The following is a 55310-nucleotide window of genomic DNA, read 5'->3' as shown; positions in this document are numbered from 1 at the left end:
TTGGCCTCGATGGAGGCCTTGACGTCGGGCATGTTGGTGCCGTCGACGTACAGGTTGACCAGTTCGCCGCCGAAGGTCTTCTTCGTCCCGGCGCAGCGCTGCTCGTGGCCGACGTTGCCCTGCTCGTGCAGGACGCAGAGCGCCTTCTTCTTCCCCCGCTCGTCGAGCTCCTCGCCGACGGCCTCGCCCGCGACGGTCTCGTCCTGGCCGATGTGGGTGAGCGCGCCGTACGCCTTGGACTGCTCGGCGCCGGAGTTCACGGTGATCACCGGGATACCGGCCTTGACGGCCTTCTCGACGGCGGCCTTCATGGCGTCGGGCTTGGCGAGGGTCACGATCAGTCCGTCGACGCCCTTGGCGACGTACGAGTCGATCAGCTGCGCCTGCTGCTGCGCCTCGTCGTTGTGGGCGTAGAGGAAGTTGATGTTGTCCTTGGCGGCGGCCTGCTTGGCGCCCTTCTGGACGATGTCCCAGAAGGTGTCGCCGTCACCCGAGTGGGTCACCATGGCGAAGGTCCAGCGGGGGGTGTCGACGGCCGCCCTGCCCTGGGCCTCCGCCGCCTTGCGGGCGTCCTCCGCCCGCTTGCCGCCGGTGCTGCTGCATCCGGCGAGCGCCCCTGTCAGCGCGAGCGCGAGCACGGCGCCGATTGCGGCGCGTACCCCTCCTGTCCGAAGCCTGGTCACGAGGCCGTGCCCTCCTTTGTGTCCTTCTGCGTGCATTGCAGTATCGGTCATGCGGGTCGCGGCGCTCGTCAGGGGGGCCGTCTGCGGCCTTGTGCCCGCCTCCTTCCCCGGTTACGGACGGACCATCAGCTGGAATTCGAAGGTGTAGCGGGCGGCCCGGTAGAGGTGGGAGCCGTACTCGACGGCCCGGCCGGTGTCGTCGAAGGTGACGCGCTCCATCGTCAGCAGCGGGGCGCCCTCCCGCTCGTCGAGCAGCGCCGCCTCCTCGGCGGTCGCGGCGCGGGCGCCGACGGCCTGCCGGGCGCTGTGCAGGGTGAGCGCGGCGGCGCGGAGCATCCGGTAGAGGCCGGTGGTCTCCAGGCGCTCGGTGTCCGCTTCGACGAGCCCGGCCGGGAGGTGGTTGCGGAGGTACGCCATGGGCTCGCCGTGCGCGGTACGGAGCCGTTCGAGGTAGCGGACCTCGCTGCCCTCGGGTACGCGGAGGGCGGCCGCGACCGGCGCGGTGGCGGCTTCGAGACGGTTGACGAGGACGCGGGTGGCGGGGAGTTGCCCCGCGGCGTCGAGGTCGTCGTAGAGGCTGCTGAGTTCGAGCGGGCGCCGGACCGTGCTGTGCACGACCTGGGTGCCGATGCCCCGGCGGCGGACGAGGAGGCCCTTGTCGACGAGGGTCTGGATGGCCTGGCGGACGGTGGGGCGGGAGAGGCCGAGGCGGGTGGCGAGGTCGATCTCGTTGCCGAGGAGGGTGCCCGGGGTCAGCGTCCCGTCCGCCACGGCGTCCTCCAGCTGCCCGGCCAGCTGGAAGTAGAGCGGGACCGGGCTGCTGCGGTCCACGGCGAGCGGGGGCAGGGGGGAGCCGGACTGCTTGGACACGGGGGGAGCGTAGCCCGGTGCGCTGATGACGGGAAGTCGTGACGTCCGGTTGTCCTGACAAATCCTTGACACCGGGGACGTGCGCCTCCACGGTGGGGCCATGCGCATCGGACTCATCGGTACGGGACGGATCGGGAGCTTCCACGCGGGGGTGCTGGCCCGCCACCCGGAGGTCGAGTCCCTGGTCCTGGCGGACGCGGACGCCGGCCGGGCGGCGGGGGTCGCGGGGGCTCTCGGGGGTCTCGGGGTGGAGGCGGCCCCGGACGTGACGGCGCTGTTCGGCCACGCCCTGGACGCCGTGGTGATCGCCTCGGCGACGGCCGCGCACGCGGAGCTGATCGCCCGCGCGGCGGGCGCCGGGATCCCGGCCTTCTGCGAGAAGCCGATCGCCCTCGACGTGCCGGGGACGACGGCCGCGCTCACGGCGGTGGCGGAGGCGGGGACCGAGCTCCAGCTGGGGTTCATGCGCCGCTTCGACGCCGGGTACCGGGCGGCGCGGGAGGCCGTACGGTCGGGGCGGCTCGGCCGGCTGCACACCGTACGGGCGGCGACCTCCGATCCGGAGCCGCCGCCCGCCGCGTATCTGCCGCTCTCCGGCGGTCTCTTCCGGGACTGCCTGGTGCACGACTTCGACATCGTCCGCTGGGTGACCGGGCGAGAGGTCGTGGAGGTGTACGCGACGGGCTCGGACGCGGGGCCCGCCATGTTCCGGGAGGCGGGGGACGTGTCGACGGCCGCCGCGCTCCTCACCCTGGACGACGGGACGCTGGTGACGGCGACCGCGACCCGCCGCAACGGCGCCGGGTACGACGTCCGGATGGAGCTGGCGGGCGACCGGGACCAGATCGCGGTGGGCCTGGACGACCGCACTCCGCTCACCTCGGTGGAGCCCCGGGGTCCGGCCGCGCCGGGAAAGCCCTGGCCGGGGTTCCTGGAACGGTTCGCCCCCGCGTACGAGGCGGAGCTCGACGCCTTCGTCCGGCTCGTACGCGGCGAGGCCCCCAATCCGTGCGACGGCGGTGAGGCCCTTGAGGCCCTGCGGATCGCCGAGGCGTGCGAACGCTCACGGCGGGAGCGGCGGCCGGTACGGGTGGGGGGGAGCGGGTCGGGTTGAGGGGCGGGCGGGTCGTCTAGGCGGGGGGCGCGGTTGGTCGCCGATGCGGGGCGAGGGCCAGCGCGGGCGGCGGGTCGCCCGACCGTTGTGGGCGTCGCCCATGCGGGGCGAAGGCCCGTGCGCGCGGCGGGTCGCCCGACCGTTGTGGGCAACTGTTCCGCAGGGCGGAACGGGTGGGCACAACCCACTACGGCGCCGCACCGTCGGTGCACGTTCAGGCTCGGGGGCCTAGGCGCGGCAGGGGGCGCCGTTCCGTTGTGCCCACCCGTTCCGCCCCAGCGGAACGAATGCCCACAACGAGGCGGGGCGGGGCGGGGCCGGGCGTCTTACCAGCGGACCGGGAGGTGGCGGACGCCGCGCATGAGGAGGCCCGGGAGCCACTCCCAGGGCGGGCCCTCGGGGTCGAGCTCCAGGCGGGGGAAGCGGTCGAGGAGCGTCCGGAGCGCGATCCGGCCCTCCAGGCGGGCGAGCGGCGCGCCCAGGCAGTAGTGGATGCCGTGACCGAACGCGAGGTGGCCGCGGGTGTCCCGGCGGATGTCGAAGCGGTCGGGGTCGGGGAAGCGCGCCGGGTCCCGGTCGAGCGCCCCGATGGCCACGAGGACACTCGCCCCCGCCGGAATGTCGGCGCCGCCGAGGGTGACGGGCTCCCGGGTGAAGCGGAAGGTGCTCGTCTCCACGGGCCCGTCGTACCGCAGGGACTCCTCGATCGTCCCGTCGAGAAGGCCGGGGTCGGCGCGCAGGGCGGCGAGCTCCTCGGGGTGGGTGAGGAGGTTGCGGACGGTGTTGGCGATGAGGTTGACGGTGGTCTCGTGCCCGGCGATGAGCAGCAGGTAGGCCATGGCCCGGAGTTCGGGCCCGGAGAGCCGGTCGCCGTCCTCGGCGCGGGCGGCGATCAGGCCGGAGAGCAGGTCGTCGGCGGGTCCCGCGGCCCGTTTGTCCTCGATGAGCTCGTCGAGGTAGCCGGCGAAGCTCTCCATGGCCTGGGTGAGGGCCGTCTCGTCGCTGGGCGTGACGAGCTCGGTCGACCAGCGCCGGAAGGTGTCGCGGTCGGCGGCGGGCACCCCGAGGAGTTCGCAGATGACGGTGATCGGCAGCGGGTACGCGTAGGCGTCGACGATGTCGGCGCGGCCGGCCGGTTCCATCGCGTCGACGAGCTCCGCGGCGAGCCGTTCGACGCGCGGGCGCAGGCTCTCCACCCGGCGGGCGGTGAACTCGCCCGTGACGAGGCGCCGGAGCCGGGTGTGGTCGGGGGCGTCCGCCGCGAGGAGGTGGACGCCGATGAGGTCCTCCTCCGGCGGCCGTACGCCGATCACGGAGGGGGACTTGGCGAGCCGGGGGTCGGCGAGTGCCGCGCGCCCCTCCTCGTGGCCGACGACCAGCCAGAACTCGTAACCGTCGGGGAGCCGTACCGGGTGGACGGCGCCGGCCGCTCGGAGCTTCGCGTAGAAGGGGTACGGGTCGGCGGTGAAGTCCTCGCCGTACTCCCCCAGTTCGATGACGGACATCCCCGCACCCTAGCCGAGGGGCCTCGGGCGCACCGGCTGGTTCAGGCCGGGTCGTCCTCGTCGAGGAGGCCCGCGTCATGGACGAGGAGGGCGATCTGGACGCGGTTGTTGAGGCCGAGTTTGGCGAGGACGCGGCTGACGTGGGTCTTGACCGTCGGGACGCCCATGTACAGCTGGGCCGCGATCTCGGCGTTGGAGCGGCCGTGGCCGACGGCGACGGCCACCTCCCGTTCGCGGGCGGCGAGTGCGGTGAGCCGGTCGGCGGCCGCGGCGCGCCGAGGCTGTTCGGGCTGCTCCGCGACGTGCGTCATGAGCTGGCGGGTGACGGCCGGGGAGAGTACGGGGTCCCCGGTGGCGACCCGGCGGACGGCGGCGACGATCTCGGCGGGCGGGGTGTCCTTCAGGACGAAGCCCGCGGCGCCGGCCCGCAGGGCGCGCAGTACCTGCTCGTCGGCGTGGAAGGTGGTGAGGACGACGACCTCGGGGGCGCCGGGGTGGGCGCGGAGGCGGGCGGTGGCGGTGAGGCCGTCCACCTGGGGCATGCGGATGTCCATGAGGACGACGTCGGGGGCGTGGCGGGCGACGAGTTCGGGGACCTCGCTGCCGTCGGCGCCCTCGCCGACGATCTCCAGGTCCTCGGCGCCGCCGAGCATGAGGGTGAGGCCCGCACGGACCAGGGGGTCGTCGTCGACGATGAGCAGCCGGATGGTCATGGGGGCCACGGTAGCCAGGCGTGCAGGGCGAACCCGCCGTCGGGGGCGGGACCGTGGTCCAGCCGGCCGCCGGCGAGGACGGCCCGTTCGGTGAGGCCGATGAGGCCCTGGCCGGAACCGGGGACGTGCGGGACAGGTCCGGCGGGGGCGGGGTTGCGGACGCCGACGGTGAGGCCCTCGCCGGGGCGGCCGCGCACGGTGACGGTGACCGTCGTGCCGGGGGCGTGCTTCCGGGCGTTGGTGAGGCCCTCCTGGGCGATGCGGTAGACGGTGCGACCGGTGGCGGCGGGCACGGTCGCCGGGTCGTCGACGGTGGTGTCGAGGACGACGTCCGCACCGACCTCGCGGGATTCGTCGATCAGCGCGCCGAGGGTGGCGAGGGTGGGCTGCGGCCGGTTGCCGCCGTCGCCGTTCTCGCCGGGCGCGCGCAGGACTCCGATGATCTCGCGGAGGTCCTGGAGGGCTTCGTGGGCGCTGTCGCGGATGACGCCTGCGGCGCGGGCCACCTGCTCGGGAGGGGCGTCGGGCCGGAACTCCAGGGCTCCGGCGTGCACGCTGAGCAGGGTGAGCCGGTGGGCGAGGACGTCGTGCATCTCGCGGGCGATGGACTCGCGGGCGAGCCGCTGGGCCTGGGCGACGCGGAGTTCGGCCTCCGCCTCGGCGCGGCGGGCGCGTTCCCTGAGGGCCTCGACGAGTTGGCGGCGGGAGCGGACGAGCATGCCCCAGGCGGTGACGAGGAGGACGAGGACCAGGCTGAGGGCGAGGTTGAGCCCGGTCGAGGTCTCGGGGTCGGGACGGACGAAGACCGACACGACCGAGCCGACGACGGCGAGGGCCGCGACCCAGGAGATCTCACGGAACGGCCGGCGTACGGCGAGGCTGAACAGGCTCGCCAGGAGGGCGCCGCCGGCGACGGGCACCACGCTGCTCACGAGGGCGAGCGTGACCGCGAGCCCCATGGGCCGGCGGCGGCGCAGCCAGAGGGCGCAGCAGGCGGCGGCGCCGATCACCTGGTCGGTGAGGGTGACGGCCTCGCTGGTGTATTTGGCGCTGGTCTCCAGGGCGAGCAGGCCGACGAGGGCGGCGAGGAGGAAGAGCGAGGTGTCCACGATCCAGTCGCGGACGGTACGGCGGGGCCGGGCCGCTCCGTCCCCGCCCGGTTCGACCAGGTGGGAGGGGAGCAGCCAGCGCTGCCGGTCCGTGCGAGTCATATCCGCAATGTACGCAGTTCGGGGGCGGTCGAGCGGTCGTGCGGGCGGTCGGGCTACCGGAGTCGCGCAGGTCGATACTTTCGTATCGACCGCCGTAGACGAGCGGCGGACGCGTCCGGTCGCCGCTGCCCGCCATGATCGGGGCATGAAAGGTTTTCTGGAGGGTCTCGGGGCCCTGCTCTGTGTGGCGGGCGTCTGCGGAGTGATCCGCGAGCTGACGGACGGCTGGTTCAGGTTCATGAATCTGACCCGGTTCCTCACGGAGAACGTGGGGTTCCTGGAGGGACGGGAGTTGTTCGCGAACATCGTGATCGCGGCCCTCGGCATAGCCCTCGCGACCATGGCGAGCCGGGTGGTGAAGTCCTGACCGGCCGGTCCCGGCGTCGCCGGCTGCTCGCGGTGCCGAGGCGCGGTCGGGGTATCTAGCCGGCGCCGTGGGCGGCGGCGGCCTTGCGGCCCCAGCTGGTGCCCGCGAGGACGAGGACCGCGCCCGCGAGACCGAGGACGCCGGGGCGGTCTCCGGCGAGGGCGATGCCCGCGGCCGCGGCCCAGAGCGGTTCCGTGCCGAGGAGGAGGCTGACCCGGGACGGGGAGGTGCGGCGGACCGCCCACATCTGCACGAAGAAGGCGAAGAGCGTGCAGAAGACGGAGAGGAAGATCAGCCCTGCCCACTCGCGGGGGCCGAAGTCGAGGGCCACCGCCCAGGGCGAGGCACCGGTGCCGGGGAAGGCCGCGATGACGGCGAAGACGGCGACGGCGGCGCCGAGTTGGACGGTGGTGAGGGAGAGCGAGTCGGCGTCCTGGACCGCCTTGGTGCGGGACATGGCAAGGACGTGGACGGTACGGGCGACGGCGGCGAGCAGCATGAGCAGGTCGCCGAGGGAGGGGGCGGTGAACCCGCCGCCCTGGGTGAGGAGGACGACGCCGGTGACGGAGAGCGCGGCGGCGGCGAGGAAGGCGCGGGGCGGGGCCACCCGGGTGAGGGCGGCCTCGGCGAGGGGGGTGAGGATCATGGTGAGGCTGATGATCAGACCGGCGTTGGTGGCGGAGGTGTGGACGACGCCGTAGGTCTCCAGGAGGAAGATCCCGCTGAGGATCAGCCCGAGGGTCGCGGCGCCGCGCCACTGGGCCGCGCTCAGGGCCCGCAGCCTGGCCCAGCCGGCCACGACGAGGACGGGCAGCACCACCGCGAACCGCAGCACGAGGACCGCGATGACGGTGTGGGTGGTGGTGATGCCCTTGGCCGCGAGATAGCTGGCGCCCCAGACGACGGCGACGAGCAGGACGGGAAGATCGGTGAGCCAGGCGCGGCGGGGGGCGCCGAGGGAAACGGGCGCGGCGACGGGGGACGTGGCAGACATGGCGGGCCGGTTCTCCAACTCTCAAGGTGGGGTGGAGACTTCAACGGCTCGCACGCGGAGCGCTCACCGTACCCGGCCCGGCCTGTGGTGGCTACACCTTTCCGTGGGTGGCGGCCGTGTCAGTAGCTGCCGTACGTGGGGCGGCCCGCCAGTTCGTACGTGTGGATGGCGATGCCCGAGCCGGTGGTCCGCGCGGCGGTGTGCCGGAAGGCGGCGGGCTGGACGCCGTCGGAGAAGAGACGGCGGCCGGTGCCGAGGACCACGGGGAAGACGAGCAGGTGCAGGGTGTCGATCAGGTCGTGGTCGAGGAGCGTCCGGGCGAGTCCCGCGCTGCCGTGCATCTGGATCTCGCCGTCGGTGCGTTCCTTGAGGGCGGCGACCTCCTTGACGACGTCTCCGCGGAGCAGGGTGGTTCCGGCCCAGTCGGCGGAGTCGAGGGTGGTGGTGGCGACGTACTTGGGGAGGGCGTTGAGCTTGCTCGCGACCGGGTCGGCGGGGTCGGTCTGCTTCGGCCAGTAGCCGGCGAAGATCTCGTACGTACGGCGGCCGAGGAGGAAGGCCGTCGGCCGGGCGAAGACCTCCTCGACGAACCGGCCGAAGTCCTCGTCGCCGTACGGCACGGACCAGCCGCCGTGCTCGAAGCCGCCGCTGGGGTCCTCGTCCGGGCCGCCGGGGGCCTGGTGGACGCCGTCGAGGGTGAGGAACTGGGTGAGGCTGAGCGTGGCCATGGTGGTGCCCTTTCGTCTCCGGTCCATCGTGTCTCACCAGTGCAGACGGCACAGCTCGGCGAAAGTCATCGGTGGTCGGGGGCGGGGTCCGGGTCGGGGTCCGATTCCCGCCAGCGTCCGGACACGCGGACGGCTTTCATTGAACCCGCAACCACTTAGGTCTTTCTCACGGAGGTTCGGGATGTCCACGATGAACGGCACGGCGGTTCTGGTGACGGGCGGCAGCAGGGGAATCGGCGCGGCGACAGCCGTCCGCCTCGCCCAGGAAGGCGCCGACGTGGCCTTCACCTACGTCCAGGACGAGGTACGGGCCAAGGAGGTCGCCGCGCGGATCGAGGCGGCCGGACGCAGGGCGCTCCCCCTGCGGGCCGACGCGGCCGACGCCGGGGACGCGGCGGGGGCGGTGGAGTGGGCGGCGGACGCCCTGGGCCGGCTCGACGTCCTCGTGAACAGCGTGGGTGCCGGGGTCCTCGGCCCGCTGGAGTCGCTGACCCTGGCGGACGTGGACCGGGTCCTCGCGGTGAACGTCCGGGCGGCGTTCCTCGCCTCGCAGGCGGCGGCCGCGCGGCTGCCGGAGGGCGGCCGGATCGTCACGATCGGCACCTGCATGACGCAGCGGGTGCCGGGTCCTGGCGGCACGCTGTACGCGACGAGCAAGTCGGCGCTGATCGGCCTGACGAAGTCGCTCGCCCGGGAGTTGGGCGGCCGCGGCATCACGGCCAACATCGTGCACCCCGGCCCCATCGACACCGACATGAACCCGGCGGACGGCCCGTACGCGGAGGGCCAGGCGGCCATGACGGCGCTCGGTCGCTTCGGCACCCCGGACGAGGTGGCCGCGATGGTCGCCTTCCTGGCGGGCCCGGGGGGCCGGTACGTGACGGGAGCCGAGTTCGCGGTGGACGGCGGCCACGCGGCGTAACCCGGAGGCGGGCCCCGGACGCCGGGCGCCCGCCGTTGCGCCTCGCCCCTCCCGCCACCCCAGAACCGGCGAGTGAGCCGAAGGGGCGCGCCGGGGGAACGGCCGCGAGCGCGCGGAGCCTCCTGAGGAACGAAGGAGGCGAGCACGGTCGGGGCCGTGAGCCCGGCTTCGGCGCCCCGGAGACGAACGAGCCTCAAAAGGGGGGCGAGTGAGCCGAAGGGGCGCGCCGGGGGAACACACCCGAGCGCGCGCAGCCCCCGAGGAACGAGGGGGCGAGCACGGTCGGGTGTGTGAGCCCGGCTCCAGCGCCCCGGAGGCGAACCGAGCCCTGAAAAGAGGGGGAGGGCGCACCGGTGCTGTCGGTCGGTGCGCCCTCGTGGGGCCGGGCGGGGTGTCGTGCCCGCCCAGTTCAGGGGGGTCAGCCGCCGAGTTCCTGGTGGCGGGCGGTCAGGCGTGCCGTGCCGGCTTCCGTGAGGGAGCCGAAGAGGCGGAGGCGGGAGATGCCGCCGTCGGGGTAGATGTCGACCCGGACGCGGGAGCCGACCGCCGGGGTGCCGAGCACGAAGCGGTGGTTGGTGTCGGGCTGGAGGCGGGTCCGGGGCAGGATCTCGGTCCACTCGTCGGAGCCCTCGGCGGCGACGGAGAGGGCGGCCCAGCCGGCGCTGTTGCCCTTGAGGTACGCGGTGTCGATCTCGACGGCGCGGATCTCGGACTCGGCGGCGAGCTGGTAGCGGATCCAGTCGTTGCCCTTGTCGCGGCGGCGGCGGGTCTCCCAGCCGTCGTCCATCTTGCGGGAGCGGCCCGGCTGGATGGTGTTGGTGGCCGGGGAGTAGAAGCGGTCGGAGGCGTCTTCGACCTGCCCGCCGTTCTCCAGGGCCGCGAGGTCGAAGGTGCCGAGGACGCCGAGCCATGCCGGGTCGGGGGCGACTTCGCCGTACACGCGGAGGCGGGCGATGCCGCCGTCGGGGTGCTGGTTGACGCGCAGGTGGGTGAAGCGCTGCTCGATGTCGACGGCGAAGCCGTTGGCGGCGTGGCCGCCGACGGCGGTGCGCGGGACGAGCGTCGTCCATTTCACGTCGTCGGCGAGGAGGTCCTCGGGCGAGGGCGAGCCGGCGACGGAGGTGGCCTCGACGGAGACGGCCTGCGGGTAGTTGCCGCGGAAGTGGGCCGTGTCGAGGACGATGCCGCGGATGACACCGGGCGCGCCGAGCCGTACGAGGGCCCAGTCGTGGTCGTCCTCGGTGGGGTGCGGCTGCTGGGCGGAGACGCCGCGGCGGCGGCGGGTCTCCCAGCCGTCCATGATCTTGCCCTTGTGGCCGAAGTGCTCGGGGTCGAACTCGGCGGCCTCGGGCTTGAGGAGGTTCTCGCGCTCGGCGAAGAACTCGTCGTTGGCGGCGATGACACCCGCGCCGAGGCGCCGGTCGGCGAGGTCCGCGTACCGGGTGAAGTCGAAGTCGGCCGTCCGGTAGTCGGCGTAGGGGTCGCCGCCGCCGTAGGGGCTCGCGTCACCGGTGAAGCTGGGTATGACGGACACGTCAGTTGGTCCTTTCGAGGAGGCGGCCGGAGGGTTCGGCGAGGGTGCCGTGGTCGACGATCCGCGCTCCGCGCAGCCAGGTGGAGGTGACGACGCCGCTGAGGGTCTTGCCCGCGTAGGCGGTGATCCGGTTGCGGTGCTGGAGCTCCGCCGGGTCGACGGTGAAGGTGGCGTCCGGGGCGAGGACGGCGAAGTCGGCGTCGCGGCCGGCCTCGATGGCGCCCTTGCGGGTGAGTCCGGCGAGCCGGGCCGGGCCCTCGGACATCCAGCGGACGACGTCCTCCAGGGTGTGGCCGCGGCGGCGGGCCTCGGTCCAGATGGCGGGGAGGCCGAGCTGGAGGGAGGAGATGCCGCCCCAGGCGGACGCGAAGTCGGGGGTCTTGAGGTCGGCGGTGGACGGCGAGTGGTCGGAGACGATGCAGTCGATCGTGCCGTCCGCGAGTCCCTGCCAGAGCGCGTCCTGGTTGGCGGCCTCGCGGATGGGCGGGCAGCACTTGAACTCGGTGGCGCCGTCCGGGATCTCCTCGGCGGTGAGCGTGAGGAAGTGCGGGCAGGACTCGACAGTGATCTTGACGCCCTCGGCCTTCGCGGCGGCGATCAGCGGCAGCGCGTCGGAGGAGGAGAGGTGCAGGACGTGGACGCGGGCGTTGAGCCGGCGGGCCTGGTTGACCAGGTTCTCGATCGCCGTGTTCTCGGCGTCCCGGGGGCGGGAGGCGAGGAAGTCGGCGTACGCGCCGCCCGGGCGCTGGGGCGCGGCGGCGAGGTGGTGCGGGTCCTCGGCGTGCACGATCATCAGGCCGTCGAAGCCGGAGATCTCGGCGAGCGAGGTCGCCAGCTGCTCCTGGTCCAGCTCGGGGAACTCGTCGACGCCGGAGGGCGACAGGAAGCACTTGAAGCCGAAGACACCGGCGTCGTGGAGCGGCCGGAGGTCCTTGACGTTGTCGGGCAGGGCGCCGCCCCAGAAGCCGACGTCGATGTGCGCCTTGGCGCGGGCGACGTCCTGCTTGGTCCGCAGGTTCTCCACGGTGGTGGTCGGCGGCAGCGAGTTGAGGGGCATGTCGAGCAGGGTGGTGATGCCACCGGCGGCGGCCGCGCGGGTGGCGGTCCAGAAGCCCTCCCACTCGGTGCGGCCGGGGTCGTTCACGTGCACGTGGGTGTCGACGAGTCCGGGCAGGACGACGTCGTCGCCGACGTCCTCGAGCCGGGCGCCGGCGGGTACCTCGGCGTCGTACGGCAGCACGGCCGCGATCGTCCCTCCGGAGACGGCGATCGACGCCGGGCGTGTCCCCTCGGGGGTGATGACACGCGTCGAGCGCAGGACCAGGTTGACGTCCACCCGTACCCCTCTCTTCAAGTGACTCGCAGCGAAAACTGAGAAATTCAACGAACTGTTGAAAAGGAGTCTTCACTTCCGGGCGACATGTCGTCAAGGGCACACTTCCAGCATCGGCCACTGACGAACCCGTCTTGGATGTTTCCACAAAGTGGAAACAGAATTCCGTACAGTAGAACGTAGCTCCACACATGCGGGGCAGAGCCGGACCCCGCCGAGCCCTCCCCGACACCGGACAAACACCCCCTGACCGGCCCGTACACCGGCACCGGGGCCGGGTGCCCCGGCCGGTGGCCCGGTAGGCTGCTGCCTTGCCCGCCTGCCTCGAAAGGACCGTTGACGTGCCGACGTCCAGCGCCAGCACCACCGACGCCGCCAAACCCGCCGCGAGCGGGGGCGTCCAGTCCCTTGAGCGTGCCTTCGACCTCCTTGAGCGGATGGCCGACGCCGGGGGCGAGGTCGGGCTGAGCGAGCTCTCCGCCAGCAGCGGACTCCCGCTCCCCACCATCCACCGCCTGATGCGCACCCTGGTCGCCTGCGGCTATGTGCGCCAGCAGCCCAACCGGCGGTACGCGCTCGGCCCCCGGCTCATCCGGCTCGGCGAGTCCGCCTCCCGCCTCCTCGGCACCTGGGCCCGCCCGTACCTCGCGCGGCTCGTCGAGGAGACCGGCGAGACCGCGAACATGGCGCTGCTCGACGGCGACGAGATCGTGTACGTGGCGCAGGTGCCGTCCAAGCACTCGATGCGGATGTTCACCGAGGTCGGCCGGCGGGTGCTGCCGCACTCGACCGGCGTCGGCAAGGCGCTCCTCGCGCACACCCCGGCGGAGGAGATCCGCGCGCTGCTGGCCCGTACCGGCATGCCCGCCGCGACCGAGAAGACGATCACCACGCCGGACGGCTTCCTCGACGCGCTCGTCGCGGTCCGCGAGACGGGGTACGCGGTCGACGACAACGAGCAGGAGATAGGAGTCCGCTGCCTCGCGGTGTCGGTGCCCAACTCGCCCACCGCCGCGGCGATCTCCATCTCGGGCCCGGCGGGCCGGGTGACCGAGGCGGCCACGGAGAAGATCGTTCCGATCCTCCAGCAGGTCGCCCGCGAACTCTCGACGGCGCTGGCGAACACGGCGGGCAACGGCCAGGGCTGAGGCCCTCCCCCTCCCCCCCCCGCCTGACCCCGCGGCCGCCGGGTCAGGCGGTCTCGCGCGGGGTCACGAGACCGGACTCGTAGGCGAGGACGACGAGCTGGGCCCGGTCACGGACGTCGAGCTTGGCCATCGCCCGGTTGACGTGGGTCTTGGCGGTCATGGGGCTGATCACCATGTGAGCGGCGATCCGGTCGTTGGACAGGCCCCGCGCGACCAGGACGACGGCCTCGCGTTCGCGCTGGGTCAGCTCGTCGAGGCCCGTGACCGCGCCGCCCGGAAGCGGCTGGGTGACGTACCTGTCGATCAGCTTGCGGGTGATCGAGGGAGCGAGCAGGGCGTCGCCGCGCGCCGCGACCCGTACGGCGTGCAGGAAGTCCTCCGGCACGATGTCCTTGACGAGGAATCCGGCGGCGCCGGCGCGCAGCGCGTGGAAGACGTACTCGTCGAGGCCGTAGTTGGTCAGGATGACGACGTGCGTCCCGGCGAGGGCCGGGTCCGCCGCGATGCGCCGCGTCGTCTCGATGCCGTCCATCACCGGCATCTGGATGTCGACGAGCGCGATGTCGGGCAGGTGTCTCCTGGCCAGAGCCAGGCCCTCCTCCCCGTCGCCGGCCTCGGCCACCACCTCGATGTCGTCCTCCAGGTCGAGGAGGGCGCGGAATCCGCTGCGGATGAGCGGCTGGTCGTCGACCAGCAGGACACGGATCACGACGCACGTTCCACGGGGAGTTCGGCGTGGACGGTGAAGCCGCCCGCGCCGCGCGGTCCGGCGCTCAGCCGGCCACCGAGTGCGGTGACCCGTTCGCGCATGCCCAGGAGCCCCACACCAGGTGTCGGGGCGGTGGCAGGTGCCGGAGCCGGCGCGGCCGCACCGTCGTCGTCGACCCGTACGGTCAGGGAGTCGGGCCGGCAGTCGATCAGGACCGACGCCGTCGCCGCCTCCGCGTGCCGGGTGACGTTGGTGAGCGACTCCTGCACGATCCGGTAGGCGGTACGGCCCACCGCGGCCGGCACGTCCTGGCGCCGCCCCTCGATCGTCAGCGTCGCGGCCAGACCCGTCAGCCGGGCACGGGCCACCAGGTCGGGGACGTCGTCGAGCCCGGGCGGCGGGGACGTGTCGTCGTCGCGCAGTGCCTCCAGGGTCGCCCGCAGCTCCCGGGTCGCCGCACGCCCGGCCTCCTGGATCGCCAGGAGGGCCTCCGGCACCTTCTCGCCGCGCCGGCGGGCCACATGGACGGCGACCTCGGACTGCACCTTGATGATCGAGATCTGGTGGGTGAGCGAATCGTGCAACTCGCGCGCGATACGCAGCCGTTCCTCGTCGGCGCGGCGCAGCGCGGTCTCCTCCCGGGTACGCTCCGCCTCCTCCGCCCGCCGCTCGGACTGCCGCAACGCCTCCCCCGCGGCACCCGCGGCGATCAGCCAGGCCAGCTCGAGGGCGTCCCGCGACCGCGCGAGCGCCCCGCCCACGTCGAGCGGCCCCGCGACCAGGGCCGCGAGCGGCAGCGCCGTCAGCATGGCCACGCTCGCCACCACCGTGGCGGTGCGGTGCCCCGCTCGTACGGCCGCGTAGACCGCGAACAGGTACGCGACGACGGGCACGTCGAAGCCGACCGTCTGGTAGCCCACCGCGCACAGCCCGGTGACGGCCAGGACGGCGACCGGAGCGCGGCGGCGCGCGGCCAGCGCGAGTCCCCCGGCCGCGAGCAGCGCGTAACCGAGCAGGTCGAGGCCTGTGGTCGCGTCGCGCTCGGACATCCCGGTGGCGAGGAGCGCCGCCGCGACTCCGACGGCGATCACCCCGTCTGCTGCTCCGGCTTCTGCTCCGGCCCGGAAACCGAACCGCCCTGTGCTCATGGGCGCACCCTAGCCGGGCGGGGTCGGGGGCGGATCACGCTCACGGAGGAGCGCCCGACTACCGCGTGCGCGGTAGTCGCACGAATCCTGCGGCGTTTGCGGCAGCGGGGTACGGCGGCGACGGCAGCCCACAGTGTCCGCGTTCGCTGGACGACGCGGGGCGGGTCCTGCGGACATGCTCGGGTCCGTCCCGTCCCCCTGAGGAGAAGGAGCACCTCATGTCAGCCCGTTCAGGCCGTTCAGACCGTTCACCCCGTTCAGCCCGTACGGCAGTGCCGACCGTGGTCGCCGTGGCCGGTGCCGTCGTGATCGGCGGCCTCGCGTTCGCGGGGCCGGCGGCCGCGGAGGCCTCCGTCCAGCCGGTCGCCGCGAGCCTGTCCACCGTGAGCGTCGGCCGCGTCGGAGCCTCGCTGTCCGCGCTGACCGGCCTCCTCGGCGCGGTCGGCGGCGCCCTCGCCCTGGCCCGTCCGAGCGGCCGGGGCCGCGTGGTCAGCTGGGCCGGGCGGAACGGTTCCGCCGTGGCGCTGGCGGCGGGCCTGATCGCCGTGGCCGTCGGCGCCTCGGTCGCTGCCACCGCCGAGGGAGGCCTCGGCACCGGCAACGGGCTCGGCGGCGCCTACGTGGCCGTGGTGGTGGGGCTTGTCGCCGTGGCCCTCGGCGGGCTGGCCCGGTCCCGGTCCCGCCGAACCGGCTGAAGAGGGCCGACCTCTGCGGCCGCGGCGCGTCCGGCGGTTCAGGCAGGGGCGGCCTGCGCGAGGCGGCCGTCGTGGACCGTGACCGTGCGGTCCGCTCGGGCCAGGTGGGCGCGGTCGTGCGTGACCAGGACCGTCGCCGTGCCCCGCTCGGCCGTCAGCACGGCGAGCAGATCGATGACCTCCGCGCCCCGCTCGTGGTCGAGCGCGCTGGTCGGCTCGTCGACCAGGAGGACGGACGGCTCGTTCATCAGGGCCCGTGCGATGTTCACGCGCTGCCGCTGACCGCCGGACAGCTGGTGCGGCCGCCGCCCGGCCAGGTCCGCGAGGCCCACCGCGTCGAGGAGTTCCAGGGCCCGTCCCCGTACCGACTTCGGCGTCCGGCCCGACAGGTGCGCCATCACCTGGAGCTGTTCCGCCGCGCTCAGCGAGGGCAGCAGGTTGGGCTGCTGGAAGACGATCCCGATGTGCTCGCGGCGCAGCTCGGCGCGGGCGGCGGGGGTGAGCGGCCCCGTGTCCGTACCGGCGACGACGACGCGGCCCCGGTCCGGGGTCACGAGGGTGGCGGCGGCCGCGAGCAGGCTGGACTTGCCGGATCCGGAGGGGCCGACGACGGCCGTGAGCGTACCGGCGGGGACGAGGAGGGAGACGTCGTCGAGGGCGGTGAGGCGGCCGTCCCCGTCGGGGTAGGTGAGGGTGACGGCGTCGAGGACGAGGCTCATCGAACGCTCCCGGGCAGGAAGGGGGTGGAGGGGACGGTGGTGGGGCTCATCGGGCGCTCCCGAGGGCGGTGAGCGGGTCGACGGCGGTGATCCGCCGGATGGACAGGGCCGCGCCGAGGACGCCGAGCACGATGATCACGGCGGCCGGGCCGAGGACGGTGAGGGGTTCCAGGACGAAGGGCACGTTCCCGCCGCTGACGAGGGCGCCGATGCCGACCGCCAGCGCGGTACCGAGCACCGTGCCCGCGCCGAGCATGAGGACGGCCTGTCCGAGGGCGTCCCTGAGGAGGTACGGGGTCGAGGCGCCGAGCGCCTTGAGGACGGCGACGTCGCCGCTGCGCTGGATGGTCCAGACGGTGAAGAACGCTCCTATGACAAGCGCGGAGATGGCGAAGAGGAAGCCGCGCATGAGCTGGAGCGAGCCGTTCTCGGCCTGGTAGGACCCTATGGCGGTGAGGGCGTCGTCGAGGGTCCGCGCCTCGGTGCCGACGGCCTTGTCGCCGGCGGCCCAGTCGGCGCCGTCGGCCGCCTCGGCCCCCTCTCCCCCACCGCTCCCGTCGCTCCCGTCGCCCCCACCACTCCCGTCGCCTTCGCGCAGCGCGATGACGGTGGCCTGTGCCTGCGGGGTCGTGCCGTCGTTCCCGATCCGCTGCCAGTCGTCGAGTGAGGTCCACACGACGGGGGTGTGGCTGTACGAGGCGTCGCCGGCGACCGCCGCGACGGTGAGCTCCAGGGGCCCGAGGCGGACGGCGTCGCCCGCCGAGACGTCGAGTTCCTCGGCCGCCGACTCGGAGAGGACGGCCTTTCCCCGGGCGGGGGCCACGGGCGCGAGCCCGCCCCCCGGTTCCGTACCGAAGGCGGACACGGCGGCGGTACGGTCCCCGGCGGCGCCGTTGAGCGTACGGATGCCGAGCGGTGCCGCAGCCGCCACGCCGGGCCGCTCCGCCCAGCGGCGCCACTGCTCCTCCGTCACCGTCGAGTTGGTGAAGGAGACGGCCTGCCCGGACGGTGGCGCCGCGAAGGCGAGCCGGTCGGCGGGCAGCCCGGTGATCGCGGAGACGTTCTCCCGCGCGAGCCCGGCGGTCAGCCCTGACAGCAACCCGACGAGCAGGGTGATCAGCACGATCACGGTGCCCATGAGGGCGAATCGCCCCTTGGCGAATCTGAGGTCTCTCCATGCCACGAACATGCTGACCAGAGTGGTCCGAACGGTGCCCGGCGGGCATCGCGCCACGGATGGCTCCGCAATCAAACTTTCGGTTGAGTCCGGATTGTCGCCCGGTGTCTACGCTGGAGGGATCATGGATCCCCGCGCTCCGACCCCCGCCCTCCGCGCCCTGCGTCTCTGTCTCCACCTGCTGATGGCGGGCCTGCTCGCCCTGGCCGCCGTGCGGGCGGGGTCGGCCGCCGGGACCGTACTCGCGGTGGTGACGGGCGTGGTCTACGCGGCCGGTTCCGCCCTGCCGTCCGTGCGGAGTTCGCGGCGGGCGGCCGCCGTGTGGCTGGGGGTCCTCGGCGTGTCCTGGCTCGCGCTGCTGTGGCTGACCCCGGAGGCGCTGTGGGTGGCCTTCCCGCTGTACTTCGTCCAGCTGCACCTGTTGCCGGCGCGCTGGTCGCTGCCGGTGGTCGCGCTGACGGCGGCCGCGGCGATCTTCTCGTACGTCGGGCACGGCGCCAGGCTCAACCCGGGGGTCTTCATCGGGCCGCTGCTCGGCGCGGCGGTCGCGGTGGCGACGGTCCTCGGCTACCAGGCCCTCTACCGGGAGAGCGAGCGGCGGCGCCGGCTCATCGAGGAGCTGATCGCGACCCGGGAGGAGCTGGCGGCGGCCGAGCGGCACGCGGGGACGCTCGCCGAGCGGGAGCGGCTCGCGCGGGAGATCCACGACACGCTCGCGCAGGGTCTGTCGTCGATCCAGCTGCTGCTGCGGGCGGCCGAGCGGGCGCTGCCGGCGGGCTCCCCGGCCGCCGGGCACATCGACCGGGCGCGGCAGGCGGCGCAGGACAACCTGGCGGAGGCCAGGCGCTTCGTCCGGGCCCTGTCACCGCCGGACCTGGAGCACGGCTCCTTGGCGGCGGCCCTGGAGCGGCTGTGCGAGCCGGGGGCGGCCGGGCCTCGGGTGCGTTTCTCCGTGAGCGGTACGCCGGTCGAGCTGCCGACCCCGTACGAGGTGGCACTGCTGCGGATCGCGCAGTCGGCGCTCGCGAACACCGTGCGGCACGCGGGGGCCTCGCGGGCGGAGATCACGCTGTCGTTCATGGACGCGTCGGTCACCCTGGACGTGGTCGACGACGGTCGGGGCTTCGACCCCGCTTCGGTACGCCGCCCGTCGTCCGACGGCGGTTTCGGGCTGCCGGCGATGCGCTCGCGGGCGGAGTCGCTGGGCGGCACGTTCACCGTGGAGTCCGCGCCCGGCCAGGGCGCGGCCGTCGCCGTGTCCCTCCCTCTCCCGGCTGGAGCCTGAACCATGACCACCATCCGTCTTCTTCTCGCCGACGACCACCCGGTGGTACGGGCGGGCCTGCGCGCGGTCCTCGACACGGAGCCGGACTTCGCGGTCGTCGCGGAGGCGGCCACCGCCGAGCGCGCGGTGGAGCTGGCCGCCGCCGGGGGTGTGGACGTGGTCCTGATGGATCTGCAGTTCGGTTCCGGGATGCACGGCTCGGAGGCGACGGCGGCGATCACGGCGGTGCCCGGGGGGCCGAAGGTGCTGGTCCTGACGACGTACGACACGGACGCGGACATCCTGGCGGCGGTGGAGGCGGGCGCCTCCGGCTACCTCCTGAAGGACGCGCCGCCGGAGGAGCTGGCGGCGGCGGTGCGGACGGCGGCGGCCGGTCAGTCCGCCCTCGCGCCGGCGGTGGCGCACCGGCTGATGGACCGGATGCGGACCCCGGCGGAGGCGCTGACCAAGCGGGAGCTCGAAGTGCTCCAGCTGGTCGGGGACGGCCTGTCGAACCAGCAGATCAGCAAGGCGCTGTTCCTGAGCCAGGCGACGGTGAAGTCGCACCTGGTGCATGTCTTCGCGAAGCTCGGCGTGGACTCGCGCACGGCGGCGGTGGCAGCGGCGACGGCCCGCCGCCTGATCAGACGGTAGGCCCGCCGACTGATAGGTCCGGGGCCCCGATCAGGCGCTGGGTCCGGGCTCCTGGGCGGCGGGCGGGGGCCCGAAGAGTTCGACGGCGCGCCGGACGCCCGCGAGGCCTTCCGCGAGCGCGCTGACGGAGCCGACTGAGCCCGCGACGAGCAGCAGGGAGCGGCGCAGCCGCGGCACCTCGGGGGCGCCGCTGAGTGCCATCGCGTCCAGGGCGGCGAGCTCGTCCTCGGCGATGCCCCGGTCGGCGAACTCGACGCGGTGGGCGGCGAGTTCACGCCTGAGCCGGGACACGGCGGACCGCAGTTCGGCCACCCTGGGGTCCACGCCCTCGCCGGTCACTCGCCTCTGCCCCACGCTTCGCAACATGGTTCTCCCCCTCGCACGACACTGTGCGCAGAACGCCGTACCCCGAACACACCCCACGACTCCGAGCGCACCGGCCGACGAAGGCCGGGCGCCGCGAGTCGCGGGCCAGTTAACTCCTTCGCCACCCCGGCGCGCCACCCTTGGCGGTCGGAATTCAGGCGACCGTGTCATTCCGCCTGATGCGGTATGCACTCCCCATGACAACTACGCATGACCGACCTCCCGTCGTCGCCGGCCTCCTCCTCGCCGCCGGGGGTGGACGGCGGCTCGGGGGGCGGCCGAAGGCGCTTCTTTCGCATCGGGGGCGGCCGCTGGTCGAGTACGCGGTGGGGGTGCTGCGCGGGGCCGGGTGCGAGGTGGTGCACGTGGTGCTCGGGGCGTCGGCCGAGGTCGTACGGGAGCGGGCGGAGCTGCCCGGGTGTGTGCTGGTGGACAACCCGGAGTGGGCGGAGGGGATGGGTTCCTCGCTGCGGGCCGGGCTCGCCTCGCTCGCGGCCGATCCGCGCGGGGTGGACGGGGCGCTCGTCCTCCTGGTCGACCAGCCGGGGATCGGGGCGGAGGCGGTGGCTCGGGTCCTGGGGGCGTACGGCTCGCGGGACACGCTGGCGGCCGCCTCGTACGACGGGGAGCGCGGCCATCCGGTGCTGTTCGGCGCCGGGCACTGGGCGGGTATCGCCGAGGCGGCGGTGGGTGACCGGGGTGCGCGGGACTATCTGGCGGCGCACCGGGATGCGATCACCCCGGTGGACTGTTCGGATGTGGCCGAGCCCTATGACATCGACACGGAGGCGGACCTGGCGCACCTTGAGTGAGGGTGGCGCGGGCGGGGCATGAGCGGGGCGTGTACGGCCTGGCACCGAGCGCCATGTTCTGTCGATCCGGAGAATCTCGACATCAACAAACCATTGAACTTCCACCATGAGGAAACTAGTATCCACTGTTCAGAAGCGCCTGCTCGTACAGAAGGCGCTTGCGGCCGTATCTCGGCGCCTGCGGCACTCCGTGCCGTCCCGCGACGCCCGGCGGCCGTCTGGCACCGCCCGTGAAGTCCGCTGAAGGAAGTGACAGTTCATGTCCGCACCAGCGCCGTCCCCCCTGGCCGTCGTCGATGCCGAGCCCCTGCCGCGTCAGGAAGAGGTGCTCACCGAGGCCGCCCTGGCCTTCGTCGCCGAACTGCACCGGCGGTTCACCCCGCGCCGGGACGAGCTCCTCGCCCGCCGGGCGGAGCGCCGCGCCGAGATCGCCCGTACGTCCACCCTGGACTTCCTGCCGGAGACGGCGGCGATCCGCGCCGACGACTCCTGGAGGGTCGCGCCGGCCCCGGCGGCCCTGAACGACCGCCGTGTCGAGATCACCGGCCCGACCGACCGCAAGATGACGATCAACGCCCTCAACTCCGGCGCGAAGGTCTGGCTCGCCGACTTCGAGGACGCCTCGGCGCCGACCTGGGAGAACGTCGTCCTGGGCCAGGTCAACCTGATCGACGCGTACACCCGGAAGATCGACTTCACCGACGCGCGCTCGGGCAAGTCGTACGCCCTCAAGCCCGCCGACCAGCTCGCCACGGTCGTCATGCGGCCGCGCGGCTGGCACCTGGAGGAGCGTCACCTCACCTTCGACGGACGTCCGGTGCCGGGCGCGCTCGTCGACTTCGGGCTGTACTTCTTCCACAACGCCCAGCGGCTCATCGACCTCGGCAAGGGCCCGTACTTCTACCTGCCGAAGACGGAGTCGCACCTGGAGGCCCGCCTCTGGAACGAGATCTTCGTCTTCGCCCAGGAGTACGTCGGCATCCCGCGGGGCACGGTCCGCGCCACGGTCCTCATCGAGACCATCACGGCCGCGTACGAGATGGAGGAGATCCTCTACGAACTCCGCGAGCACGCCGCCGGGTTGAACGCGGGCCGCTGGGACTACCTCTTCTCCATCGTCAAGAACTTCCGTGACGGTGGAGCCAAGTTCGTCCTCCCGGACCGCAACGCGGTCACGATGACGGCCCCGTTCATGCGCGCGTACACCGAACTCCTCGTGCGCACCTGCCACAAGCGCGGCGCGCACGCGATCGGCGGCATGGCGGCGTTCATCCCGTCCCGCAGGGACGCCGAGGTCAACAAGGTCGCCTTCGAGAAGGTCAAGGCCGACAAGGACCGTGAGGCCGGCGACGGCTTCGACGGCTCCTGGGTCGCCCACCCCGACCTGGTGCCGATCGCGATGGCCTCCTTCGACGCCGTCCTCGGCGAGAAGCCGAACCAGAAGGACCGCCTCCGCGAGGACGTCTCCGTCGCGGCCGGCGACCTGATCGCCATCGACTCGCTGGACGCCAAGCCCACGTACGCCGGTCTGGTGAGCGCCGTGCAGGTCGGCACCCGCTACATCGAGGCGTGGCTGCGCGGCCTGGGCGCCGTCGCGATCTTCAACCTGATGGAGGACGCGGCCACCGCCGAGATCTCGCGCTCGCAGATCTGGCAGTGGATCAACGCCGGTGTCGTGTTCGAGAACGGCGAGACGGCCACTCCGGAGCTGGCCCGCAAGGTCGCCGCCGAGGAGCTGGCCGCGATCCGCGCCGAGATCGGCGAGGAGGCCTTCGCGGCCGGAAAGTGGCAGGAGGCCCATGACCTGCTGCTTCACGTCTCCCTCGACGCGGACTACGCGGACTTCCTGACGCTGCCCGCGTACGAACAGCTGGTCGGCTGACCGCACAGCGGCCGAACAGCTACTCGACACTTCACACAGGGCTCTGCCCCCGGTGCTCGCACAGGCACCGGGGGCAGAGCCCTGCCGCATGCCCTGATGTCCCACAGGTGCCGTGACGGAACCGAGATATGCAGCTACCTAGCGGTAACAAGCCGCGCCGTGCGAGATTCCGCCATGCCACCGGCCGGCGGCTGCTCTCCCCCACACGTCACTGCGTACCGCAGGAGCACAGCCATGCCTTCGACCCCCCACCGTGCGCTGCGCGCACTCCTGGCACTGTGTACCGCCGCCGGGCTCGCCTCCGTCGCCGCCCCCACAGCCACCGCCTCCCCCGGCACCGGGCCCACCGCCGTCGTCGCCATGGGCGACAGCTACATCTCCGGCGAGGCCGGCCGCTGGTTCGGCAACAGCCTCACCAACTCCGGCAGCCGCAACGGCACCGACCGCGCCTGGACGGGCAGCGGCTACGACCCCTCCCGGGTGTACGGGACCACCGCCGGCGGCTGCCACCGCTCGGACACCGCCGAGGTGCTCAGCGCCGGACCGATCGCGAGCTCCCTGATCAACCTGGCCTGCTCCGGAGCGACCACGGAGAACGTCTTCCGCGCCTCGCAGGGCGGTCAGGCCTACAAGGGCGAGGCCCCGCAGGCCGACCGCCTCGCGGCCGTCGCCGCCTCGCACGACGTGAAGCTGATCGCGCTCTCCGTCGGCGGCAACGACCTCGGCTTCGCCGACATCATCACCACCTGCGCGACCGACTACATCGTCTGGTACTCGTACTGCCACGACGACCAGCAGGCCGAGGTGGACGCCCGGATCGACGGTGTGATGGCGGACGTCGGCCGTTCCGTCGACGAGATCAGGGCCGTGATGACCAGCGCGGGGTACTCCTCGTCGGACTACCGGATCGTCCTCCAGTCGTACCCCTCCCCCATCCCCCGCGCCGCCGACAACCGGTACGGCGAGAGCGGCTGGGCCCGTACGAACACCGGCGGCTGCCCCTTCTGGAACGCCGACTCCGACTGGGCCCGCGACTCCCTCGTCCCGCAGCTCGCGAACCGGCTCAAGGGCGTCGCGGCGGCTAAGGGCGTGCAGTTCATGGACCTGCGGGACGCGCTCCAGGGACGTGAGGTCTGCGCGAAGGCGAGCCGCCAGGTGACCTCGACCGCGCCCGCGTCGGGGACGACGAGCGAGTGGGCGCGGTGGATCGACAGCCAGAGCACCCAGGGCCTCGTCCAGGAGTCCATGCACCCCAACGCCTACGGCCAGCAGGCCCTCGGCCGCTGTCTGGCCCTGATCCACGCCCGGCCGACCGGCAACCACAGCTGCCGCAACACGGCCGGATCGGGGCCTGCGGGGATGTACCTCACGGCGGGGTGACCGCGGGGCCCGTCACGCGTTGAGACCGAGCGGGCCGAGGACCCGCTCCGTCTCGTGGTGGTCCGCCTCCCTCATCGCCCGCACCAGCGCGGCGGACCCGCCCGGCCAGGCGGCGGCCGCCGTGTCGAAGGCGGTACGGCGGGCTTCCAGGGGGCCCTTCTTCGCGGGCAGCGCGTCGAGGACGTAGAGCGCCCGCGCCGAGGTGCTCACCTGGACCAGGTCGGACGGTTCGCCCCGCAGACGCAGGGCCTGGTGGGCGTACGCGCCGATCACCGGATCACGGAGGGCGCCGCGCAGGGCCTCGGGCGGGGCGGTGGTGGTGTCCAGGGCGGCGAACAGGCCGCGTACGGCTGCCGCGTCGGAGGCTCCGGCGTGCACGGTACCGAGGGCGGTGAGCAGCTGGGACCAGGCGGTGGCGGTGTCCCCGCGCGCGTGGAGCCAGTCGGCGAGCACGCGCGTGGCGACGCCGCCGGGCCAGCCCGCGGCGGCGGCGACCAGCTCCGGCGCCGCCCATCCCCTGGCGTCGGCGGCGCGGGGCGCGGCGATCCCGCGCACCCCGAGCAGGTACCGCACGGCGCCCGCGCCGCGCGGGGTGAGCCCGAAGGCGTCGCCGGCGCGGAAGACCAGGCCGGTGGCGGCGAGCCGGTCGAGGACGGCGGCCAGTTCGCGGGCCGGCCCTTCGAGCCCGGCCCGGTCGGCCTCGGTCAGCCCGGCCGTGCCGAGGAGCCGGACGAGTTCGGGGAGGGGCGGAAGCACGTACGCGTCGGACGCCGCGGCCGGTACGGGCGCGGCGTACGCGTCGGACGCCTCGGCCGGTACGCGCGCGTGTGCGGGCACGGCTACGGGTACGTCCTCCAGGTCCGGATCGACGGACCAGTCCTCGTACTCGGCGGCCTTGCGGGCGACGGACTCGGGCGAGCAGCCGCGCCGGTAGACCACGTACAGGAGGTGGGGAGCCTCTCCGCCGTACGGCTCGAACTCCTCTTCCGCCAGCTCCTCGACTGCGGTGATGAGGGTGTCCGCGTCCTCCTCGACGGGCCCCGCTTCGATCGCGGGCGGCGGGGGTACGGGGGCGGCGGCGTCGCCGTAGTGGTCGAGGTGCTCGTCGAGGAGGGCGTCGGCGAGGACCAGGTGCGGGAAGGCGTCGGGTCCCGGTGCGAACCGCGCGTAGGGTCCGGCGAGCTGTTCGGCGAGCCCCGCGGCGGTCCACCGGTCCTGGAGCGCGGCGGCCACGCGTCCGATGCCGGTCGCGACGGCGTGGTCGGTGAGCAGCGGCCCGGCGACGGGCGGCTCCTCGGCGTCCCGGACGTACGCGCGCGTGAGGGCCTCGGCGAGGAGGACGTCCGCGAGGGCCGTACGCCCCATGAGATCGGCCCGGTGGACCCCGTCGGGGAGCGGCGCCCCTTCGAGGGCGTCGAGTCGGCGCCGTACGTCCTCGGGGTCGGTGAGGTCGGCGCCGCAGGTCCGCAGCAGGGAGGCGTACCAGCGGTGCCAGGTCAGGTTCCCCGGGTCGTTCATGGCCCGCTCGAAGTCGGGTCCGGCCTCGCCCACGACGGCGGCGACCCGCTCGCGCAGCTCCCCGTCGAACCGTCCGGCGAGCTCACCGAGGACGGTCGGGTAGACCTCCAGCTCCCCTGGTGGGGCGTACACGAAAATGGGCAGGTCCTCGACGAGCAGCTGCCGGACGAGCGCGGGCGTCGGCTCGGGCACCCCGCTCCCCCGGTCGGCTCCCCGGAGGGCGAGCAGGCCCAGGACCGCCTCGGCGGCACGGACGAAGACAGGATCGCGGCGCTCGGGCGCTCCGTCGAGGAAGCTGTCGAGCCCGGTGTTGGTCAGAACGGTCTCGGCCACGCTTCCCAGGGTAGTTCGGCGGGGACGAATCGGGCGTATGACGCGGGGCGGGGGTTGCTCCGTCAGCGCACCACCACCGTCCGGGGTGCCGAGAAGTCGCCCCAGGTGCCGTCGGGGAGTTGGGCGCGGAGGGTGACGGTGTAGCGGGTGCCCGGGGGGTCCTGGACCGGGAAGGTGTAGGTGGCGCGGTCGGGGGGCGGGGTGGTGCCCCAGATGATGGTGGTGGCGAAGCGGCCGTCGAGGTGGAGTTCGTGGTGGGTCACCGGGGCGCCGGTGACCGGTGGGGTCCAGGTGACGGTGATCTCGCCCTTGGTCGAGGTCGCGGTGAGGCGGGTGGGGGCGGTGTTCGGGGGTGCGCCGGGGGACGGGGCCGTGGTGAGCTCGGCGGGGGCGCTGTCCGGGGAGGAGTTCTCGGCGGCGTCGCGGGCGCGGAGGGTGAACGCGTAGGCGGTGCCGGGGCGCAGGCCGGTGACGCGGGTACTGGTGGCGGTGCCCGGCACGGTGTGGATGCGGGTGTCGGCCTGGTAGACGTCGTACGCGGTGACCCGGGTGTCGTCCCTGGCCGGGGTCCAGCGGAGGGTGGCGGCGCGGCTGCCGTCGGGCGTGGCGCGGAGGGCGGCGGGGGTGGTCGGGGATGTGCGGTCCTCGGCTGCGGCGCGGAGTGTGGTGGCGGTGACGGTGGCGCTGGGGGGTGAGACGTTGCCGGCGGCGTCGCGGGCGCGGACCGTGAAGCGGTGGGGGGTGGCGGGAGTGAGTCCGACGACGTCGGTCATCAGGGTGGTGGCGGGGAGGTCCTTGATCCTGCGGCCTTCGCTGAAGACCGTGTAGCCGGTGACGGCCCGGTCGTCGGTGGCCGCGCTCCACATGACGTGGACGGTACTCGCGCTGCCGGCGGTGGCGGTGACTCCAGTGGGGGTGGTGGGGGCGCGGGTGTCCTTGGGCTCGGGGGCGGCGGAGCACCCTGCGAGGGTGAGGGCAAGCGCGAGTGGCGCCAACAGGCCTGTGGCGAACGGGCGTTGCACGGGCAGCCCTCCGTCCGAAGCGAACCACCGAAAAGGTCCAGACCTATATCGCACAGCCGGGCCGTCCGCGGCAAGAGGGGCGTTGTCAGTGGCGTGCGCTTCACTGAGAACATCACTCTCCGTAGTCGATTCTGGGGGAATCATGACGGACCGTACGACCTATGTGACCTTCGCCGGGGTACGCCGCCGAGGCTGGACCGACTCGATGGTGCGGGACCTGCTCGGCACGCCCGACGTGCAGGGCCGGGATCCGCGCCGCTGGTCACTCGCGCCCCTGCGGCTCTACCTCCTGGCCCGGGTCGAGACCGTGGAGCGGACACCCGAGTTCGCCGAGACCTCGGCGCTCTGCCCCGGCCGTTCGTCGGCCGCGGCGGCGTACGCCGAGCGGCGACGGGGCGCCGTTCTCGCCGCTATCCGCGCGGAACCGATCGAGGTGCCCCGGCTCCCCGGGCCCGAACTGGAGCGGCGGGCCGTCCGCCACCGGCAGCTCCTCGGGGCGCGGCGGCCGGGCGGATCCGGGGGCGGGCCCGCCGGGAAGCCGCCAGCCGGCGGGTCCGCCGGAGTGCCGGCCGGGGCTCTGGTGCGGTGGCAGGTCACGTATCTGAGGCATGTCCTGTCGCGGTACGAGATGCTGCTCGACGGCCTGTACGGGGAGACCGGGCGGGGCGAGGCCGAGCGGCTCCTCCGACGGCGCCTGTACGAGGCGATCGCAGCCGCGTACCCGGCGCTGGCCGACGAGTGCCGCCGCCGGACGGTGGTGGAGCGGTGAACCGTCACCCGGACAGCAGGCGCACGATCGCGCGGCAGGCCGCCGGGATCGGGGACACGATCCTGACCGCGCAGCGGGAGCGGAGTTCCTCCGCCGCCTCGCCCAGTGGGCCGCCGCCGATGACCACCGCCCGTGCGCCGTCCCGTTCCACGCAGGCCAGGACCGCCCGCTCCAGGCGGTCGAGGAGCAGGGCCGGGTCGGCGGAGAGGTGTTCGGGGTCTCCCGTGGTGAGGCGGAGGCCGGTGTACCGGTCGGCGAGGCCGAGGGCCGTGACGTGTCCGGTGATGGCGGCGGCCAGGAGCGGTGTCGTGGTGGCGATGCCGAAGGGCGTGCCGTCGGCGGCGGCCTCCCTCAGGGCCGCCTCACCGATGCCCACGACAGGGACGTCCACCGCCGCGCGCAGGGCCGCCACGCCCGGGTCGCCGAAGGCTCCGACGAGGAGCGCCGCGCAGCCGCCGGCGGAGGCGGCCTCCAGGCCCGCGGCGAGGACCTCGGGGGCGGCGGCGCGCAGGGCGGCCGGGTCGGTGAGCATGCCTGGGCCCCGGGCCGCGGTGACGCCCCGGACGGGGAGGGCGTGGCCCAGGGCGCGCCGGGCGATGGCGGTCATCATCGCGGTCGTGTCGGTGGAGGTGTTGGGGTTGACGAGCACCACAGCCCCGGGCCCCGCGGCGTGCGCGGGGACCGGGGCGGGCGGTGGGGCGACGGGCGGGTTCAGTGGACGTGCGCCGCCTTGGCCGTGTGGCTGCCGGAGATGTCCTCGCCCGGCTCCATCGGCGCGGTCACCTCGTCGTCGTCCCGGCGCCGGCCCAGGTGGTTGAAGACCACGTTGAGCAGGACCGCCGCGACGCAGCCGGTCGAGATGCCGGAGTCCAGGATGATCTTCGCGGTCTCCGGGAAGGCGTGGTAGAACTCCGGCGCCGTGATCGGGATGATGCCGACGGCCAGTGAGACGGCCACGATCAGCACGTTGTTGTCCTTCTCCAGACCGGCCTTGACCAGGGTCTGGATACCGCTGGCGGCGACCGAACCGAAGAGGACGACGCCCGCGCCGCCGAGGACCGGCCGGGGGACGACCGAGATGAGCGAGGCGGCGACCGGCGAGAGGCCCATCAGGACCAGGAACCCGCCACCGCAGGCGACGACGAAGCGGCTGCGGATCCGGGTCATCGCGACCAGGCCGATGTTCTGCGCGAAGGCGCTGCACATGAAGCCGTTGAAGAGCGGGCTGATCGCGGAGCCGAGGGTGTCGGCGCGCAGTCCGGCCGCGATGGTCTTCTCGTCGGCCGGCCGGTCGACGATCTCGCCGAGCGCCAGCATGTCGGCGGTCGACTCGGTCATGGAGACCAGCATGACCACGCACATGGAGATGATCGCGGCGAGGGCGAACTGGGGGCCGCCGAAGTGGAAGGGGGTCGGGAAGCCGACGATGTCCGCCTCGGTCACCGGGGAGAAGTCGGTGACGCCGAACGGGATGGCGATGACGGTGCCGATGACGAGGCCCACGAGGACGGCGATCTGCTTGAGGAAGCCGCGAGTGAAGCGGCGGAGCAGCAGGACGACGACGAGCGTGATGCCGGCCAGGGAGAGGAAGGTGGTCGAACCGTAGTCCGCGGCCTTGGGGTTGGGCCCCTGGGCCCAGCCGAACGCGACCGGGAGGAGGGAGACACCTATGAGGGTGATCACGGTGCCGGTGACGACCGGCGGGAAGAACCGCACGAGGCGGGAGAACCAGGGGGCGGCGAGGAAGCCGAGGAGTCCGGCGACGATGATCGCGCCGAAGATCACGGGGAGCGCGTCGGCCTTGTCGTCGGTGGTGTCGACGATGGCGAGCATCGGGGCGACTCCGGCGAAGGTGACGCCGTTGACGAACGGCAGCCGGGCGCCGATCTTCCAGATGCCGAGCGTCTGGAGGAAGGTGGCGAGACCGGCGGTGAAGAGGCTGGCGCCGGTCAGGAAGGTGAGTTCGGTGCCGGAGAGGCCGACAGCCGCTCCGACGATCAGGGGCGGGGCGACGACGCCCGCGTACATGGCGGCCACGTGTTGGAGGCCGCTGGTGAGCATCTTCACTGGGGGCAGCGTCTCGTCGACCGGATGCGTCTCTCGGTCTTCGGGGGCGGAGCCTGCGTCTTGTGCATTGCGAACCTGGGGCTTGGCGGCCACGGCGGTTCCTCCGGTCGGTTACACGTCGGCGGCGACGCGGGGTTCAGGGAGGTGGTGCGATGCGGTGCGGGGTGCAGGAGGTGCGGCTCGTTGCGGGGTGGTGCGTAAACGGGGCGGTGCGGGGTGGTGCGTAACGGGGCGGTGCGGGGTCGTGCGGTGCGCGCGTGGGGAGGCTGCGGCGCGGGGACGGGGTGCCCGGTGGGGGTGCGGGCGGTGATCACCGTCCCGGGAGGCGCCGTACGTCTTCTGCGTACGGCACCTCCCGGTCGGGCTGCCGCGGACCCCGCTCGGGTCCGCGGCGACCGACCGAGGGCCGTCCCCCTCGGTCGGACTCCATGGGGTGGGTCAGCCCTGGGCCGCGATGCGGGCCAGGCGCTGCGCCTCCGCGCGTGCGTCGCGCGCGATCTGCTCCTCGTCGGCGAACAGCAGTCGGTTGTTCTCGACGATCTGCTTGCCGTTGACGAAGGAGGCGGTCACCGGGGCGGCCGCGCCGAAGACGACGGCGGTCACCGGGTCGGCGATCGACGAGTGGCCGAGGCCGTCGATCTTCCAGAGGACGAAGTCGGCGAGCTTGCCGGCTTCGAGGGAGCCGATGTTGTCGGCGCGGCCGAGGACCTGCGCGCCGCCGTAGGTGCCGAGGCGCAGGGCCTGGCGGGCGTTGAGCGCGGCCTCGCGGTGGGCGCCGAGGCGGTTGATGAGGAGCGCGTTGCGCAGCTCGGTGTGGAGCTCGCCGGACTCGTTGGACGCGGTGCCGTCGACGCCGAGGCCGACGGGTACGCCCGCCTTCAGCATGTCGGGCACGCGGGCGATGCCGGCGGCGAGACGCGCGTTGGAGGAGGGGCAGTGCGCCACACCCGTACCGGTGCGGGCGAAGGCGGCGATGTCGGAGTCGTTCATGTGGACGCAGTGCGCCATCCACACGTCCTCACCGAGGAAGCCGGTGGACTCGAAGTAGTCCGTCGGGCCCATGCCGAAGAGCTCGTGGCAGAACTTCTCCTCCTCCACGGTCTCCGAGCCGTGGGTGTGCATGCGCACACCGAGCCGGCGGGCCAGCTCGGCACCCTGCTTGAGCAGCTGGGTGGAGATGGAGAACGGGGAGCAGGGTGCGACGGCGACCTGGGTCATCGCGTCGAAGGAGGCGTCGTGGAACTTCCGCACCGTCTCCTCGGTCGCGGCGAGCGCGCCCTCGGTGGTCTCGACGGCGAAGTCGGGCGGCAGGAAGCCGTCCTTCTCGCTCATGTCCATCGAACCGCGGGCGAGGGTGAAGCGGACGCCCATGTCGGAGGCGGCGCCGATGATGGCGCCGGACAGGTCGCCGGAGTTCTTCGGGTAGACGTAGTGGTGGTCCATCGCGGTGGTCACACCACCGCGGGCCATCATCGCCAGGGAGCCCTGGGCGGCGACGCGGACCATCGACTCGTCGATGCGCGACCAGGTCGGGTAGAGCGCGACCAGCCAGTTGAACAGGTTGTGGTCGGTCGCCAGACCCCGGGTGATCCACTGGTAGAAGTGGTGGTGGGTGTTGACGAGACCGGGCGTGATCAGGTGGCCGGAGGCGTCGATCCGCCGGACCACGTTCTCCAGGCCCGCGGGAGCCTGGCCGGCACCGATGGACTCGATCTTGTTGTCGGCGACGACGAGGTAGCCGGAGGCGTACTCGGTGTCGTTCGCGTCGACCGTCGCGATCGCCGCGTTCTCGATGACGATGCGGGCTGCCGAAGGTGCTGCCATGGCGGTGGTTCCTTCATTCCTCTGGGGTGGTGTGGGCACGGCAGGACCCTAGGAGGATTTGAGTGCCGGAGCCGTGTGACGGCTCCGGGTGCCGAGATGGTGGAAGAACAGATTGAGCAGGACGGCGACGAGCGCGCCCGCGCTGATGCCGGAGCCGAGCACCGTCTGCGCCCAGGCGGGGAAGCCGGCGTAGAAGGTGGGCGCGGCGAGCGGGATGATGCCCGCCCCGAGCGCTACGGCCACCAGGATGATGTTGGAGCTGTCGTCGAGTCCGGCTTCCGACAGGGTGCGGATGCCGCTGACCGCGATCGAGCCGAAGAGGACGATTCCGGCGCCGCCGAGGACGGGCATCGGGACCATGGAGACGACCGCGCCGAGGACGGGGAAGGCGCCGAGGACGAGCAGGGCGCCGCCGGCGACGGCGACCACGTACCGGGAGCGCACCCTGGTCAGCGAGACGACGCCGACGTTCTGGGCGAAGGCCGAGGTCGGGAAGCCGCCGAAGACGGGGCCGATCAGGGTGGCGATGCCGTCGGTGCGCAGACCGCGGGTGATGGTCCGGCCGTCGCTGCGCCGTTCGCAGATCTCGCCGAGGGCGAGCATTCCGGCGCTGGACTCGGTCATCAGGACGAGCATGACGATGCAGAGGGAGAGGATCGCCGCGGGCTGGAACTCGGGGGTGCCGAAGGCGAAGGGTGCGGGCAGCGCCGCCACGGGCGCCTCGCGCAGGGCGGTGAAGTCGGCCATCCCGAAGGGGATCGCGGCGAGGGTGCCGATGAAGAGGCCGAGCAGCAGGGCGATCTGTTTGACGAAGCCCTTGCCGAAGCGCTGGAAGAGCAGGATGACGACGAGGGTGAAGCCGGCGAGGGCCAGGTACCTCATGGCGCCGAAGTCGGCGGCGGTCTTGTCGCCGCCCTGCGCCCAGCTGACGGGCACGGGCATCAGGGTGACCCCGATGAGGGTGATCACGACGCCGGTGACGAGCGGCGGGAAGAAGCGCAGGAGCTTGCCGAAGAAGGGTCCGACGGCGAGGCAGAACACTCCGGCGACCATCACCGCGCCGTAGATGGCGGGGAGTTGGTGTCCGGGGGCGCTGGTCTCGGCGATGGCGAGCATCGGCGCGATTCCGGCGGAGGAGGCAGCGTTGACGAACGGGAGCCGGTTGCCGGCGAAGCGTCCGGCGCCGAGGGTCTGCAGGATGGTCGCGCAGCCGGCGATGAGCAGGCTCGCCGCGATGAGCCGGGTCATTCCGGCGGCGTCCAGGCCGACGGCCTGGCCGATGATGAGCGGAGGGGTGACGACGCCTGCGTACATGGCGGCGATGTGCTGGAGTGCCGCGGGGACGAGCCGCGAGGCGGGGAGCTTCTCGTCCACCGGGTGGCACTCGGTCGGGGCCGGGCCAAGGGTGGACGGAGGGGTGGAACACGGGCCTTCGGCGGTTGCCGGCCCCTTTGCGGGCTGTGCCATGGGAATCCCTCCGGTGCGGCCCCCGCCCGACTGCGGGCGGGCGGGGGCCAATCACTCAGATGCCGCTTAGAGGTTGGTCATGTCGACCGGGATCTGCGCCGTGGCTCCGTCGCGGAGGACGGTGGCCTCGATGAGGCCGTACATGCGGTCGGCGGCGTAGTAGACCTCGTTGTCGTTCTTCAGGCCGAAGGGCTCGAGGTCGACGAGGAAGTGGTGCTTGTTCGGGAGCGAGAAGCGGACTTCGTCGATCTCCGAGCGGTGGTTGATGATCCGCGAGGCCATCTGGTACAGCGTCTGCTGGAGGGAGAGCGAGTAGGTCTCCGCGAAGGCCTGGAGCATGTGCTTCCGGGTCTCGGCGTACGACCGCTCCCAGTTGGGCATGCGCTGCTCGTCGTCGGTCCAGTTGAACCGCCACCGGCCGGACACCTGCGTGGCCAGGATGCGGTCGTACGCCTCCTGGAGCGTCGTGTACTTGTCCTTGATGTAACCCCAGAACTCCGAGTTGGTGGAGTTCATGACGACGAGGTCCTTGAGGCCGGAGATGACCTCCCAGTTCTTGCCGTCGTAGGTGATCTGGGTGACGCGGGTCTCCTGGCCCTTGCGGACGAAGGAGTGGTTGACGTCGTCGGAGCCTATGAACTTGGAGTTGGCCTCGGACGTGGCGATCCGGTCCCAGGCGTACTCCTCGATCTGGATGCGCGCCCGGTGGATCGGCTCCTGGCTCGTCACGAAGTGGCGGGCGAGGTGGATGCCGAACTGCTCGGCGGACTCGATGCCGTACTCCTTGGCGAACGCGAAGACGGTGTTCTTCGTCGTGTCGGTGGGGAGGCAGTGGGCGTTGGATCCGGAGAGGTGCACGTCGTCGAGGTCGCCGGAGAGGGCGACGGAGACGTTCAGGTCCTTGATGTGGTGGGTGTCGCCGTCCCGCGTGATCTTGACGACGCGGTTCTCTGCTTTGCCGTACTGGTTCTGGCCGAGAATCGTGGGCATGTCTGCTAGCTCCCTCGGTATACGGAGTAGCCGAACGGGTTGAGCAGCAGCGGTACGTGGTAGTGCTCGCCCGGGGTGACGGCGAACGTGATCGCCACCTCCGGGAAGAACGCACCGCTGTCCCTTACGCGGGGGGCGTCCTGCTGCGCCTCGGCTTGGTTCTTGGAACTGGACTTGTTCGAGAAGTAGGTCTCGACCTCGAAGTCGAGACGTACGTGGGTGGTTCCCTCCGGCAGGGCCGGCAGGTCCTTGCAGCGGCCGTCCGCGTCGGTGGCCGAACCCCCGAGCGCGACCCACTCCGCGTCGGAGCCGCTGCGGGCCGCGAGCGTGATGGCGACGCCCTCGGCGGGGCGGCCGACGCTGGTGTCCAGGATGTGGGTGGACACCGAGGCGGTGGTGTCGGTGCTCATGCGGAGCTCTCTTCCTCGGAGGTCTCTACGAGACGGGTCAGCCGGATGCGGTTGATCTTGCCCAGTTCGGTGCGGACGATCTCCCGCTCCTCGTCGGGCGAGTTTCCGATCCGCTGCCGGAGCGCGTCGCGCATCTGCTCGCCGGTCAGACCGGTGGCGCAGATGAGGAAGACGTGTCCGAACGTGTCCTGGTAGGCCAGGTTGAGTTCGAGCATCTCGGCCTTGAGCTCCGTGGAGGCGCCGGCCATCCCGCTCTGTTCGCGGGAGGAGGTCGGGTCCCCTGCCTTCGGACGACCGATCGGCGGGTGCCCCGCCATCGCCTCGGCCAGGTCCTCGGCGGTCAGCTCGGCCATGGCGGCGTCACTGGCGAGGAAGAGAGCTTCGGCGGTGGTGTACGGGCGCTGGGCGAGGATCTTGCTCCCCCACGCCGAACTGGAACACACCTCGTGGAGCGTGGCGACGGCCTCGCTGTCCGCCGAGGTGTTGAACCGGGTGAGGCCCGGTGTCGTACCTGAAGTCACGGGAAGCCTCCGTGGCTGTTTTTCGCTGTGCGTCGGACGGGCTGCGGATAGCTAACGCCCTCCGCAACACAACGTCAACACTTTGTTGAAAACTCGGCCACGCAAAAGCCGTCGTCCCGACATCTGGACGACGGCTTGTGGCCACACATGATCAACTACTCGGCCTTGGGGGCCTTTTCCCTGCTCAGGGCGGTCTCCCTGTTGAGGTAGTTGTACACGGTGAAGCGGCTGACACCCAGTGCCCCCGCCACTGTCTCCACCCCATGGCGTACCGAGAAGGCCCCGCGCGCCTCAAGCAGCCGGACGGCCTCCTGCTTGGATTTCCGGTCGAGCTCGGCCAGCGGCATCCCGTGCCGCCGCTCCATCGCCGCCAGGATGTGGTCGAGGGAGTCGGACAGCTGGGGCAGCCGTACGGCGAGCACGTCCTCCCCCTCCCAGGACAGGACGACGTCGTCGGCCTCCGCGTGCGCGGGGACCAGCACCTCGGCGCCCATGGCGTCGACCAGGGGCCTCACCGCCGCGACCAAGGGGTGTTCGCTCACTTCTCACCCTCCCCGATGACGTTGACCTGGAGCGAGACGCGGGTGGCGCCGGCCGCGAGCGACGAGCGCAGCAGCTCGTCGACGGCGGTGAGCACCGCGTCGGCGCCGCCTTCCGCCGTGTTGCCGAAGGGACCGACGTCCACCGCGTCCAGCTCGGCCGACTGGATGACCTCACGGGCCACGACCGCGTGCGCCGGCGCCTCGTCGAGGTCGAACGGCTCGGTCGTGAACTCCACTCTCAAACGCACCATGGGCCCACGCTACGGCCCCGCTCGCCCCGACGGGAGCCCCGGACCTGCGGGGACCTCTTGACAAGCGCGCCGCCCGCCTTGCAACATTCCGTCAGACAGAAACTTACTTCCGCGATACGGAAGGAGCGCCTACCCCTCATGACCCGCTTCTCAGCAGACGCAGCCATGGACCAGCGCTTCGATGTGAACCTGTCGATCCTCTTCACGGAACTCCCGCTCCTGGAGCGCCCCGCGGCCGCCGCCGCGGCGGGCTTCACCGCGGTCGAGCTGTGGTGGCCCTGGATCGACACCGCCACCCCCGAGCAGAGCGAGCTCGACGCCCTCAAGAAGGCTCTTGAGGACGCCGGCACCCAGCTGGTGGGCCTGAACTTCTACGCCGGGCAGCTGCCCGGCCCGGACCGCGGAGCCCTCTCCGTGCCCGGTGACGAGTCGGACCGCTTCCGCGCCAACATCGACGTGGCGGCCGACTTCGCCGCCTCGGTCGGCTGCAAGGCGCTCAACGCGCTCTACGGCAACCGCGTCGACGGCGTCGACCCGCAGATCCAGGACACCCTCGCGCTCGAGAACCTGGTCCTGGCCGCCCGCGCGGCGGACCGGATCGGCGCGATCCTGCTGGTCGAGACCCTCAACAAGCCGGAGTCGCCGCTCTACCCCCTGGTGAGCGCCCCCTCCGCGATCGAGGTCGTCGACAAGGTCAACGCGGCCACCGGACTCGGCAACGCCAAGTTCCTCCTCGACATCTACCACCTGTCGATGAACGGCGAGGACGTCAGCCAGGTCATCGCGGAGTACGCCGCCAAGACCGGCCACGTCCAGATCGCGGACAACCCGGGCCGTGGCGCTCCGGGCACCGGCGACCTGCCGCTGGAGCAGCTGCTCGGCGAGCTGAAGAAGGCCGGCTACGACGGCTGGATCGGCCTGGAGTACAAGGCGGCCGACGCCGCCGCGTCCTTCGAGTGGCTCCCGGCCGAGGCCCGCCCGGCCCGCTGACCGGCCGACCCCCTCCCCGTACCACCAGTTTTCGAGAGGCACCCTCACCATGAGCAATCTCCCCAAGGTCGCGTGGATCGGCCTCGGCATCATGGGCTCGCCCATGTCCGAGAACCTCCTGAAGGCCGGCTACCAGGTCACCGGCTTCACCCTTGAGCAGGACAAGCTGGACCGGCTCACGAAGGCCGGCGGCACCGCCGCCGCGTCGATCGCCGAGGCCGTGAAGGACGCCGACGTCATCATCACGATGGTGCCCGCCTCCCCGCAGGTCGAGGCCATCTCCTACGGCCCCGAGGGCATCCTGGAGAACGCGCAGCAGGGCGCGCTGATCGTCGACATGTCGTCGATCACCCCCCAGACCTCGGTCGACCTGGCGAAGAACGCGGCCGAGAAGGGCATCCGCGTCATCGACGCGCCCGTCTCCGGCGGCGAGGCCGGCGCCATCGAGGCCGTCCTGTCGATCATGGTCGGTGGCGAGCAGGCCGACTTCGACGAGGCCCTCCCCATCCTGGAGACCCTCGGCAAGACCATCGTGCTCTGCGGGCCGCACGGCTCCGGCCAGACGGTGAAGGCCGCCAACCAGCTGATCGTCGCGGTCAACATCCAGGCGTGCGCCGAGGCCGTGGTCTTCCTGGAGAAGTCCGGCGTGAACCTCCAGGCCGCCCTGGACGTCCTCAACGGCGGTCTGGCCGGCTCCACGGTCCTGACCCGCAAGAAGGACAACTTCCTGAACCGCGACTTCAAGCCCGGTTTCCGGATCGACCTGCACCACAAGGACATGGGCATCGTCACCGACGCCGCCCGCAACGTCGGTGCGGCCCTCCCGGTCGGCGCGGTCGTCGCCCAGCTCGTGGCCTCGCTGCGCGCTCAGGGTGACGGCGGCCTGGACCACTCGGCCCTGCTGCGCGCCGTCGAGCGCCTCTCCGGCCAGCAGGTCTGATCCCTCGCCCCGGGTCACCCGGGGCCCCAGATTTCCGGTCGGCGGCGGCGCTGACAACTGTCCTGTCGCGCCCAGGCGCCGCCGCCGACCGGAACACCACACTTCATTTTCAACAAACTGTTGACGTTATGTTCGAGCCGAATTTACGCTCCTCGCACCGTCAAGCAGAGTTCCCGTACGGAAGGTCACGATGTCGAAGCGCGTGCTTACGACCGAGTCCGGCGCCCCCGTCGCCGACAACCAGAACTCCGCCACCGCCGGCGTCGGTGGCCCTCTCCTGCTCCAGGACCAGCACCTCCTGGAGAAGCTCGCGCGCTTCAACCGTGAGCGGATCCCGGAGCGTGTGGTGCACGCCCGCGGTTCCGGTGCGTACGGCTACTTCGAGGTGACCGACGACGTCACCGGCTTCACCAAGGCGAACTTCCTCGGCGAGGTCGGCAAGAAGACCGAGACGTTCATCCGCTTCTCCACCGTGGCCGACTCGCTCGGCGGCGCGGACGCGGTCCGCGACCCGCGCGGCTTCGCCCTGAAGTTCTACACCGAAGAGGGCAACTACGACCTCGTCGGCAACAACACCCCGGTGTTCTTCATCAAGGACCCGATCAAGTTCCCCGACTTCATCCACTCCCAGAAGCGCGACCCCTTCACGGGCAAGCAGGAGCCGGACAACGTCTGGGACTTCTGGGCGCACGCCCCCGAGGCCACCCACCAGATCACCTGGCTCATGGGTGACCGAGGCATCCCGGCGTCGTACCGCCACATGAACGGCTACGGCTCGCACACCTACCAGTGGACCAACGAGGCGGGCGAGGCCTTCTTCGTCAAGTACCACTTCAAGACGAACCAGGGCATCCGCAGCCTCTCCGCCGACCAGGCCGCCGAGCTCGTCGGCAAGGACGCCAACTCGCACCAGACGGACCTGCTCCAGGCGATCGAGCGCGGCGTCAACCCGTCCTGGACCCTGTACGTCCAGGTGATGCCGGCCGCCGAGGCCGTGGACTACCGCTTCAACCCGTTCGACCTCACCAAGGTGTGGCCGCACGCGGACTACCCGCTGCAGCGCGTGGGCCGTCTGGTCCTCGACCGCAACCCGGACAACGTCTTCGCCGAGGTCGAGCAGGCCGCGTTCTCCCCGAACAACTTCGTCCCGGGCATCGGTCCCTCGCCGGACAAGATGCTCCAGGGCCGTCTCTTCGCCTACGCCGACGCCCACCGCTACCGCCTCGGTGTCAACCACACCCTGCTGCCGGTCAACGCCCCCAAGGCGACCACGGCCCAGAACTACGGCCGCGACGGCGTCATGGCGCTGCGCAACGGCTCGCGTTACGACAAGAACTACGAGCCCAACTCGTACCAGGGCCCGGCCCAGACCGACGCGGCGCTCTCCGCCCCGCTCGCGATCCACGGCTGGACCGGCACCCACGAGGCGCCGCAGCACACCAAGGACGACGACTTCTTCCAGGCCGGTGAGCTCTACCGCCTGATGTCCGAGGACGAGAAGGGCCGTCTGATCGCCAACATCGCCGGCGGTCTGTCCCAGGTGTCCCGCGAGGACGTCATCGAGAAGAACCTCGCGCACTTCGCCGCCGCCGACGCGGAGTACGGCAAGCGCGTGGAAGAGGCCGTCCGCGCCCTGCGCGAGGACTGACCGAGAAGCAACACCCAGACTACGTACGGCATCTGACGGGAGGTCAGTGCCGTACGTGGTCCGGAACGCCGACCCGGATGAGGGGTGGCCGGCGAACCGGACAAGCGTGAGGACCGCGGCGGCGCCGAGCCAGTGCGGTGGTAAGGGCGACGGCTCTCCTTCTTGACCTGAAGGAAGGAGAAGGCCGCTCAGCCCGTCGACACCGCCGCGGTCCCAACGCCCCCGCGAGGGGAACCCCTCCGAGCACGCACACCCAGACTCCGCCCGGCGGCGCGAACGTCCTGTCGCGCCAGCCTCGTGCCGTCGGGCGGTCACAAGACGGAAGAGCGTGGAACCAGGTTTACGGTCCCTGGTTCCGCGCTCTTCTTCGTGTACGCGTACTCACCTGCAGCGCATCGTTTCTGCGGTGAAGATCCACACCCGGTCGGGCGAGCGCACCGCGATTCGGCTCCCGTGCGCCCCGTGACCGGCGCTATCCACTCGCACATGATCAAAAACCTGATGCGCGGCCTCGCCCCGCTCGCACTCGTCCTGTCCCCCCTCGCCGTCCCCTCCCCCGCCCTCTCCGCGAGCGGCGTCATCCTGTTCCCCGACGCGCTCGCCGAGCTCCCCGAAGCCACCGAGGACACGGCCGGCTACAAGGTGACGGCGTTCCGCCACTGGAACAAGGGCCTCGACCCGGCGGACGGCTGCGACACCCGCGCCGAGGTGCTCGTCGCCGAGGCCGTCGACGCCCCCAAGACCGGCAAGGACTGCGCCATCACCGGCGGCCAGTGGACCTCGTACTACGACGGGCAGAACGTCACCGACCCGGCCCTCCTCCGCGTCGACCACCTCGTCGGCCTCGAAGAGGCCTGGCAGTCGGGGGCGTCCGGCTGGACGGACGCGCGGCGCGAGAAGTACGCCAACGACCAGGGGGCGGCCGCGACCCTGGTCGCCGTCACCGCCCGCAGCCAGAAGGACAAGGCCGGGCGCGACCCCGCCGAGTGGGTGCCCGCGGAGAACGCCCGGTACTGCCGTTACGTGGGTGAATGGGTCGGGACCAAGCTGCGCTGGGGCCTGTCCGTCGACAAGGACGAGATGGAGGCGCTCAAGCTGTTCGCCGACGGCCCCTGCGAGGACACGGTCGTGCACCGCTCGACGGCGCCTCGCTAGAAGGCGCTCCCCCGGCCCCGCGGCCGGCCCTCCGCTCGGCCCTCCGCTCGGCCCGCGCGAGCGACAGGGTCGCGGTGAGCGAGGCGAGCGCGAGGAGCACCATCCCCGTACGCGGTGACGTGTACTGGGCGAGCGTGCCCGCGAGCGCCGCGCTCACCCCCTGGAGGGCGAGCGTCCCCGAGGTGTGAAGCCCGAGCGCGTGACCGCTCAGCTCCTCCGGCACCAGGGCCGTCAACCGCTCCTGGTGCAGGAGGCTCGCCCCGTACCCGACCGCCGACACCGTCACCGCGAGCAGTACGAGCGGCAGCGGCGGGTCCGCGGCGAACACCAGGAACGGGGCCGCGAGCAGCGCCTGGAGCGGGAAGCGGATCCGGCCGCGCAGCCGCACCGGTACGAAACGGCCGACGACCGTGTCCCCGACCAGCATCCCGAGCGCGGCGCACCCGAAGAGGAGCCCGGCGCGCTCGGGGTCGTACGGCACGAAGAGTGACTCGCAGCCCACGATCAGCCCGTTGGGCACCCAGAGGGCCAGGTAGCAGCGGCGGCGCGCGGGCGAGGACCACAGCCGCCGGTTGGTACGCCAGGTCTCGGCGACCGAGGCCCGTCCGGCGGCACGCGGCGGGCGCGCGCCGAGGCCGGCACGGGCGAGGAGCGCGGCGCCGAGGTACAGGACCGCGCCGACGAGGACCGCGCCGCGCGGCGCGAGCAGGGCGATCAGGGCGCCGCCGGTCACGAAGCCGCCGATCTGGCAGGCGCCGACCGCCATGTTCGTCACCGAGCGGCCGAGGAGGAAGTCCTCGCGGGCGAGGATCTCGTTGAGGAGCCCGTAGCGCACCCCGCCGCCCAGCGAGGCCACGAGCCCTTCGGCGAGGAGGATCGCGAAGAGCGCCCAGGTCGGCAGGGCGGGGATCGCCAGGACGGCGGTGCCCAGGGCGAAGAAGAGGGACATGCCGGCGAGCGCGGCGCGCGGCGGCAGCCGGTCGGCGGCCGAGAGCAGGGTGGTCGCGCCGAGCAGCTGGGCGAGCGAAGGCCCGAAGAGCGCGAGGGCGGAGAGGAACGGGGAGCCGGTCGCCCGGAACACCAGCGTGGCGAGGCCGAGCCCGGCGACCGTCTGGGCGGCGGTGTGGACGGCGCCGGTGAGGAAGAGCGGGGTGAACTCGGGCGTGCGGAAGAGGTCTTGGTAGCGGGGCATGCCGGGGAGTCTGTGGGCGGGCCGTCCGCGCCGATATTGTTTCGCCGGAGGACGAAAGGACCTGGCGGGCGTCATGGGCTGGTGGCAGATCGGTACGGACTCCCTGGCGGGGAGCTGCTTCGTCGTCTCGCCGCTGGCCGAGACGGTCGCGGCGCTGAAGACCCTGCACGGGGCGGCCGGCGCGCATCCGGGCGAGCGGGCCTGGCTGGCCGCGCACCTGCCGGCGTACCGGGAGCGTCTCGCCGCCGAACCGCTGGACGCGCTCCTCGTACGGGCGGCCATCGGGCCCACCTGGAACGCCGACTTCCTGACGCCGACGCCGACGGGCGAGCGCGACCGGTCCTTCGAGGAGGAGGTCGTGGCGGTGCGTGAGGCCGAACCGGCGGACGTCGTACCGCAGTTGGAGGTGGCGGTCGGTGGTCCCGTACCGGAGCCGCTGAGGTCGGCGAGGGGCCTGCCGCAGCGGATGGCGGGGGTCCTGGAGTGGGTGTGGCGGGAGACGGTGCTGCCCGACTGGCCGCGCAGGCGCCGGGTCCTGGAGGCCGATGTGGTGGCGCGGACCGCGCGCCTCGCCAGGGACGGCTGGGCGGCGGCGCTCGACGAGCTGTGCCCGGGGAAGATGCGCTGGCTGGGCGACGGCCGGCTCCAGGTCAACCCCCGTGCGTATCCGCCGAGACGGGTCGACGGCGGCCGGCTGCTCTTCGTGCCGGTGACGCCGAACCGGGGTTGGGTCTCGTGGGAGGGCCGCGAGCGGTTCGCCATCGTGTACGCGTGCTCCGGCGCCCTCGCGGACGTGACGGGGCCCGTCGTGCCGGAGGCGCTCGGGGCGCTGCTCGGAGGTGCGCGCGCCGGGGTGCTCGTACGGCTCGAATCGCCCAAGTCCACCAGCCAGTTGGTGGCACTGACCGGGCAGGGCCTGGGGTCCGTGGGGCGGCACCTGAAGGTACTGCTCGACGCCGGACTCGTACGGCGGGGCCGGGCGGGGCGGTCGGTCCTGTACGAGTGGACGGCGGCGGGCGCGGTCCTCGTAGGGGCGCAGGGCGGGACGAGCGGAGCGTGAAGCGGCCCCCGCCCCGGTGCTCATCGGGGCGGGGGCCGTCTCGCGGCTCCGCTGTCGGAGCCGTGTCACGGGCTCCGCGATCGGAGGCGTGTCACGATCTCCGTGATCAGACCTTGAGGGCCTTGATCGCGGTGGGCGCGTGGCCGGGCTCGGTGGCGAGCTCCTCGAACTCGGTGACGTCGCTCATGTCGACCGTCTTGCTCATGGCGATGTTGGTGATCCGCTCCAGGATCGCCTCGACGACGACGGGGACCTGGTGCTCGACGGCCAGCTTCTTGGCCTGCTCCAGCGCCTCGCCCAGCTTCTCCGGGTCGGTGACGCGGATCGCCTTGACGCCCAGGCCCTCGGCGACCTTGACGTGGTCGACGCCGTAGACGCCGATCTCCGGGGTGTTGATGTTCTCGAACTCGAGGTTGACCTCGAAGTTGATGCCGAGGCCGCCCTGCGCCTGCCGGATCAGACCCAGGTAGGCGTTGTTCACGAGGACGTGGACGTAGGGGACCTTGTGCTGGGCGGCGACCGCCAGCTCCTCGATCATGAACTGGAAGTCGTAGTCGCCGGAGAGCGCGACGACCGGGGTCTCCGGGTCGGCGGTGGCGACGCCGATCGCGGCCGGGATGGTCCAGCCGAGCGGGCCGGCCTGGCCGCAGTTGATCCAGTGGCGCGGCTTGTAGACGTGCAGGAACTGTGCGGCCGCGATCTGGGAGAGACCGATGGTGGTGACGTAGCGGGTCTCCGGGCCGAAGGCCTTGTTCATCTCCTCGTAGACGCGCTGCGGCTTGATCGGGATGTTGTCGAAGTTCGTGCGGCGCTGCAGCGTCGCCTTGCGCTCCTGCGCGGAGGCGGTCCAGGCGGAGAAGTCCGGGAGCTTGCCCGCGGCCTTCCACTCCTTGGCGATCTCGACGAAGAGCTCCAGCGCGGCCTTGGCGTCGGAGGCGATGCCGTAGTCCGGGGCGAAGATCTTGCCGATCTGGGTGGGCTCGACGTCGACGTGGACGAACTTCCGGCCCTTGGTGTAGGCGTCCATGTTGTAGCCGGTGTGGCGGTTGGCCCAGCGGTTGCCGATGCCCAGGACGAAGTCCGACTCCAGGAAGGTCGCGTTGCCGTAGCGGTGCGCGGTCTGGACTCCGACCATGCCGGCGGCCAGCTCGTGGTCGTCCGGGATGGTGCCCCAGCCCATCAGGGTGGAGATGACCGGGACGTTGATCAGCTCGGCGAACTCGACGAGCAGGTCGGTGGCGTCGGCGTTGATGATGCCGCCACCGGCGACGATCAGCGGGCGCTCGGACTCCAGGAGGAAGCTCAGGGCCTTCTCGGCCTGGGCACGGCTGGCCTGCGGCTTGTAGACCGGCAGCGGCTCGTAGGTCTCCGGGTCGAACTCGATCTCGGTCAGCTGGACGTCGATCGGGAGGTCGATGAGGACCGGGCCGGGACGACCGGAGCGCATCAGGTGGAAGGCCTGCTGGAAGACGCCGGGGACCTGCGCGGCCTCCAGGACGGTCGTGGCGGCCTTCGTCACCGGCTTGGCGATGGTGGCGATGTCGACGGCCTGGAAGTCCTCCTTGTGGAGCTTCGAGACCGGGGCCTGGCCGGTGATGCAGAGGATCGGGATCGAGTCCGCGATCGCCGAGTACAGGCCGGTGATCATGTCGGTGCCGGCGGGGCCTGAGGTGCCGATGCAGACACCGATGTTGCCGGCCTTGGCGCGGGTGTAGCCCTCGGCCATGTGGGACGCGCCCTCGACGTGGCGGGCGAGGGTGTGGTTGACGCCGCCCACGTTCTTGAGCTCGCGGTAGAAGGGGTTGATCGCCGCGCCGGGGACGCCGAACGCCTGGGTGACGCCTTCGCGCTTGAGGATCTCAACGGCCGCTGCGGCGGCGGTCATACGAGGCATGGGAGTGCTCCTGCTTCGGCCGGGCGGATCCAAGCCCGCCGGTCGGCTCGCGGAGCCCGGGCGGCTTGTTTCCGTAATGCGGAAATACTGTTCTGCTATACGGAAGCAATGTAGGTCGGGGTCCTGAGAGCCGTCAAGAGAAGTCCGAGCGGCGGGATCACCGAAGTGGCCGAACAACCTCCCTCGGGGCGGCCGATGGGTGGACGATGGGGCGGGACGACAGGGGGTTGACCGTGGGTGAGTCGGTACCGGTGCGCTGTCCGGAATGCCTGCGCACGCAGGCGTACGCGGCACCCGTCTTCCCCTGCGCGTGCGGAAGCCCGGTGGCGCCGCCCGTGCGGGCGGGGGCGACGGCGGAGCGGATCACGCACCGGAACTGGACGGACGAGTGGGTCACCGTCCGCTGCGGCGCCTGCGGCCGAGAGGACGACTGGCCCCACCCGGAGCTGGGCTGCGCGTGCGGGACGGTGCTCCGGATACCGGTTCGACCGGTGGGCGGGGGCGGGGCGGCGGGGGTCGCCGGTACGGCTCCGGAGAGCGGCGGGGGCCTTGGGCGCTCCGGTACGGCTGGGGAGGGCGACGGCTCGGGTAGGGCCGGGGAGGGCGGTGGCTCCGGGCGCTCCGGTACGGCCGGGGAGGGCGACGCCGGCGGGCGCCCCGGGGCCGTGGCCGGACCTGGGCCCCGCGGCTCCTCGGGGCCGGCCGCCACCGGGCGGCCTGCCGGAACCAGGACGGACGCCACCGCCGGTACGGCGCCGCGGCGCGCGGTCGAGCCAGGCTCGGAGTGGTTCGGCACGGGGCCGACGGGGCGACGGGGGGTGGACGGAGGGGCGGGGTCTGGCGGCTCCGGGACGGGCGCCCCCGGGTCAGGCACGGCCGGGCCGGGCGCGGCCGGGCCGGGCGTCCCCGGGTCAGGCGCCCCGGGGGCAGGTCCCTTCGGCTCAGGCACCTTCGGGTCCGGCTCCCCTGCCCCCGGCAATCCCTCGCCCGCCGCCGGCGCCCCCGGTCCCGGCGCCCCCGGCCCCGCCGCTCACCGGCGGCGCCCTGGGGAGCCGCCCCGGCCTGTGGGGCCTCCCCGTCCCGGGGAGCCGCCGCGTCCCTCCGGGCCCCGGACGTTCGCCGAGCGCTACCCCGCGCACATCCCGCTGCCGCCCACCGGCCCGCGCCCGGCTCCGGTGCGGGGGAGCTTTCGGCCCGTGACGATCCGGACCGCGCGGGACGCGGTCGGCGCGGCCGCCGGGTATCTGCGCTGGCTGGGGTTCCGGGACGTCGTCCAGCCCGAGGAGCGCCCCGCGTCCGGTGTGGACCTGCGGGCGCCGGGGCTCGTCGCGCAGGTCGACCCGAGCACCCGCCCCACCGGGCTGCGGGCCGTGGAGTGCCTGTGGCTCAACGGTCTCAGCGCCTCGGCCGTGAGCGTGTTCTTCTCGCTCGCGGGCTACACACCGGAGGCCCGCTCCCGTGCCGCCGAGGTCGGTCTCCCGCTCTTCGTGCTCGACCTGACCGGCACCCCGCAGCCGGTGAACGACGCAGCCGACGACCTGGCCACCGGCGCCTGAGCCGGTGGCGCCCGGCCCACGAGACGCCCCCCGCCCGGCACTTCGGCATGCGAATCCGGCCATTCACGCGTGACGATCACGCTCTGCCGGGCACAACACCCTCGGGGGTGGGTGTCATGCCGACGGGAATGTGGTGGTTCATCGGAGCGGCCTGCGGGCAGCTGCTGTGCGCCGTCCTGCTGCTGCGAACCCGCAGCCGGGAAAGCGGAGCGCCGCGCACGGACGAGGTGCCGCCGCCGCAGGCGCTGGCGCTGTTGCGGGGCGGCCGGCGGGCGGCCGTCACCGTGGCGCTCGTGGCGCTGCACCAGCGCGGAGCGGTCGCGGCGGGCCGCAAACATACGATTCGGGCCAACGGCGGGCCGGGCCGCACCCGGGACCCCGTACAGCTGGGTGTGCACCGGGCACTCCACCGGGCCTTCCCGCTGCGGGACCTCGTGCTGCGCCCCGAGGCGCGGCGGGCGGTGGACGCGCTGCACGTCGAGCTGCGCGCGACGGGGCTGCTGCGGTCGCCCGCGCGGCGCGGCGCGGCGGGGGCGCTGCTCGGCTGCGTACCGCTGACGGTCGGGGTGGGGGCGTACGCGACGGCGCCGTCCGGCGGGGTCCTGACGGTGGTGTTCACCGCGGGCGCGCTGCCGGTGCTCGTGGCCGTCGTGCTGCTGCGGCTGCCGCCTGCCACCCGGGCGGCGCGGCAGCTCCTCGCCGACCTCCGGGAGCGGCACCCGCTGCCGGCGCACCGGCGCGAGGTGACGGACGGGCGGCTGGTCCAGCTGTACGTGGCGTTGTACGGCGACCCGGCGCTCGCCATGTTCCTGCCGCGGTTCTCATGGGAGGGCGGGCTGCTCGACCGGCCCTGGGAGGTGGTGCGGAACCGGCCGCCGACGGATCGCGGCCCGGCCGCGGGTGACCGTCCGGGGTGAGGCCGCGCCATACTGGCGTATGCGCATCAGAGCGGCCGCTCCGGCCGAACTCCCGCTGCTCCAGGACATCGAACGGGCGGCGGGCGAGCCGTTCCGCACGCTCGGCATGGCGGCGATCGCCGACGACGACCCGCTGCCCCTGGACGTCCTGGAGGCGTACCGCCGCGCGGGCCGGGCGTGGGTGGCGGTGGACGCCGCCGATCGCCCGGTCGCGTACCTCCTCGCCGACACGGTCGACGGTTCCGCCCACATCGAGCAGGTGTCGGTGCATCCGGACGCCGCGCGCCGGGGCGTGGGCCGGGCGTTGATCGAGCATCTGGCGGCGGCCGCGAGGGAGCAGGGCCTGGCGGCGCTGACCTTGACGACGTTCACCGAGGTGCCGTGGAACGCGCCGTACTACGCCCGGCTCGGCTTCCGCCCGCTCGCGGAGTCCGATCCGGCGCTGACGGACGGCCTGCGCGCCATCAGCCACGCGGAGGCGGCCCACGGCCTGTCGGTCTGGCCGCGCGTCTGCATGCGCCGGGAGGTACGGAGCCCGGTCCCGTAGGGGGCGCCCGATCCCCTAGGGAGCCTCAGGGGTTTCCCGTACCTCAGCCGCTCCCACTCCCGTACCGCTGCCGCAGTTCCACCTTCCGTACCTTGCCGCTCACGGTCATCGGGAACTCGCTGAGGATCTCGACCCTGCGCGGGATCTTGTAGTGGGCGAGCCGGTCGCGGCAGAAGGCCGTGACGTCGTCCAGGGTGGGTGCGTCGGCCGGGTCGCGGGGGATGACGCAGGCCATGATCTCCTCGCCGTACCGCGCGTCGGGAACGCCGACGACCTGCACGTCGGCGATCTTCGGGTGCCCGTAGAGGAACTCCTCGATCTCCCTCGGATAGACGTTCTCACCACCCCGGATGATCATGTCCTTGATGCGGCCGACGATCTGCACGTACCCGTCGTCGCGCATCACCGCCAGGTCCCCCGTGTGCATCCAGCGGGCGCTGTCGATCGCCTCGGCGGTCTTCTCGGGTTCGTCCCAGTAGCCGAGCATCACGCTGTAGCCGCGGGTGCACAGCTCCCCCGCCGTGCCCCGTTCCACGGTCAGCCCGCTCGCGGGATCGGTGATCTTCACCTCGACGTGCGGCATGACCCGGCCGACCGTGCCCGTGCGACGCTCCAGGTCGTCGTCGCGGCGGGTCTGGGTGGAGACGGGCGAGGTCTCGGTCATGCCGTAACAGATCGACACCTCCGCCATGTTCATCTCGGCGACGACCCGCTTCATCACCTCCACCGGGCACGGCGAGCCGGCCATGATGCCGGTGCGCAGACTGGAGAGGTCGTACGAGGCGAAGTCGGGGAGGTTCAGCTCGGCGATGAACATCGTCGGCACGCCGTACAGCGAGGTGCAGCGTTCCTCCTGCACCGCCCTGAGGGTGGCCGCGGGGTCGAAGGAGGGCGCGGGGATCACCATGCAGGCGCCGTGCGAGGTGGCGGCCAGGTTTCCCATGACCATGCCGAAACAGTGGTAGAAGGGCACCGGGATGCAGATGCGGTCCTGCTCGGTGTAGGCGATCATCTCGCCGACGAAGTAACCGTTGTTGAGGATGTTGTGGTGGGAGAGGGTCGCCCCCTTGGGGAAGCCCGTCGTCCCCGAGGTGTACTGGATGTTGACGGGTTCGTCGCAGGAGAGCGGCTCCGGGCGCAGGTCCCCGGGCTTACGGGTGAGGAACGCGTCCCAGCCCGGGTCCCCGAAGTACACCGCCTCGCGCAACTGGGTGCATTCCAAGCGTACTTGCTCGACCATTGCGCGGTAGTCGCTCGTCTTGTGGGCGAGGGACGCGAACAGCAGGGTGATGCCCGCCTGGTTGAGGACGTACGCCAACTCGTGGGCACGGTAGGCCGGGTTGATGGTCACCATGACGGCGCCGACGCGGGCGGTGGCGTACTGGACGAGGACCCACTCGGCGCAGTTCACCGCCCAGATGCCGACCCGGTCACCCTTGCGCACGCCGCTGCCGAGCAGGGCCCCTGCCAACCGGTCGACGTCGGCGCCGAATTCGTCGTACGTCCAGCGGCGTCCGGTGGGGACGTCGACGAGCGCCTCCCGGTCGGGCCAGGCGGCGACGGCCCGGTCGAGGTCGGCGCCGATGGTGTCGCCGAGGAGCGGGGTGGTGGACGCGCCGTGGGCGTAGGAGAGGGTGGCGGGCGCCCTCCTGATGTGGGACCGGGTCATCCGAGGTCACCCTCCGCGTACTCCTTGCCGCCGCCTTCCGCCGTGAGCCGGCGCAGTTCCACGCGCCGGATCTTGCCCGAGACGGTCTTGGGCAGCTCGGCGAACTCGATGCGCCGGACCCGCTTGTACGGGGCGAGGACCGCGCGCGAGTGGGCGAAGAGGGCCTGCGCGGTCTCCTCGTCCGGCTCCCAGCCCGCCGCGAGGACGACGTACGCCTTGGGGACGGCGAGACGCAGCGGGTCGGGGGCGGGGACGACGGCCGCCTCGGCGACGGCCTCGTGTTCGAGGAGCGCGCTCTCCAGCTCGAAGGGGCTGATCTTGTAGTCGGAGGCCTTGAAGACGTCGTCGGCACGCCCGATGTACGTGACGTACCCGTCCTCGTCCACGGAGCCGATGTCGCCGGTGCGGTAGTAGCCGCCGGCCATCGCCTCCGCCGTCTTCTCCGGGTCGCCGTGGTAACCGGTCATCAGGCCCACCGGGTGGGTGGACAGGTCGAGACAGATCTCGCCCTCCTCCACGTCCGGCCGGCCGCTGACCGGGTCGACGAGGGTGACGCGGAAGCCGGGGCTCGGGCGTCCCATGGACCCCTCCTTGAGCCGCTGACCTGGGCTGTTGGAGACCTGGACGGCGGTCTCCGTCTGGCCGAAACCGTCCCGGATGGTGACGCCCCAGGCGCGCCGTACGGACTCGATGACCTCGGGGTTGAGGGGTTCGCCTGCGGCGACGACCTCGCGCGGCGGGGTCGTCAGCTGGCTCAGGTCGGCCTGGATCAGCATCCGCCAGACGGTCGGCGGGGCGCAGAAGCTGGTGACGCCGTTGCGTTCCATCTCGCTCATCAGCCGGGCCGGGTCGAAGCGGGTGTAGTTGTGGATGAAGACGGTCGCCTCGGCGTTCCACGGGGCGAAGAGGTTGGACCAGGCGTGCTTGGCCCAGCCCGGCGAGGAGATGTTGAGGTGCACGTCACCGGGTTTGAGGCCGATCCAGTACATCGTGGAGAGGTGCCCGACGGGGTACGAGGTGTGGGTGTGCTCGACCAGCTTGGGCCGGGCGGTCGTACCGGAGGTGAAGTACAGCATCAGGGTGTCGTCGGCGAGGGTGACCCCGTCGGGCTCGAACACGTCGGACTCGCCGTCGGCGTGCTCGTACCCCAGCCAGCTCACCCCGTCGCCGCCGACCGCGATCCGGGTGTACTCGCCGGGGACGTCGTCGAACTTGGCGGTGTCCTCTGCGCGCACGATCACATGGCGGGCGCGGCCCCGGTCGACGCGGTCGCGCAGGTCGGCGGGGCCGAGGAGCGGGGTGGCGGGGATGACGACGGCGCGCAGCTTCATCGCGGCGAGCACGGTCTCCCACAGTTCGGCCTGGTTGCCGAGCATCACGATGATCCGGTCCCCCGCGTGGACGCCCTGGGCCCGCAGCCAGTTCGCGACCCGGTTGGAACGGGCGGACATCTCGGCGAACGACACCTTCCTCTCGGAGCCGTCCTCCTCCACCAGGTGGAGCGCGGTCCGGTCGTTGCCCTCCGCGATGACGTCGAACCATTCGAGCGCCCAGTTGAACCGGTCGGGCCGGGGCCAGGCGAAGCCCTCGTACGCCGTCTCGTAGTCCTCGCGGTGCTGGAGCAGGAAGTCCCGGGCGGCCCGGAACCTCTCCGTCGCACTGGTCGCGCTCTGCGCCGTCATACGTCCTCCTCGTTGCGGGACCGGTCCCGGACATCGTGTAATCAGTGACCCAGGTCTCACTACCCCCGTTCGGGGGTGAAGGAGTGGTTCCGTGCCCGAGCAGAGGGAAACGGCCGAGCTGCGCGCGGCGCTGCTACGGCTGCGCCGGGGCAGCGGACTGCCCGTGGTCTTCGGCGGGCTGCTCCAGGACGGGCGGGCGATGCGGATCGGCGAGACCTGCGGGGCGGTGACGCCCGCGCTGCACGGCCTGACGATCTCGACCGGCTCGGGCCTGGGCGGCAAGTGCCTGGCCCTGTCACGGCCGTGCGCGGTCACGGACTATCCCTCGGCCCGGCACATCACGCACGAGTACGACGGCCCGGTCGCGGTGGAGGGGCTGCGCTCGGTGATCGCGGTGCCCGTCGTCGTACGCCGCAAGGTGCGCGGTGTCCTGTACGGGGCGCTGCGCGACGCCGTGCCGATCGGTGAGCGGGTCTTCGACGCGGCGGTCGCGGCGGCGCGTGACGTGGAGCAGGCGCTGGCCGTACGGGACGAGGTCGGCCGCCTCGACCCTCCGCCGGCCTCGGGGCCGTCCTGGGAGGAGGTCCGCCAGGCGTACGGGGAGCTGCGCGAACTGGCCCCGCAGGTCCCGGACCCGGAGCTGCGGGAGCGCCTGCTCGCGGTCTGCGGCCGGCTGGAGACGGCCTCGGGGGCGCCCCGCGACCTGCCGGGGGTCGCGCTGACCCCCCGGGAGACGGACGTCCTCGCGGCGGTGGCCTCGGGCGCGACGAACGCGACGGCGGCGGCCCGCCTCGGCCTGCGCCCGGAGACGGTCAAGGGCTACCTGCGCTCGGCGATGCGCAAACTGGGCGCGCACACACGCCTGGAGGCGGTGGTCGCGGCACGGAGGGCGGGGGCGCTGCCGTAGCGGCGTGGGGTACCGGCGCGTAGCGGCGTGGGGTACCGGCGCGTAGCGGCGTGGGGCCCGGCGGGCGCTGAGCGCACCGGGCTCACGGGGCGGGCGCCCGTCTCCCTCAGGTCGCGGCGGCCCAGGAGTCGAAGGCGGAGACGCAGGCGTCCACGGCCGTCGCCGCACGGCTGACCGAGGCGCCGGGGCCCGTCGACAGGGCCAGGACGAAGCCGTCCGTACCCCCGAGGGCGACGCGGCAGTCGAGCCCCGCCAGGGGGACCGGTGTGCCGTCCGGTGGCCGCACGGTGAGCACCAGTTCGCAGGAGGCGGCCCTCTGCGCCAGAGCGGCCAGCTCCGCCTCCATCGCCTCGGCCAGGGGCCGTTCGCTGCTCTCCAGGGGCCCGGGGCGCAGCGGGAAGTCCTGCTCCAGGACGGTGACGCCGATCCCCCGGAGTGTGGTGGCCCGCAGGTGGAGGGTCCGCGCGTCGAACACCCCGTGCGTGTGGAGGACATAGACGGCGACGAGCGCGGCCCGGACCCCGGCGGCGAGGTCCGCCGGGGCCGTCCTGAGCGGCCACTGCCACTCCCGCCTCCGGAGACGTACGGGCCTCAGCCCTTCGGTCAGGACGTGGAGCCCCTCGCGCACGGTCTCCCCGAGGAGCCAGCCGGCTCCGGAGACGAGGGAGAACAGCCGGCCCTCCTCGTCCACGGCCATCGGCGCGTCCGCGTCGGTGCGCCCCAGCGGGAAGAGCCGTGTGCCGAGCTGGTCGGCGAGCCGGTGCAGGAGCGGGCCCGAGTACCGGGCCTCCTGGGGGTCGAGGACACAGCCGGTCGCGGCGACCTCGCGACCGCCGTGCGGGGCCGGTTCGAGGCGGAGGCCGTGGAACTCCCGTACCGTCCGCTCGGCGGCCGGGAAGAGGGTCCAGGGGCCGAGCCCGGCCGTCTTGAGGACGGCGAGCATGGCGGCGTCGCCGGCGTCCCGGCCGGGGCGCCAGCCGGCTCGGGTCAAGGCACCGTCGCGGTCCTCATCGGACACCGCGACGGCTCGGGTCAAGGCACCGTCGCGGTCCTGCCCCGACACCGTGTCGTCCTGGGTCGTCGAGGGCTCCGTCGTCATCGTCGTCCCCGGGTCAGGAATCCTGGAGGACGGTGATGCCGAGCACGTCCGCCAGGGCCGCGCAGGACCGGCAGAGGGGAGCCGGTGTGCCGTGCTCGGGGTCGCCGTGGGGGCGCACCTTGCGGGAGACGAGGGCCGCGCCCGCGAAGTGCGACGGCGCCTCGGAGAGGGTCGTGGTCCCGCCGTCCGTCCGCTGGGCGTCGACCGCGTGGAGCCGGTCGGAGACGAGCGCGGACTCGGCGCAGTGTCCGAGGAACGGCTCGCGCTGGCTCGGCGCCAGCCCGTCGAAGAACTCCTGGACGGCGGGGTGAAGATGGGGTTCGCCGTCGCCGTCCAGGTTGGTCTGACTGGTGATCGTGCCCTGGAGGAGGAGGGAGGAGGCCGTTCCCGGAAAGGTGTCAGACAAAGTAGTCCCGCGCTTCCTGCTGGGGGCCGCGCAGCAGACAGCTGATGGCCTCGTACGTGTTCGCTCCCAGGTAATAGGGACCGGTGTGGTGCATGAGGAAGAAACGCCCGGTGTCGTCGATGAGCAGCATCGCCCCGTCGAACGTCTCGTATCCGACGGGAAAGAGTCGCCTTCCGAGGTTCTGGGCGAGCTCGGCGACGTCCTCGCCGCTCTCCTCGTAGATCCAGTGAGGCGTGAATCCGATCGCGACCGGTGGAGTTCCCGGAATCTCCAGGCGGAGTCCACCGAATTCCCTGACGAAGTCCTGCGCGGCCTGGAAGGCTTCGACCGGATGCCCTTCCTCGGCGAAGCGGTCGGTCACGAACCTCAGGAGTCCGGGCAGCTCCGCGCCGATGTCGCGGCCCCGGGACCAGCCCGCCTCGGTCAGGACGGCCTCGACGGCCTCCGCTGTCATTCTCGGCATTGCGTGCTCTCTCTCAATGGTGCGCGATGACGCCGGCGAGGGGCAGCATTCTCGCACAGGACCGGCACGGGGGTTTGTAGTCGCCGTGCAGCAACTGGTCGTCCCCGGGGCGCATGTTCCCGATCTGGACCGAATAGACGCGAGACCCGTCCATGACCTTCCGTACGTCCTCCGCGGAGACGATTCCCGTCCCGTTCGGATCGAGCTGGTGCAACCGGTCGGAGATGAGGGAGACTTCCGCGCATTTGCCGTGTCCCTTGCCCAGGTAGTCGTCGTCCGCCTTGGCGTCGGACTCCACCTGGTCGAGGATCGCCTTGAGGGCCGGGTGGGTGGACATCGAGGAATCGCCGGTCGTGGTGCTGCTCGTGTGCGCGGTCAGGGTGCCGTCGTGGAGGAGCGTTCCGGCGCACGCCGTCTTCAGTCGGTGCTTGCCCTCCGGGTACGGGTTGCTCTGCGGCTGGTTCTGGGCGTCGTTGGCGAGCTTGTCGGCCTCGTCGACGAGGAGCCTGCGCTGTTCGTCCTCGCTGAGGTGGCTGACGTCCAGCGCGTCCCTGCGGTGGTTCTTCATCCCCTTGCCGGTCTGGCCGTGCCAGCCGGGCTGGGGGGTGATGGGGTTGCCCTTCGGTGTGTTCCCGCTGCCGCCGTTGGAGGAGCCGCCGCCGGAGCCCGGGGGCTTGCCGCCGCCTCCTCCCTCACCGGGCGGGTTCTTGCCCCCCGTACCGGCGCCCCCGCCGGCGTCGTCGTGGTCGCCCTTGCGCTGGCGGGCGAGGCGGGCGGCCGTGTCGTCGTCGTTGTTCTTGTGGTCCTTGGAGATCTGTTTGACGGCCTTGGGCAGCGTCTCGCCGATGTGGTCGCCCATGGTCCTGGCGGACTTCACGAGGGCGCCCATGGCCTTCTCGATCACCGGGTCGAGCGCGTCGGCGATGTCGTCCCGGCCCTTGTTGCGTCCCTGGTGCCCCTTGGCCTTCGTCAGCTTTCCGGCGGTCTTGCCGTGGATGCCGGCGCTCACACCGTTCAGTTTCGTGCCGGCCTGGTCGTGCTCGTCGTGCTCGATGTGGAAGCCCTTGCCCTTGCCGCCGGCTCCGCCGCCACCGCCCGCGGAGGCGAGGTTCAGGCCCTCCTTGGCGCCCTGGACGCCCTCGTCGAACCCGTCCTTGCCGGCCTGCTTCGTCTGGTCGAGGTTCACGCCGTTCTGGACGCCCAGCGCGTCCATGCTCACCTGGACGACGAGGTCCGCCGCCATGTTCTCCAGCGCGGCCACGACCGGCTCGGTCATCACCGCGACGACGTGACCGACGGCCTCCTGCATGGCGTCGGTGATCAGTTTCAGGAGCTGCTTCTTGGTGAGGGCGATCGCGCCCGCCCCGAGGAGCGCGGACAGGCCTCCGGTGACCGGGATGAGAGCGAGGGCGAGGCCGGTCTGGCCCGCCAGGATCCCCAGTTCCGCGACGGCCTTCCACTTCATGGCCTCGATCGCGCCCGCCGCGAGGTCCAGCGCCTCCGCGATCGTACGGGCCGCGGACACCATGTCCTTGAGGTGCTT

53 protein-coding genes and 1 pseudogene (1 of these 54 running past the window's edge) are annotated in these 55310 nt (G+C 72.5%); 20 read left to right on the top strand and 34 right to left on the bottom strand.

Going from position 1 to position 55310, the window contains the following annotated elements:
* On the bottom strand, positions 1 to 683 hold the 5' portion of the coding sequence (locus tag ABT034_RS05465; RefSeq protein ID WP_351211508.1) for a sugar ABC transporter substrate-binding protein. Its footprint begins 337 nt before the window's first position; the window shows 683 of its 1020 coding nt (coding positions 1-683); its start codon is at positions 681 to 683; its stop codon lies off the left edge, out of view.
* 111 nt (positions 684 to 794) lie between these two features.
* A complete protein-coding gene (locus ABT034_RS05460) occupies positions 795 to 1514 on the bottom strand; it encodes a GntR family transcriptional regulator (RefSeq protein ID WP_351212049.1) in 720 nt (239 codons plus the stop codon).
* Between the two features lie 139 nt (positions 1515 to 1653).
* On the opposite strand from ABT034_RS05460, the gene ABT034_RS05455 reads away from it, so the two are divergent.
* Positions 1654 to 2667 carry a Gfo/Idh/MocA family protein gene (locus ABT034_RS05455; protein WP_351211506.1) on the top strand — a complete coding sequence of 338 codons (1014 nt, stop codon included), beginning with the start codon at positions 1654 to 1656 and terminating at the stop codon, positions 2665 to 2667.
* Positions 2668 to 2993: 326 nt separating this feature from the next.
* On the opposite strand, the gene ABT034_RS05450 is transcribed toward ABT034_RS05455, so the two are convergent.
* The 3 genes from ABT034_RS05450 to ABT034_RS05440 are packed head-to-tail and all read right to left on the bottom strand — an operon-like array spanning position 2994 to position 6096.
* Positions 2994 to 4172 carry a cytochrome P450 family protein gene (locus ABT034_RS05450; protein WP_351211504.1) on the bottom strand — a complete coding sequence of 393 codons (1179 nt, stop codon included), beginning with the start codon at positions 4170 to 4172 and terminating at the stop codon, positions 2994 to 2996.
* A 41-nt stretch (positions 4173 to 4213) separates the two neighbouring features.
* Positions 4214 to 4885, bottom strand: coding sequence for a response regulator (locus ABT034_RS05445; protein ID WP_351211502.1), 672 nt, complete (start codon positions 4883 to 4885; stop codon positions 4214 to 4216).
* Positions 4882 to 6096 carry a sensor histidine kinase gene (locus ABT034_RS05440; protein WP_351211501.1) on the bottom strand — a complete coding sequence of 405 codons (1215 nt, stop codon included), beginning with the start codon at positions 6094 to 6096 and terminating at the stop codon, positions 4882 to 4884. Before ABT034_RS05440 ends, ABT034_RS05445 begins: the two co-directional genes overlap by 4 nt.
* 145 nt (positions 6097 to 6241) lie before the next feature.
* On the opposite strand from ABT034_RS05440, the gene ABT034_RS05435 reads away from it, so the two are divergent.
* A complete protein-coding gene (locus ABT034_RS05435) occupies positions 6242 to 6463 on the top strand; it encodes a hypothetical protein (protein WP_351211499.1) in 222 nt (73 codons plus the stop codon).
* 55 nt (positions 6464 to 6518) lie between these two features.
* Here the strand turns inward: ABT034_RS05435 and ABT034_RS05430 are convergent, their stop codons facing one another.
* Together ABT034_RS05430 and ABT034_RS05425 are read right to left on the bottom strand one after the other, a co-directional pair.
* Positions 6519 to 7457 (bottom strand): DMT family transporter, encoded by a 939-nt coding sequence (locus ABT034_RS05430; RefSeq protein WP_351211497.1) that lies wholly within the window; start codon positions 7455 to 7457, stop codon positions 6519 to 6521.
* A 119-nt stretch (positions 7458 to 7576) separates the two neighbouring features.
* On the bottom strand, positions 7577 to 8185 hold the full coding sequence (locus ABT034_RS05425) for a dihydrofolate reductase family protein (RefSeq protein ID WP_351211495.1): 609 nt from the start codon (positions 8183 to 8185) through the stop codon (positions 7577 to 7579).
* A 181-nt stretch (positions 8186 to 8366) separates the two neighbouring features.
* Between ABT034_RS05425 and ABT034_RS05420 the strand changes: the two genes are divergently transcribed.
* Positions 8367 to 9107 (top strand): SDR family NAD(P)-dependent oxidoreductase, encoded by a 741-nt coding sequence (locus tag ABT034_RS05420; RefSeq protein ID WP_351211493.1) that lies wholly within the window; start codon positions 8367 to 8369, stop codon positions 9105 to 9107.
* Between the two features lie 418 nt (positions 9108 to 9525).
* On the opposite strand, the gene alc is transcribed toward ABT034_RS05420, so the two are convergent.
* Together alc and allB are read right to left on the bottom strand one after the other, a co-directional pair.
* Complete coding sequence (alc, locus tag ABT034_RS05415; protein ID WP_351211491.1) at positions 9526 to 10641, bottom strand: allantoicase; 1116 nt, start codon at positions 10639 to 10641, stop codon at positions 9526 to 9528.
* A gap of 1 nt (position 10642) precedes the next feature.
* Positions 10643 to 11977: an allantoinase AllB gene (gene allB, locus ABT034_RS05410; protein ID WP_351211489.1), complete on the bottom strand. Its 1335-nt coding sequence runs from the start codon at positions 11975 to 11977 to the stop codon at positions 10643 to 10645.
* Positions 11978 to 12315: 338 nt separating this feature from the next.
* Here allB and ABT034_RS05405 point away from each other — a divergent pair, with 338 nt between their 5' ends.
* The gene (locus tag ABT034_RS05405) at positions 12316 to 13122 is read left to right on the top strand and encodes an IclR family transcriptional regulator (RefSeq protein ID WP_351211487.1); all 807 of its coding nucleotides are present in this window, start codon (positions 12316 to 12318) and stop codon (positions 13120 to 13122) included.
* A 43-nt stretch (positions 13123 to 13165) separates the two neighbouring features.
* Here ABT034_RS05405 and ABT034_RS05400 read toward each other — a convergent pair whose 3' ends face one another.
* Positions 13166 to 13831: a response regulator gene (locus ABT034_RS05400; RefSeq protein ID WP_351211485.1), complete on the bottom strand. Its 666-nt coding sequence runs from the start codon at positions 13829 to 13831 to the stop codon at positions 13166 to 13168.
* Positions 13828 to 14979 (bottom strand): sensor histidine kinase, encoded by a 1152-nt coding sequence (locus ABT034_RS05395; protein WP_351211483.1) that lies wholly within the window; start codon positions 14977 to 14979, stop codon positions 13828 to 13830. The genes ABT034_RS05400 and ABT034_RS05395 overlap by 4 nt, the downstream gene beginning before the upstream one ends.
* Before the next feature lie 290 nt (positions 14980 to 15269).
* Here ABT034_RS05395 and ABT034_RS05390 point away from each other — a divergent pair, with 290 nt between their 5' ends.
* Positions 15270 to 15674 carry a DUF6223 family protein gene (locus ABT034_RS05390; RefSeq protein ID WP_351211481.1) on the top strand — a complete coding sequence of 135 codons (405 nt, stop codon included), beginning with the start codon at positions 15270 to 15272 and terminating at the stop codon, positions 15672 to 15674.
* 38 nt (positions 15675 to 15712) lie between these two features.
* On the opposite strand, the gene ABT034_RS05385 is transcribed toward ABT034_RS05390, so the two are convergent.
* Positions 15713 to 16393 carry an ABC transporter ATP-binding protein gene (locus tag ABT034_RS05385; RefSeq protein ID WP_351211479.1) on the bottom strand — a complete coding sequence of 227 codons (681 nt, stop codon included), beginning with the start codon at positions 16391 to 16393 and terminating at the stop codon, positions 15713 to 15715.
* Between the two features lie 46 nt (positions 16394 to 16439).
* Positions 16440 to 17582, bottom strand: a complete 1143-nt coding sequence (locus tag ABT034_RS05380; protein ID WP_351211477.1) for an ABC transporter permease — start codon at positions 17580 to 17582, stop codon at positions 16440 to 16442.
* Between the two features lie 112 nt (positions 17583 to 17694).
* Between ABT034_RS05380 and ABT034_RS05375 the strand changes: the two genes are divergently transcribed.
* Both ABT034_RS05375 and ABT034_RS05370 read left to right on the top strand, forming a co-directional pair.
* The gene (locus ABT034_RS05375) at positions 17695 to 18855 is read left to right on the top strand and encodes a sensor histidine kinase (RefSeq protein WP_351211475.1); all 1161 of its coding nucleotides are present in this window, start codon (positions 17695 to 17697) and stop codon (positions 18853 to 18855) included.
* Positions 18856 to 18858: 3 nt separating this feature from the next.
* Positions 18859 to 19488, top strand: coding sequence for a response regulator (locus ABT034_RS05370; protein ID WP_351211473.1), 630 nt, complete (start codon positions 18859 to 18861; stop codon positions 19486 to 19488).
* Between the two features lie 30 nt (positions 19489 to 19518).
* Here the strand turns inward: ABT034_RS05370 and ABT034_RS05365 are convergent, their stop codons facing one another.
* Positions 19519 to 19854: a DUF5955 family protein gene (locus ABT034_RS05365; RefSeq protein ID WP_351211471.1), complete on the bottom strand. Its 336-nt coding sequence runs from the start codon at positions 19852 to 19854 to the stop codon at positions 19519 to 19521.
* Between the two features lie 197 nt (positions 19855 to 20051).
* Between ABT034_RS05365 and ABT034_RS05360 the strand changes: the two genes are divergently transcribed.
* From ABT034_RS05360 to ABT034_RS05350, 3 genes are all read left to right on the top strand, one after another.
* On the top strand, positions 20052 to 20666 hold the full coding sequence (locus tag ABT034_RS05360) for a nucleotidyltransferase family protein (protein WP_351211469.1): 615 nt from the start codon (positions 20052 to 20054) through the stop codon (positions 20664 to 20666).
* A gap of 259 nt (positions 20667 to 20925) precedes the next feature.
* The gene (gene aceB, locus ABT034_RS05355; protein ID WP_351211467.1) at positions 20926 to 22548 is read left to right on the top strand and encodes a malate synthase A; all 1623 of its coding nucleotides are present in this window, start codon (positions 20926 to 20928) and stop codon (positions 22546 to 22548) included.
* Positions 22549 to 22782: 234 nt separating this feature from the next.
* Positions 22783 to 23928 carry a GDSL-type esterase/lipase family protein gene (locus tag ABT034_RS05350; protein WP_351211465.1) on the top strand — a complete coding sequence of 382 codons (1146 nt, stop codon included), beginning with the start codon at positions 22783 to 22785 and terminating at the stop codon, positions 23926 to 23928.
* A 12-nt stretch (positions 23929 to 23940) separates the two neighbouring features.
* Here ABT034_RS05350 and ABT034_RS05345 read toward each other — a convergent pair whose 3' ends face one another.
* Together ABT034_RS05345 and ABT034_RS05340 are read right to left on the bottom strand one after the other, a co-directional pair.
* Positions 23941 to 25779, bottom strand: a complete 1839-nt coding sequence (locus tag ABT034_RS05345; protein ID WP_351211464.1) for a hypothetical protein — start codon at positions 25777 to 25779, stop codon at positions 23941 to 23943.
* A 62-nt stretch (positions 25780 to 25841) separates the two neighbouring features.
* Positions 25842 to 26801 carry a fibronectin type III domain-containing protein gene (locus ABT034_RS05340; protein WP_351211463.1) on the bottom strand — a complete coding sequence of 320 codons (960 nt, stop codon included), beginning with the start codon at positions 26799 to 26801 and terminating at the stop codon, positions 25842 to 25844.
* A 142-nt stretch (positions 26802 to 26943) separates the two neighbouring features.
* On the opposite strand from ABT034_RS05340, the gene ABT034_RS05335 reads away from it, so the two are divergent.
* A complete protein-coding gene (locus ABT034_RS05335; protein ID WP_351211461.1) occupies positions 26944 to 27570 on the top strand; it encodes a hypothetical protein in 627 nt (208 codons plus the stop codon).
* Between the two features lie 4 nt (positions 27571 to 27574).
* Here the strand turns inward: ABT034_RS05335 and ABT034_RS05330 are convergent, their stop codons facing one another.
* The 9 genes from ABT034_RS05330 to ABT034_RS05290 all read right to left on the bottom strand — a co-directional run bounded on the left by ABT034_RS05330 (position 27575) and on the right by ABT034_RS05290 (position 35639).
* Positions 27575 to 28222, bottom strand: a complete 648-nt coding sequence (locus ABT034_RS05330) for an aspartate/glutamate racemase family protein (protein WP_351211459.1) — start codon at positions 28220 to 28222, stop codon at positions 27575 to 27577.
* Positions 28223 to 28281: 59 nt separating this feature from the next.
* Positions 28282 to 29631: a nucleobase:cation symporter-2 family protein gene (locus ABT034_RS05325; RefSeq protein ID WP_351212047.1), complete on the bottom strand. Its 1350-nt coding sequence runs from the start codon at positions 29629 to 29631 to the stop codon at positions 28282 to 28284.
* A 444-nt stretch (positions 29632 to 30075) separates the two neighbouring features.
* Entirely contained in the window at positions 30076 to 31461 is a 1386-nt protein-coding gene (locus ABT034_RS05320) for an 8-oxoguanine deaminase (RefSeq protein WP_351211457.1), read from the bottom strand.
* A gap of 48 nt (positions 31462 to 31509) precedes the next feature.
* Positions 31510 to 32928, bottom strand: coding sequence for a nucleobase:cation symporter-2 family protein (locus ABT034_RS05315; RefSeq protein ID WP_351211455.1), 1419 nt, complete (start codon positions 32926 to 32928; stop codon positions 31510 to 31512).
* A gap of 66 nt (positions 32929 to 32994) precedes the next feature.
* A complete protein-coding gene (gene pucL, locus ABT034_RS05310) occupies positions 32995 to 33918 on the bottom strand; it encodes a factor-independent urate hydroxylase (protein WP_351211453.1) in 924 nt (307 codons plus the stop codon).
* A gap of 5 nt (positions 33919 to 33923) precedes the next feature.
* Positions 33924 to 34328 (bottom strand): hydroxyisourate hydrolase, encoded by a 405-nt coding sequence (gene uraH / locus ABT034_RS05305; RefSeq protein ID WP_351211451.1) that lies wholly within the window; start codon positions 34326 to 34328, stop codon positions 33924 to 33926.
* Entirely contained in the window at positions 34325 to 34849 is a 525-nt protein-coding gene (gene uraD / locus ABT034_RS05300; protein WP_351211449.1) for a 2-oxo-4-hydroxy-4-carboxy-5-ureidoimidazoline decarboxylase, read from the bottom strand. Before uraD ends, uraH begins: the two co-directional genes overlap by 4 nt.
* A 155-nt stretch (positions 34850 to 35004) precedes the next feature.
* Complete coding sequence (locus tag ABT034_RS05295; protein WP_351212045.1) at positions 35005 to 35343, bottom strand: helix-turn-helix domain-containing protein; 339 nt, start codon at positions 35341 to 35343, stop codon at positions 35005 to 35007.
* Between the two features lie 44 nt (positions 35344 to 35387).
* Positions 35388 to 35639: a YkoF family thiamine-binding protein gene (locus tag ABT034_RS05290; protein ID WP_351212043.1), complete on the bottom strand. Its 252-nt coding sequence runs from the start codon at positions 35637 to 35639 to the stop codon at positions 35388 to 35390.
* A 141-nt stretch (positions 35640 to 35780) separates the two neighbouring features.
* Here ABT034_RS05290 and ABT034_RS05285 point away from each other — a divergent pair, with 141 nt between their 5' ends.
* From ABT034_RS05285 to ABT034_RS05270, 4 genes are all read left to right on the top strand, one after another.
* Positions 35781 to 36632: a TIM barrel protein gene (locus ABT034_RS05285; RefSeq protein ID WP_351211447.1), complete on the top strand. Its 852-nt coding sequence runs from the start codon at positions 35781 to 35783 to the stop codon at positions 36630 to 36632.
* A 49-nt stretch (positions 36633 to 36681) separates the two neighbouring features.
* On the top strand, positions 36682 to 37572 hold the full coding sequence (locus ABT034_RS05280; RefSeq protein WP_351211445.1) for a 2-hydroxy-3-oxopropionate reductase: 891 nt from the start codon (positions 36682 to 36684) through the stop codon (positions 37570 to 37572).
* A gap of 190 nt (positions 37573 to 37762) precedes the next feature.
* On the top strand, positions 37763 to 39220 hold the full coding sequence (locus ABT034_RS05275; RefSeq protein ID WP_351211443.1) for a catalase: 1458 nt from the start codon (positions 37763 to 37765) through the stop codon (positions 39218 to 39220).
* Positions 39221 to 39706: 486 nt separating this feature from the next.
* Entirely contained in the window at positions 39707 to 40375 is a 669-nt protein-coding gene (locus ABT034_RS05270; protein ID WP_351211441.1) for an HNH endonuclease, read from the top strand.
* On the opposite strand, the gene ABT034_RS05265 is transcribed toward ABT034_RS05270, so the two are convergent.
* Entirely contained in the window at positions 40311 to 41567 is a 1257-nt protein-coding gene (locus ABT034_RS05265; RefSeq protein WP_351211439.1) for an MFS transporter, read from the bottom strand. The two genes, ABT034_RS05270 and ABT034_RS05265, sit on opposite strands and share 65 nt — an antisense overlap.
* Positions 41568 to 41640: 73 nt before the next feature.
* Between ABT034_RS05265 and ABT034_RS05260 the strand changes: the two genes are divergently transcribed.
* Entirely contained in the window at positions 41641 to 42627 is a 987-nt protein-coding gene (locus tag ABT034_RS05260) for an ArsR/SmtB family transcription factor (RefSeq protein WP_351211437.1), read from the top strand.
* Between the two features lie 106 nt (positions 42628 to 42733).
* Here ABT034_RS05260 and gcl read toward each other — a convergent pair whose 3' ends face one another.
* Positions 42734 to 44512: a glyoxylate carboligase gene (gene gcl / locus ABT034_RS05255; RefSeq protein WP_351212041.1), complete on the bottom strand. Its 1779-nt coding sequence runs from the start codon at positions 44510 to 44512 to the stop codon at positions 42734 to 42736.
* A gap of 1205 nt (positions 44513 to 45717) precedes the next feature.
* On the opposite strand from gcl, the gene ABT034_RS35305 reads away from it, so the two are divergent.
* The 3 genes from ABT034_RS35305 (at position 45718) to ABT034_RS05235 (ending at position 47541) form a co-directional block, all read left to right on the top strand.
* Complete coding sequence (locus ABT034_RS35305; RefSeq protein WP_403598549.1) at positions 45718 to 46077, top strand: hypothetical protein; 360 nt, start codon at positions 45718 to 45720, stop codon at positions 46075 to 46077.
* A 116-nt stretch (positions 46078 to 46193) separates the two neighbouring features.
* Positions 46194 to 46994: a TIGR04222 domain-containing membrane protein gene (locus tag ABT034_RS05240; RefSeq protein ID WP_351211435.1), complete on the top strand. Its 801-nt coding sequence runs from the start codon at positions 46194 to 46196 to the stop codon at positions 46992 to 46994.
* A gap of 19 nt (positions 46995 to 47013) precedes the next feature.
* A complete protein-coding gene (locus ABT034_RS05235; RefSeq protein ID WP_351211433.1) occupies positions 47014 to 47541 on the top strand; it encodes a GNAT family N-acetyltransferase in 528 nt (175 codons plus the stop codon).
* Positions 47542 to 47584: 43 nt separating this feature from the next.
* Here the strand turns inward: ABT034_RS05235 and ABT034_RS05230 are convergent, their stop codons facing one another.
* On the bottom strand, positions 47585 to 49210 hold the full coding sequence (locus ABT034_RS05230; protein ID WP_351211431.1) for an AMP-binding protein: 1626 nt from the start codon (positions 49208 to 49210) through the stop codon (positions 47585 to 47587).
* The gene (locus ABT034_RS05225) at positions 49207 to 50892 is read right to left on the bottom strand and encodes an AMP-binding protein (protein WP_351211429.1); all 1686 of its coding nucleotides are present in this window, start codon (positions 50890 to 50892) and stop codon (positions 49207 to 49209) included. Before ABT034_RS05225 ends, ABT034_RS05230 begins: the two co-directional genes overlap by 4 nt.
* 91 nt (positions 50893 to 50983) lie before the next feature.
* On the opposite strand from ABT034_RS05225, the gene ABT034_RS05220 reads away from it, so the two are divergent.
* Complete coding sequence (locus ABT034_RS05220; RefSeq protein WP_351211427.1) at positions 50984 to 51799, top strand: helix-turn-helix transcriptional regulator; 816 nt, start codon at positions 50984 to 50986, stop codon at positions 51797 to 51799.
* A 106-nt stretch (positions 51800 to 51905) separates the two neighbouring features.
* On the opposite strand, the gene ABT034_RS05215 is transcribed toward ABT034_RS05220, so the two are convergent.
* The 5 genes and pseudogenes from ABT034_RS05215 to ABT034_RS35295 form a co-directional block, all read right to left on the bottom strand.
* Positions 51906 to 52898 carry an SUKH-3 domain-containing protein gene (locus tag ABT034_RS05215; protein ID WP_351211425.1) on the bottom strand — a complete coding sequence of 331 codons (993 nt, stop codon included), beginning with the start codon at positions 52896 to 52898 and terminating at the stop codon, positions 51906 to 51908.
* A gap of 13 nt (positions 52899 to 52911) precedes the next feature.
* The gene (locus ABT034_RS05210; RefSeq protein ID WP_351211423.1) at positions 52912 to 53304 is read right to left on the bottom strand and encodes a YwqJ-related putative deaminase; all 393 of its coding nucleotides are present in this window, start codon (positions 53302 to 53304) and stop codon (positions 52912 to 52914) included.
* A complete protein-coding gene (locus ABT034_RS05205; protein ID WP_351211421.1) occupies positions 53297 to 53767 on the bottom strand; it encodes an SUKH-3 domain-containing protein in 471 nt (156 codons plus the stop codon). Before ABT034_RS05205 ends, ABT034_RS05210 begins: the two co-directional genes overlap by 8 nt.
* Positions 53768 to 53780: 13 nt before the next feature.
* A complete protein-coding gene (locus ABT034_RS35300) occupies positions 53781 to 54335 on the bottom strand; it encodes a YwqJ-related putative deaminase (protein ID WP_502972813.1) in 555 nt (184 codons plus the stop codon).
* A gap of 108 nt (positions 54336 to 54443) precedes the next feature.
* Positions 54444 to 55310 (bottom strand): annotated as a pseudogene (locus ABT034_RS35295) (DUF6531 domain-containing protein); the annotation flags it as partial.

The sequence above is a fragment of the Streptomyces sp. NPDC002773 genome (assembly GCF_040295605.1).
Classification (GTDB): domain Bacteria; phylum Actinomycetota; class Actinomycetes; order Streptomycetales; family Streptomycetaceae; genus Streptomyces.
Note: the sequence above shows the minus strand (reverse complement) of the source record. Positions and strands in the feature narration are given on the sequence as shown.

Coding starts and splice junctions, on each gene's coding strand:
- ABT034_RS05455 (WP_351211506.1), top strand. CDS start 1,654: ATGCGCATCGGACTCATCGGTACGGGACGGATCGGGAGCTTCCACGCG.
- ABT034_RS05450 (WP_351211504.1), bottom strand. CDS start 4,172: ATGTCCGTCATCGAACTGGGGGAGTACGGCGAGGACTTCACCGCCGAC.
- ABT034_RS05445 (WP_351211502.1), bottom strand. CDS start 4,885: ATGACCATCCGGCTGCTCATCGTCGACGACGACCCCCTGGTCCGTGCG.
- ABT034_RS05440 (WP_351211501.1), bottom strand. CDS start 6,096: ATGACTCGCACGGACCGGCAGCGCTGGCTGCTCCCCTCCCACCTGGTC.
- ABT034_RS05435 (WP_351211499.1), top strand. CDS start 6,242: ATGAAAGGTTTTCTGGAGGGTCTCGGGGCCCTGCTCTGTGTGGCGGGC.
- ABT034_RS05430 (WP_351211497.1), bottom strand. CDS start 7,457: ATGTCTGCCACGTCCCCCGTCGCCGCGCCCGTTTCCCTCGGCGCCCCC.
- ABT034_RS05425 (WP_351211495.1), bottom strand. CDS start 8,185: ATGGCCACGCTCAGCCTCACCCAGTTCCTCACCCTCGACGGCGTCCAC.
- ABT034_RS05420 (WP_351211493.1), top strand. CDS start 8,367: ATGTCCACGATGAACGGCACGGCGGTTCTGGTGACGGGCGGCAGCAGG.
- ABT034_RS05395 (WP_351211483.1), bottom strand. CDS start 14,979: ATGAGCACAGGGCGGTTCGGTTTCCGGGCCGGAGCAGAAGCCGGAGCA.
- ABT034_RS05385 (WP_351211479.1), bottom strand. CDS start 16,393: ATGAGCCTCGTCCTCGACGCCGTCACCCTCACCTACCCCGACGGGGAC.
- ABT034_RS05380 (WP_351211477.1), bottom strand. CDS start 17,582: ATGTTCGTGGCATGGAGAGACCTCAGATTCGCCAAGGGGCGATTCGCC.
- ABT034_RS05375 (WP_351211475.1), top strand. CDS start 17,695: ATGGATCCCCGCGCTCCGACCCCCGCCCTCCGCGCCCTGCGTCTCTGT.
- ABT034_RS05370 (WP_351211473.1), top strand. CDS start 18,859: ATGACCACCATCCGTCTTCTTCTCGCCGACGACCACCCGGTGGTACGG.
- ABT034_RS05365 (WP_351211471.1), bottom strand. CDS start 19,854: ATGTTGCGAAGCGTGGGGCAGAGGCGAGTGACCGGCGAGGGCGTGGAC.
- ABT034_RS05360 (WP_351211469.1), top strand. CDS start 20,052: ATGACAACTACGCATGACCGACCTCCCGTCGTCGCCGGCCTCCTCCTC.
- aceB (WP_351211467.1), top strand. CDS start 20,926: ATGTCCGCACCAGCGCCGTCCCCCCTGGCCGTCGTCGATGCCGAGCCC.
- ABT034_RS05350 (WP_351211465.1), top strand. CDS start 22,783: ATGCCTTCGACCCCCCACCGTGCGCTGCGCGCACTCCTGGCACTGTGT.
- ABT034_RS05335 (WP_351211461.1), top strand. CDS start 26,944: ATGACGGACCGTACGACCTATGTGACCTTCGCCGGGGTACGCCGCCGA.
- ABT034_RS05325 (WP_351212047.1), bottom strand. CDS start 29,631: ATGCTCACCAGCGGCCTCCAACACGTGGCCGCCATGTACGCGGGCGTC.
- ABT034_RS05320 (WP_351211457.1), bottom strand. CDS start 31,461: ATGGCAGCACCTTCGGCAGCCCGCATCGTCATCGAGAACGCGGCGATC.
- ABT034_RS05315 (WP_351211455.1), bottom strand. CDS start 32,928: ATGGCACAGCCCGCAAAGGGGCCGGCAACCGCCGAAGGCCCGTGTTCC.
- pucL (WP_351211453.1), bottom strand. CDS start 33,918: ATGCCCACGATTCTCGGCCAGAACCAGTACGGCAAAGCAGAGAACCGC.
- uraH (WP_351211451.1), bottom strand. CDS start 34,328: ATGAGCACCGACACCACCGCCTCGGTGTCCACCCACATCCTGGACACC.
- ABT034_RS05295 (WP_351212045.1), bottom strand. CDS start 35,343: ATGGGCGCCGAGGTGCTGGTCCCCGCGCACGCGGAGGCCGACGACGTC.
- ABT034_RS05285 (WP_351211447.1), top strand. CDS start 35,781: ATGACCCGCTTCTCAGCAGACGCAGCCATGGACCAGCGCTTCGATGTG.
- ABT034_RS05280 (WP_351211445.1), top strand. CDS start 36,682: ATGAGCAATCTCCCCAAGGTCGCGTGGATCGGCCTCGGCATCATGGGC.
- ABT034_RS05275 (WP_351211443.1), top strand. CDS start 37,763: ATGTCGAAGCGCGTGCTTACGACCGAGTCCGGCGCCCCCGTCGCCGAC.
- ABT034_RS05270 (WP_351211441.1), top strand. CDS start 39,707: ATGATCAAAAACCTGATGCGCGGCCTCGCCCCGCTCGCACTCGTCCTG.
- ABT034_RS05265 (WP_351211439.1), bottom strand. CDS start 41,567: ATGCCCCGCTACCAAGACCTCTTCCGCACGCCCGAGTTCACCCCGCTC.
- ABT034_RS05260 (WP_351211437.1), top strand. CDS start 41,641: ATGGGCTGGTGGCAGATCGGTACGGACTCCCTGGCGGGGAGCTGCTTC.
- gcl (WP_351212041.1), bottom strand. CDS start 44,512: ATGACCGCCGCCGCAGCGGCCGTTGAGATCCTCAAGCGCGAAGGCGTC.
- ABT034_RS05240 (WP_351211435.1), top strand. CDS start 46,194: ATGCCGACGGGAATGTGGTGGTTCATCGGAGCGGCCTGCGGGCAGCTG.
- ABT034_RS05235 (WP_351211433.1), top strand. CDS start 47,014: ATGCGCATCAGAGCGGCCGCTCCGGCCGAACTCCCGCTGCTCCAGGAC.
- ABT034_RS05230 (WP_351211431.1), bottom strand. CDS start 49,210: ATGACCCGGTCCCACATCAGGAGGGCGCCCGCCACCCTCTCCTACGCC.
- ABT034_RS05225 (WP_351211429.1), bottom strand. CDS start 50,892: ATGACGGCGCAGAGCGCGACCAGTGCGACGGAGAGGTTCCGGGCCGCC.
- ABT034_RS05215 (WP_351211425.1), bottom strand. CDS start 52,898: ATGACGACGGAGCCCTCGACGACCCAGGACGACACGGTGTCGGGGCAG.
- ABT034_RS05205 (WP_351211421.1), bottom strand. CDS start 53,767: ATGCCGAGAATGACAGCGGAGGCCGTCGAGGCCGTCCTGACCGAGGCG.
- ABT034_RS35300 (WP_502972813.1), bottom strand. CDS start 54,335: ATGAAGAACCACCGCAGGGACGCGCTGGACGTCAGCCACCTCAGCGAG.